Here is a 57671-nt window from a genome sequence, read left to right on the forward strand (position 1 = left end):
ACGGCTCGATCCGGTCCCACATCGCATCACTGATCACTAATCGGACGGACACATCAGATCAACTGACTAACCGACCAAAGAGACACGCTCTAGTCGAGGTAGTCGCGCAGCACCTGGGAACGGGACGGGTGGCGCAGCTTCGACATGGTCTTGGACTCGATCTGGCGGATGCGCTCACGCGTCACGCCGTACACCTTGCCGATCTCGTCGAGGGTCTTGGGCTGACCGTCGGTGAGACCGAAGCGCATGGAGACGACGCCGGCCTCGCGCTCGGACAGGGTGTCCAGGACGGAGTGCAGCTGCTCCTGGAGGAGCGTGAAGCTGACCGCGTCGGCCGGGACCACGGCCTCGGAGTCCTCGATGAGGTCACCGAACTCGCTGTCGCCGTCCTCGCCGAGCGGGGTGTGCAGCGAGATGGGCTCGCGGCCGTACTTCTGGACCTCGATGACCTTCTCCGGGGTCATGTCGAGTTCCTTGGCCAGCTCCTCCGGGGTGGGCTCGCGGCCCAGGTCCTGGAGCATCTGGCGCTGCACGCGCGCGAGCTTGTTGATGACCTCGACCATGTGCACCGGGATACGGATGGTGCGGGCCTGGTCGGCCATGGCGCGGGTGATCGCCTGACGGATCCACCAGGTGGCGTACGTGGAGAACTTGTAGCCCTTGGTGTAGTCGAACTTCTCGACCGCGCGGATGAGACCGAGATTGCCCTCCTGGATGAGGTCCAGGAAGAGCATGCCGCGGCCGGTGTAGCGCTTGGCCAGGGAGACCACCAGACGGAGGTTCGCCTCCAGGAGGTGGTTCTTGGCGCGGCGGCCGTCCTCGGCGATGATCTCCAGCTCGCGCTTGAGCTTCGGGGCGAGCTTGTCGGCGTTGGCCAGCTTGTCCTCGGCGAACAGGCCCGCCTCGATGCGCTTGGCCAGCTCGACCTCCTGCTCCGCGTTGAGCAGGGGGACCTTGCCGATCTGCTTCAGGTAGTCCTTGACGGGGTCGGCGGTGGCGCCGGCCGCGGCGACCTGCTGCGCGGGCGCGTCGTCCTCGTCCTCGTCGGACAGGACGAAGCCGGCACTCTCGGTGCCCTCGGGCTCGTCGGCGACCTTGGTGTCCTCGAGAACCTCCTCTTCGAGGAGCTCGACGTCGTCCTTCTTGGCCGTGGTCTTCTTGGCGACCGTCTTCTTCGCGACGGCCTTCTTGGCGACCGTCTTCTTCGCGGTCACCTTCTTGGCGGCGGCGGCCTTCTTAGCGGGTGCGGCTTCCTCGGGGGCATCGGCCTCGGCCGGAGCGGCGGGCTCCGCGGGGGCCGCCGCGGTGGCGGTGGCCTTCCTCGTGGTCACCGTCTTCGCCGCGACCGTCTTGGTGGCGGTGCGCTTGGCCGGACTCTTCGCTGCGACGCTCTTGCGGGTGCGCTTGGGCTCTGCGGCACTGACCATCAGCGTCACACCCTCTTCCTCAAGGATCTGGTTGAGGCTGCGCAGTACGTTCTTCCACTGAGTGGCCGGAATCTGGTCAGCTTCGAAGGCCCGACGCACATCGTCGCCGGCGATCTGCCCCTCAGCCTTTCCCCGCTCAATGAGCGCCATGACAGAGACGGACTCGGCGATCTCCGGCGGGAGCGTACGGGATGTGCTGGCCGACACGAACAACCTCTCGGAACGTTGGAAAACGGCTTCCGGCGCCGTCCACTACGGACGGGAGCCGACCACCGGCCTGGGGATCGGCCGACGGCGCGGGCGGGGGCCGGGGAGATGCACAGCGCCTGCTCTGGCGTCCGTATTCCCTCCGCGGCTGTCACCTCTTAGGTCATCGCGCTGTCTCCGCGAGCGTTACGCCCAATCTGCGTGGCCCGAGTCACACCCCGTAAGCAGTCAAAAACGGTCACATGTTAACAAAAGTGATAGTCGGTGATGTATGGCCGGGCTGCGGTCGTGACCACGACGGCCTGTCGCACCTCCGGTCCCCGCCACGCCGCCGGACCCCGCCGGACCCTGCCGGACTCCAGAGGGTCCGGCAGGGTCCGGCGGCGGCCGGCACCCCGGCCAGGTGCCGCCGCGAGCACCACAGGGACGCCGCGCACCGGCGACCGCACCGCGTTCGTCGCGGGGGTCAGTGCTCGCGCGGGGCGGGAACCACGCGCTCCACCTCCGGGTGGATCGCGAGCAGCTGGCGCATGGCCGCCTCCGCCGCCGTGCCGTCCCCGGCGCCGAGCGCGTCCACGATCCGCGCGTGCTGCGCGAGGGACGCCTCGTTCGGCCGGTCACAGGCGGTGACCGGGCCACCGGACACGTGGAGGGCCGCCGAGACAATGCCGGAGAGGTGCTCCAGCATGCGGTTGCCCGCGATCTGGATGAGCATCGCGTGGAACTCGGTGTCGGCACGCGAGTACGTGAGCGCGTCGCCCTGGGCCATGGCGTGGCTCATGATCTCGACAATGTCGCACAGGCGCTGCTGCACCTCCTCGCGGCCGTGCCCGGCGGCGAGGCGGGCGGCGAGCGGCTCGATCGTCCAGCGCAGCTCGTTCAGCTCCCGGCGCTGGTCGTCGCGCTGGGGCCCGAACGCCCGCCACTCGATGATGTCCGGGTCGAGCAGGTTCCAGTCGCTGACGGGACGCACGCGCGTGCCGACGTTCGGGCGGGCGCTGACCAGGCCCTTGGCCTCGAGGACGCGGAGGGACTCGCGGACGACGGTACGGGAGACCTCGAACCGCTGGCCGATCTCCTCGGGTACCAGCGGTCGGTCCGCGCCCAGGTCGCCGGAGACGATCATCTGGCCCAACTGCTGGACCAGTTGGCCGTGCAGCCCGCGTCCGCGGCTGCCCCCGGCCCGCCGGCCGACGCGGCCCAGCTCGGGATCCCCGCCGTCCCAGGTAGGCACGCCGACGCGGTCGGCCATCGGTGTCTCGGCGTAGGGGTAGCGGTCGAATCCGCCCGGGCCGGCCAGACCGGAGTCTGTGGAGCGGGCGGCGGTCATCATGGTGTGCGCAAGGGTACTCACGAATCCTTTGTCGGCGCTCCCTTCAACTCCCTTGAGGTCTTTGGTGAAAAGCACACGAAAGGGTGATCGCTCACACCGTCGCAATTGACGCCTTATCGGAAAGAAATGGGCGTTCTGCGGCGAGTTATGGGCACACTGGGTCCAGAAGTGCACGAGCAGTCGTCACCGGAACCTGGTCCGCAGCGTCGTGAGCACGTACGCGCACAGCAGAGCCGTGAGGGACAACGTAAGTGCGCCACCGACGGGTTGGGCGACGACCCGCGCGGCCGCGAGCGCGTACCGCTCCCCTCCGAAGGGCCACTGCAACAGGAGGACCTGCCGCATCCGCACCGGGAAACCCGCCGCCATCCTGACCGCGGGGTCGCGCAGCACCTCGTGCACGACGGGGACGACAAGGACCGGTACGGCGAGTACGGCGGCCAGGCCGGCCGACGCCGACCGGAACACACCCGCCGCCAGCACCCCGGCCCAGGCACACCCGGCGACCAGCCCGAACCAACTCGCGGTGAGCGAAAGCCAGTCCGCGGGAACTCGCGTCAGCTCCCGTCCGTAGACGATGTAGAGCGCTTCGGCGTCGCAGCCCACGGTGAGGAAGGCGAGCAGCACCGCGGTGGCTCCGGAGACGAGCAGTTTCGCGGCCAGCAGGCCCAGCCGGCGGGGCACGGTGCCACGGTCCGCCGCCAGGGCGGGGTGGCGGAACTCGTCCCCGAAGGCCAGCGCGCCGAGCAGTCCGGCCGCGAGCGCCGCGGGCGGCAGCGGCAGCTCCCGCGGCCATGCGGCGAACAGCCGCGCCTGCGGGGTGTGACCGAGCCGCGCCAGGAGTACGGCGGTGAGGGCGGACACCACCAGAGCGACGCCGCAGGTGAGGAAGCCGGTGCTGATTCCGCCGGCGCGCCGGACCTCGTACCGCAGGGGACGCAGAGGGCTGGGGGCGGGGCGGACGGAGATGGGGGGCGGGAGGGGGGACAGGGCCCCGAGCGGGCGCGCAGCGTCGGGGCGGGCGGTGCTACCGGACTGCGGCTGCCGGGCCCCGGGGAGCCGGGTGCGGGTGCCGGTGATGCCGACCAGCGCGCTGGAGGGGCTGGCCTGCGGTCCGGATGCCGTCGCGACTCCGCCGGGGCCGGCATCGGACGTGGCCGTCGGATCGGCGGACCGGCCGCCGGCGGTCAGCGGGCGAACCTCGCCGGCACCCGCGCCTGACGCCTTCGTGTCATCCGGTGCGGCGGCACCGTGCGTCGCGTCGTCGGCCGAGGAGGAGGTGGCGGCCGGCGACACGCTCGAGGCCGTTACGCCCGGGCGGTACTCCGTGGGGTCCGGCATGGGCCGTCGGCCGGGCGTCTCACCGGTCGCGGACGGTTCGCCGACGGCGGCCCGTGCCCGCTCCGGCGCCGGGGAACCGGACGGCCTGCCCGCCCCGTCGGAGGCGCTGAGGCCGGCCCCGGCCCGCTCAGATTCCGGCGTCGACGGGTCGTCCGCGGTGTGCTCCCGCTGCCCCGAAAGTTGGCCCGAGTATGTCTCCCCCCGGCCTCCCGACGGCAGAGCCGGCACCGGGGAGCGTCGCGCCGACGCGGACCGGTCGGGACGGGGTTCGGCCGCTTCCGGGGCGGTCGCCGCCGCGCCCGGCTCCGTCGCCGGCTCCGCGGAGCGCGGTTCGGCGGCCGGGGCGTCGGACGCGGCGGTGTCCGGCTGCACAGCGGGCGCCGGAGCGGTGGGCGACTCGTCCACGGCCGGGCCCTGGTCTGACGGTGAAGCCTCGGACGTGGCCGAGGGGGCCCGTCCCGCCGGGGAGCCGGGCTCCGCGCCTCTGCGACCCGCCAGGGAGCGGTCGGCTTCGGCCCGGTCCGGCGCTGCCCGCGGGACGGCCTGCTCCGCGTCGGTCCATGCCGTCGACGGCGCGTCCGGTGCCGCCTGCCCGGACTCCGCGGACGGCGTCGCGCCGTCGCTCCCGGCACCGGCGCCAGGCCCCATGTCACCTACCTCGTCCGCGAGTTGGTGAACGAGGATGCCGTGCCGGAACGCGATCTCGCCGACGTCGGCGGTCGTACTGCCGTACACCGAGAGGCGGTTGCCGTTCTCACGCACGACCTCGACGGAGCGGCGGGTGGTGCGGGCCTCCTTGGAGAGGAGGGCCGCGAGGCGTGCGGCGTGGGGGCTGCGGACGGCCACGCGCGGGCGCAGCCGGGTGCGGGCGAACTCCCTTGCCTCCTGGTCGGCGACGAGCCTGCCGTCGTCGAGGGTGACGACCCGGTCGGCGGTGCGGGCGGCCTCTTTCGGCTCGGCCGTGGTGAAGAGCACCGTGCCGCCCTGGGCGGCATGGGCCCGCAGCATGCCGTGAAGCCACTCGGCCTCGCGGGCGGAGAGGCCGTCGGTGGGTTCGTCCAGGACGAGCGTGTGCGGGTCGGGCAGCAGTGCGCAGGCCAGACCGAGCCTGCGGTCCATGCCGCGGGAGAGCGTGCCGAGGCGCTCCTCCCGGAGGCTGACGAGGCCGACCACTTCGAGGACCTCGTCCGCGCGCCGTGCGGGAACTCCCGTGGCCGCGCACAGCATGCGCAGGTGGCCGCGTACCGAGCGGGCCGGATGGCCCGGTACGTCTCCGAGGAGTACGCCGACCTCACGCGACGGATGAGCGATCCGGTGCAGGGGGCGCCCTCTGAAGTAGGTGATGCCGCGCCCGTGTTGGAGCTCGAGCATCAGTTTCAGCGCCGTGGTCTTGCCCGCACCGGCGCCACCGAGGAGCGCGGTGACATGCCCGGCGCGCGCCTCGAAGGAAAGGTCGTCAAGGGCGGGCGGCTGCGCCTTGCGGGAGTTGCTGGTCAGTCCGAAGGCCTGGATCACCTACAGCAAGATAGCGCGAGATGTCCGTTTTCTAGGTATAAGGCGCATTGCGGCAAGCTGCCATGTGCCGCGACCCCACCGATGTCCGCCGTTCGACGCAGCCATGACCGGGTACGGACGGCTGAAGCGCCGGTCGCCCGACGGGTTCGCCGCCCCGCGTCTCACACCTCTGGGCGCAGCATCGGCGGGTTCAGCAGGGTGGCGCCACCGGCCCGGAAGAGCTGGGCGGGCCTGCCGCCCTGGCGGGTGGTGGTACCTCCCGTGGGGACGAGGAAGCCAGGGGTGCCGGTGACTTTGCGGTGGAAGTTGCGCGGGTCGAGAGCCACGCCCCACACCGCCTCGTACACCCGGCGCAGCTCTCCCACGGTGAACTCGGGCGGGCAGAACGCGGTGGCCAGTGAGGAGTACTCGATCTTGGAGCGAGCCCGTTCCACTCCGTCGGCGAGGATCTGCGCGTGGTCGAAGGCGAGTGGAGCGGCGGACTCGCCTTCGCGCCCGTAGCCGCCCTGCTGGAGCAGTTCTTCGACCGGTGCCCAGCGCGCGTTGCTCGCGTCACCGCCGGCACGCGGTGCGGGCAGGTCGGGCGCGAGCGCGAGATGGGCCACGCTGACGACGCGCATACGCGGGTCCCGCTCGGGGTCGCCGTACGTGGCGAGCTGCTCGAGATGCGCGCCGTGGTCCTGGACCGGGACCGAGGGGTCGTGAGCGCGCAGCCCGGTCTCCTCGGCCAGCTCGCGCGCCGCCGCCTGGGACAGATCCTCGTCGGCCCGTACGAAGCCCCCCGGCAGTGCCCAGCGCCCCTGGAAGGGGGGCTCACCCCTGCGTACTGCCAGCGCGCACAGGGCGTGGCGGCGCACGGTCAGCACGACCAGGTCCACGGTGACAGCGAAAGGCGGAAAGGCTGACGGGTCGTAGGGCATGCCGCGATCATAGTCGTCTTCCTGACGATAAACACTCCCTTCGTCAACCGCATCGGTGGTGGTTCCGCACGGTCCCGGTACGGCTCGCGGGGGCCGTGAGGTCACGATCCCAGCTGGAGTCCCTCCGCGGCCTCCTCCACCATGGCCAGTCCCAGCCGGCTGATCCGCACGGCGAAGGGTGCGCCCGCGACCCGCAGTCCGGCGAGGCTGAGTTCACCGAGCGGTGCGCTTCGAACGGGACGCAGGGTGACCGTCCGGGCGGGGGCGTCGGGGCGGAGACCGGCGAGGGTGGTGAGCACGAGGACCACGGCGGCCGCGGCGGTGGCCGCCGGCCGGCAGGCCGCGGGATGCGGGAGGGGTGCACCGCCGGCGGAGCGCTGTTCACCGGCGAACATCTCGGGCAGCCGGTAGCCGAAGTGTTCCGCTGCTCCCAGCAGTCCTCCCAGCAGGCCGCCGGCTTCCTTCTCGTAGCCCGCCGCAGCCAGTCCTGCGACGGCGAGCGCCGTCTCCTGGACCCGTACGGCCCCGGCCCGGTGGCCGAACGGGTTGTGTCCTCCTTCCTTGGCGCCCAATCCCCGCAGTCCCCAGCCCGCGTCCATCGCGGGGGCGCCGAGCAACCGGGCGAGGTGTTCGGAGCACGCCTTGTCCAGCAGGCCCGGAGCCAGCCGACCGGCACCGAGCAGGCCGGTGTCGAGGAGGTGGACCGTGGTGGCGGCCAGGTGGGGAACGGGCCGGCCGTCGGCTGCCAGGGCCGCGGCCGGTCGTCCGCCTCCGCGGTCCTCGATCCAGAAATCGGCCCGGAAGGCCGCACGCAGGTTCTGGGCCCATTGGCGTAACTCGGTGGCGCCCGGTCTGCCGAAAGCTTCGAGAAGGTCGGCGCCGAGCAGGGCCGCGCGGTGCGCGTGCGCCTGGGTCTCGCAACGGGCCGGGCCTGCCGGGTACGGGTCGGGAAGGTAGGTGCCGTCGCCGGTGGCGGCCCGCAGCCAGGTCAGGCAGTGTTCCGCCGCGGGCAGCAGTTCCCTCGTCTCCTGTTCGGGCAGCCCCCAGCGGCGGGCCTCCGCGAGCAGGACGGGGAAGAGCAGAGTGGCCTCCGTTCCTGTGCAGCTCGGCGGGAGGTGCGGGCCCGCGTCGCGTCGTGGGCCGGGGATCATGCCGGCCCCGGGTCCCGGACCCGTGAGCTGCGTACGGGCCAGGGTGCGCAGGGTGCCCGCGGCGAGCCGGGTGCCCAGCGGGAGGGTCATGCGGGCGGCGGCGAGTGCCTCGGCGGGGGCCATCCCGCAGCGCCAGGGGGCGCCCGCCGCGAGGTAGGTGTCGGAGGGGTGTGCGGGGTCGCGCAGCAGCAGGGCGTGGAGGTCGGCTACCGCCGCGTGCAGCAGAGGCGCCACCCGGGGGTCGTCGCCTGCCGCCCGTGCGGCGGCGAGGGGGCTGGTCGCGGCATGGCCCGCCGCGCGCAGCGGGCCTGCGCCCTCGGGCCGCACCCTGAGCTCCACGGCCACCGTCCCGCCCGGTGGCAGTTCCACTTCCCAGCGCAGCAGCCCGGCTGAGGCCAGGGCGTCCGAGGGCGGTGGGTCGGCGGTGACGCAGGCGGCGGCGTCGGCCGTGGCCCAGCGCAGTCCCGAGTCGTGCACGCTGGCCGTCAGTTCGGGTCCTGCCGCGCCGGAGGCGATGGCGCCGAGTTCCGCCAGGTCCGTGCCGAGGGCGACCTCGACCGGCAGGCGCAGTGGACGCAGACCGGTGTTGCGGAGTGTGATCCGTTCGGTTCCGTCGGCGTGGCGTGCCCGTTCGACCACGACGTCGGGGTCGGGGCCCACCACCGGGGAAACACGCAGGGTGCCCACGAAGCGGGCGCTGGCGGCTCCGGTCATCCGGGCCTGCACCGGCAGCGGCTCGCGTCCGGCCACGCGGACCTGGCACCGCGAGAGCAGGCGCCTGCCGCCTCGGTAGAACCCGTCCAGTCCCCGGCCGGCCAGTTGCCCCGGCTCACCGGAGATGGCGAGGCCGGGCAGGGCCACACAGATGAACGCGTCGTGCGTGGGTGGCAGTCCGGGCACCGAGCGGCTGCCCGGGGCTGCACCTGCGGGCGGGACCGCGGCGGGGTGTCCGGGCCGACGAGGGACGGGGGACGGCCGGTGGCCGAGGAGGGACGGAGAGTCGGCGAGGGGAGTCGGGGCCGGTGGCAGCGGGTGACCGGTGGGCTCAGGTGCGGCGGGGTCGGCGCCGTGCGTGAGGAACGGCCCGCGGCTGCCCCGGGGCGGATCTTCATGGGCGGCGGAGGGCGGAGATGGCTGCGACGGCTGCTGGTGCATGCGGTGGCTTCTTCTGCGCTCGGTGCGCCTCGGGGCCGCTGGGCGGCGGAAGGGCCGCCCCGGGGGACGGGGAGGGTGCGGCGGCAGGGCCGGTCCAGGCGTTCCGCCACTCAGGTGAACAGACGGGAACTCGTACGGGTCACGGCTCTGCTGGGAGAAGCTGACCGAATGGCGGCCTGAGCGGGTGGCGGGAGTGTCCGCCTCTTCGGTCCTCGACCGGCTTCGCCAAGGGGAGCGGGACGCGGTCGAAGGCGGAGTCGGCGTGCTCCGAGGTGTCCGGCCGAACAGGACGATGAGGTAGGCCAGGACGGCGAAGGCGGCCAAGAGCGTGCCGGCGCGACAACGGCACCACACGGACGGCACCGGATGCCCGCGGTGGTCCTGCTCCGACGCCCCCGGGCACCAATTGCGCGGCGTGGACATCACCGGCACCCGGCCGGACCGAGTGGACACGGCCGGACGGCGACAGCGCCGTGCGCACGCATCCTTACGACCGTAGCGATGCCGTGGCGCCGCCCCGCCCGGACGGCGTTGTTCCCGCGCCGCGGGTCGCCTGTGCCGCTCCCCGGGCACCGCCGTTCCTGCGGACCGCCGGCTCGTCGGGCTCGTCGGGCTCGTCAACACGATCGGGTCACGTGCGGGGCCTTCCGCGCTCTGTGCCGACGCGGCCCCGCCTCTCCCGACGGAGTCGGGTACCGGCCCGCGCGCGTAGCGGCCGGTCCTCATCCGTCGACCTCGGGCTCGGGGCGCCCGCTTTCCGACGGGGTCCCACTGGTCGCGGCGTCGCCCGTGTCCGTCGTACGCGTGCGCGTGGCGCTCGGGGTGCGGGCGCCGGGTCGGGTGGGTTCGGAAGTGAACGAACGGGGACGGGAGTCAACCGGCCGGCGTCGGCCACCGGTCGCCCGGGCTGCGTGACGGCTGTCCCCACGGGACACCGATCGAGCGCGACGCCGACGATGCGTGCCCGTCCGCGAGCTGGGCGCGGCCTCTTCAACGTCCGCCGGTGCGCTCACCGCGGACCCTGGCGCGGAGGCTTCCGCAGGCACGGCGGGAGCGGTGTGCGACGCGGGGGCCGCCTGCTCCGTGATCTCCGCCGGGCCCGCTTCCGCCTCCACCGGTGTGCGTCCCGCGCTCTGCGCGCGCAGGCAGCGGCGGATCGACTCGGGGTCGAGTCCTTCGTTGCAGGCCTGGTGCAGCAGGCGGGCGAAGAGATAGTCGGGATCGGCGCCCAGCGCCATGGCCAGCGCCTCCCGCGCCTCCAGTTCGTCGCCCGTCGACCAGGCGACCCAGCCGGCGAGGGTCAATGGAGCGGCGGCGTGCTCGCCGTAGGGTCCGACGCAGCGGCGGGCCAGGGCGCGCCAGAGCCGGAGAGCCGGACCGGCCTCCTCTCCCTCCATCCAGGCGGCGGCCTGGTCCCGGGTCGTGCGGTCCTGGAGCCCGAGGATCAGCATCGCCGCCTCGTCGTCTGCGAGGAGGTCGTCGTCGCGCACGTCCGCCGGATGCGTGCCGGAGACCGGCGCTGCCGCGGCGTAGCGACGGATGACCCGCTCGGCGAGTTCCAGAGTGTCCCGCGCGACGCCCTGGCGGGTCGTCTCGTCCAGGATGCGGGGCACCAGGGTCATGCCCGCCGTGTCCAGCGCGATCTCCTGCTCCAGCGCCGCAGTGGTCTCCCAGGGCTGTAGCCGGACATGCAACTCCCTGAGTGTGCCGCGCACCTGGAGGCCGGCGTAGGTGGCCGCGGCGGCCAGCACGGAGGTGCCGGGAAGGCCCATCGGTGAGCCGTCCACGGGGCAGCAGCCCTCGATCGCGCAACAGTACGACCAGAAGCGGCCGTCCGAGATGCACAGTGCCTCGATGACCGGCACGTCGAGGCTGCCGCACTCGGTGCGCAGCAGATGGGCAAGCCGGCCGAGTCGTCGTTTGACGTCCCGGCCGGACTCTCCCGGGCCGGGTTCCTGGCAGACGTAGGCCACCATGCGCTCGGGCCGGGTGCCGCGCCGCTCGCTGCCGGTGACCAGCCCGCGGGCCAGCTGCCGTGCGGCGGCTTCCCAGTCCTCCTCGTGTGCGGGGATGCCGAGCCGAGCCCGGCCGCCGAACCTGCCCCGGCCCGCGTGATCGTGCAGAGCGACCAGCACCATGCTGTCCTCCGGGCGGTACCCCAGCAGGTAGGGCAGGGCGTCGGCCAGTTCCGCCGGGGTGCGCAGAGTGACCTGCGCGGCCTGCTCGGCCGGGCCGGTCGGCCGCTCCTGACGCGAGATCCCGCTGTTCTCGAAGGGTCCGGTGGTTTCGCTGTGATTCGTCATGCGCCGACGATCTCGCGGATCTTGTGATTCCGCTTGGGCCTGTGGATAAGTCGAATCAGGGACACGACAAGATCGCGATCGTTGTCCACAGTCTCGGCCGGGACCGTCCGGTTGTCGGTCCCGTCCTGTTGTATGGGACGCATGGAGCACACGAGCAACGCGGATCTCCGGGCAGAGGCGGACGCCGTCCTCGCCCGGCTCGTCGGGAATGCCTCGGGCGCCGCCCGGCTGCGCGAGGACCAGTGGCGGGCGATCGAGGCGCTGGTCGCCGACAAGCGCCGGGCCCTGGTCGTGCAGCGCACGGGATGGGGCAAGTCCGCGGTGTACTTCGTGGCCACCTCGCTGCTGCGGGCCAGAGGAAGCGGGCCCACGGTGATCGTCTCGCCCCTGCTCGCGCTCATGCGCAACCAGGTGGAGGCCGCGGCCCGGGCCGGCATCCACGCCCGGACCATCAACTCCGCCAACACCGAGGAGTGGGAGGACGTCCAGGCCGAGATCGCGGCCGGTGGCGTCGACGTGCTGCTCGTCTCGCCGGAACGGCTGAACAACCCCGACTTCCGTGACCAGGTCCTGCCCAAGCTGTCCGCGGCCACCGGCCTGCTGGTCGTGGACGAGGCCCATTGCATCTCCGACTGGGGTCACGACTTCCGCCCCGACTACCGCCGGCTGCGCACCATGCTCGGCGATCTCCCGCCCGGCGTCCCCGTGCTGGCCACCACCGCCACGGCCAACGCGCGGGTGACCGCGGACGTCGCCGAGCAGCTCGGCACGGGCGGCGCGTCGGACGCGCTGGTGCTGCGCGGGCCGCTGGACCGGGAGAGTCTGCGTCTGGCCGTGCTGCCGCTCCCGGACGCCGCGCACCGGATGGCCTGGCTCGCCGACCATCTCGACGAGCTGCCGGGCTCCGGCATCGTCTACACGCTCACCGTCGCCGCGGCCGAGGAGGTCACCGCCTTCCTGCGGCAGCGCGGGCACACTGTCGCCTCCTACACGGGCAAGACGGAGAACGCCGACCGCCAGCAGGCCGAGGACGACCTGCTGGCCAACCGTGTCAAGGCCCTGGTCGCCACGTCGGCGCTCGGCATGGGATTCGACAAGCCCGATCTCGGTTTCGTCGTCCATCTCGGCTCGCCCTCCTCCCCCATCGCCTACTACCAGCAGGTAGGCCGTGCCGGCCGTGGCGTGGAGAGCGCGGAGGTCCTGCTGCTGCCGGGCAAGGAGGACGAGGCGATCTGGGAGTACTTCGCCTCGCTGGCCTTCCCCTCCGAGGAATTGGTCCGGCGCACCCTGGACGTCCTGGCCCAGGCCGGGGGACCCTTGTCGCTGCCCGCCCTGGAACCACTGGTCGAGCTGCGCCGCTCACGCCTGGAGACCATGCTCAAGGTGCTCGACGTGGACGGAGCGGTGCACCGCGTCAAGGGCGGCTGGATCGCGACCGGACAGCCGTGGTCGTACGACACCGAGCGCTACGCGTGGGTGGCCCGGCAGCGCGCGGCCGAGCAGCAGGCGATGCGTGAGTACGCGGCCACCACCGAGTGCCGGATGGAGTTCCTCCAGCGTCAGTTGGACGACGAGGGTGCCAAAGCCTGTGGCCGTTGCGACAACTGCGCGGGCCCGCGCTTCACCGCCGGTCTGTCCACGACGGCCCTGGACGCCGCGCGGAGCGACCTGGGCCGTGCCGGAGTGGAGGTGGAGCCCCGCCGCATGTGGCCGACCGGGCTTCCGGCCATCGGCATCAGCCTCAAGGGGCGCATCCCGGCCGGTGAGCAGGCCTCGCCGGGGCGGGCTCTGGGACGGCTGTCGGACATCGGCTGGGGCAACCGGCTGCGTCCGCTGCTCGCGCCCCAGACACCGGACGCCGCCGTTCCGGACGATGTGGCGCGAGCCGTGGTCGATGTGCTGGCCGACTGGGCCAGAGGGCCCGGCGGCTGGGCCTCCGGCGCGCCTGACGCCCCGCCCCGGCCGGTGGGCGTGGTCACCGTCGCCTCGCGCAGCAGGCCGCGGCTGATCCACTCGCTGGGCGTCCGCATCGCGGAGATCGGCAGGCTCCCCCTGCTCGGCGCCGTGGAGTACGACGGCGACGTGCCCCGGGTGCCGCGCAGCAACAGTGCCCAGCGACTGAAGACGCTCGACGGGGCGTTGACGGTGCCGCCCACCCTCGCGTCGGCACTCGCCGAGGGCCACGGCCCGGTGCTGCTGATCGACGACTTCACGGAGACGGGCTGGACCCTGGCGGTCGCGGCACGCCTGCTCAGGAAATCCGGCGCGCAGGGGGTGCTGCCGCTCGTCCTCGCCGTGCAGGGCTGATCAGCGGGCGCTCGCCGCGGCCCCGCCGGTCGGAGGCGAGCGCCTCAGGCGTCGGCAGTCTCACCTCGGGGTAGGGATATAAGCCACGCACCAGCAGATAACAGTCGGTGGTCCCAATTGCTCGTTGCCGCATCCAAGTTCGACAGGAAGAATTGAGGTCCGCTCCCCGCACGGCCGTCCGTGATCAGGCTGGGCTCCCCTGCGGTGCGCGCTCCCCTTGAATCCGACCTCGCCCGCAGTATGGGCGCGTAGCCGAAGGGAGGAACGTGACCTTCGGATTCGCCTCGTCCTCGGCGGCCTCTTTGTCGACGTCCGCGTCCGCCGCTTCCGCCAGCCGCCTGCTCGAACCGGCGGAGTGGGCCGCCGCAGGAATCCCTCTGCTGCGCAACCCCCGTGAGGTCGTCAGCGGGCTCCACGCCCGCCATCACCCGAAGCCGTCCACGGCGATCGTGGCGGTTCTCGATCCGGACGAACGGCTGCGGGCCAGCGCCTCGTTCACGCGTCGTCCGGCCCCGGCCGACGGTTGGATGTTCCGTAACGCCCTGCTCGCCCAGCTGCGCCGGGTGATTCCGCACGACCTGCGCCGCCGCACCCCCGTACGCACGGCCGTACTCCTCTACTGCCGTGAGGGGGAAGGGCGTTGGACAGAGGAGGACGGCGCGTGGATGTGGGGACTGCGAGATGCCTGCACATTGCACGGGCTGCGCTGCGGGGCGTACATCACGCTGACGCAGGACGGCTGGCATGTGCTCGGCGAGGGGCGTGGCGGACGCCATCCCCACGCGCACTCGGCGCCGGAACCCTTCGCGACGTCGGAGGCCCCGCCGCTCGTGCCACGCACCGGCGGACCGGTCTCCGAGGTCCTGCGCCGCGCCGCGGCCCGCTGAACGGCGCGGGCGCGGGCGGGACCTCGGCCCGACGGCCGGTTCGATCGACGCGGCAGTACGAGCGGCCAGACCTGCCGCTGTCGCGTACGGACCAGGCCGAGGAGCAGCGCGGCGAGGACCCGGCGGGCGGGCGCCGGCCCTGGCGCCGCTGCTGCCGTGCAGGTCCGAGTTGCTACTGGCTCCGCTGTGGGGTCCGGATCGCCCTGACCCTGTTGTGGGGCCCGGCTCATCCGCAGGTCGGCTCCCTCTCCGGCCCGCGCACGCTGCCGCCCCGCGACTTGCCCAGCCCGGCCCGGTGGCTCCGGCTCCACCGCTCGGTTCCCCGGGAAGCCGCCCGGCGAGTGGTGTGGCCGTCGCCCGCCGGCCGGGTATGCCGAAAGCCGCACCGTGCGGACCCGCCGGATCGGCTCCTCCGGCACCGCGGTTCCCCGTGGTGCCGGACGCGACTCAGACTCCGGCGCCCAGCACCGAGTTGATCGTCTGCGGGTCGCCGCAGACGATCAGCAGGGCACCGGCCCGGGAGTGGGCGAGCGGCAGAGCTGAGCCGGGGCCTCCGTTGACGGCCACGACGACCACCGGGCGGGTCGCGGCACGGGAGGCGACGGCGGCGTCCGCGTAGAAGACGTCGTCGCCGGCATCGTGCTGCGCCCAGTAGGACGCTTCACCGAAGGACAGCTCGTGCTCGGCCCACGGGTGCTGGGCACCCGTGGTGATCACCAGCACGTCGCCGGGGGCGCGGCCCGAGTCCAGGAGGAGGTCCACCGCCTCGTCGGCGGCATCGAGCGCACCCTCGGGCGAGGCCGGGATCAGCTGGAGCTGCGGGGCCGCCACGACGGCGGGAACGGCCGGAGCGGACGGGCCCGGCTTGGCCGGAGCCCCGTCACGCGGCGTGCGCTGCACCGGCGGCGTGGGCCGCGGAGGGCCGGGACGACCGGGGCGGGACGGAGCCGCTGGACGGGGGCCGGGTACGGGGCGGGGGGTCGGCGCGGTACGGCCGCTGGCCGGAGTGGCGCGGGGACCCTGGGCACTCTCGTGAATCTGAGGCTCCTCGGGAATGAGAGGCATGAGCTGATTTTTATCAAACATTCGTGCGGCGCGGATGACCGGGTGGCACATCAGTGCCAGCGGAACCGTCAGAAATCGAAGCCGAGCTGACCCTCGATCTCCGGAACGCCTCCGTCCGCCCAGCTGCGGACCTTCTTGAGGTGCCGCCACTGAGGCAACGCATCAAGATACGCCCACGACAAACGGTGGTGCGGGGTGGGCCCCCGCTCCGCCAGTGCGGCCTTGTGCACGGGCGACGGGTACCCGGCGTTGTCCGCGAATCCGAAGTCTGCATGGTCGACAGCCAGTTCGGCCATCATTTTGTCGCGCTGAACCTTGGCGATGACCGACGCGGCCGAGACGGCCACGCACGACTGGTCTCCCTTGATCACCGTGCGGACCTTCCAGGGAGCGCCGAGGTAGTCGTGCTTCCCGTCGAGGATGACGGCGTCGGGACGGACCGGCAGAGCGTCCAGGGCGCGGACCGCGGCGAGCCGCAGCGCGGCCGTCATCCCCAGGCCGTCGATCTCCTCGGGGGAAGCATGCCCCAGCGCGTAGGCGGTCACCCATGTCCGGAGGATCTCGGCGAGTTCCGTGCGCCGCCTGATCGTGAGCAGCTTGGAGTCGGTCAGCCCCTCGGGCGGCCGGCGGAGACCGGTGATCGCCGCGCAGACGGTGACGGGGCCGGCCCAGGCGCCGCGTCCCACCTCGTCGACACCGGCTATGACCTTCGCTCCGGTCGTGGCGCGCAGGGAGCGCTCGACAGTGTGTGTAGGTGGTTCGTACGGCATGGCGCCCTTAGCGTACGCCGCGGGGATCGCCGCGCGACACCCCGGTCCGCCCGTCCCGCGCGGGCACCGCCGCGGGGAGGAGATCAGGTTCCGTAGGGGCGCAGCAGCGGGAGCATCAACTGGTCGACCATCTCCCCGAGGTCCTGATCACTCCATTCACTGGCGCACATTTTCGTCCGGTACATCATCATGGCGGGGATGGCGTCGAAGACATATCCGTTGGCCGCGTCCATGCGGACCTCCCCTCGCTCTATGCCACGGCAAATGACCGTACGGAGGAGCTTGACGGTCGGCTCCACCACGCTCCCCACGATCACCTCCTCGAAGCGTTCCGCTTGCAGCTGATCGCATTCGTGAATGACGGAACGGAGTGCGACGCCGGGACGCGAGAACATGATCCGGCGTACCTGCCGGCACAGCGTGAGCAGGTCCTCGCGAACACTTCCGAGGTCGGGTGCCTTCTCCATCCGGGGCAGCCCGGACACCAGCGCGTCGGCGACCAGATCGTCCTTGGAGGGCCAGCGGCGATAGACCGCGGCTTTGCCCGTCTGGGCCCCGGCCGCGACGCCCTCCATGGTCAGCCCCTTCCATCCGACCGTACTCAGCTGCTCCAGAGCGGCGTCGAGGATCGCGCGCTCCAGCACCGCACCGCGCCGACGAGGGGAAGCCGTCCGAGCGGGCGCGGCCGTCCAACGCGAGGTAGCCATCTGTATTTCTCCAGCATGCAAAGGGAAGCGGGGGTTCCGGGGCGATGGGTGCCGCGTCGCAGCGACGGGGGCGCGAAACGCGGCACGCCCTTAAGTGAACGCTTGCGTTCACTGTTGGGGACTCACTACCGTGGGCGCGACAGTGAACGCGAGCGTTCACTAAAACCTCGATGGGGGACCCATAGTGACGACCTCTCAGCTGCTCCAGAACGATCGGAAACCGGGCACGGCCCGCCGGGAGGGGCATCCCGGCGTCGCGCTCACCGTCATCGCGGCCTGCCAACTCATGGTGGTGCTCGACGCGACGATTGTGAACATCGCCCTCCCGCACATTCAAGACGCTCTCAAGTTCAGCACGACCGACCTCACTTGGGTGGTCAGCGCCTACACGCTCACCTTCGGCGGCCTGCTCCTGCTCGGTGCCCGGGCCGGTGACATCCTCGGCCGCCGCCGGGTGTTCATGGCCGGCATCCTGCTGTTCACCTTCGCCTCCCTGCTGGGCGGGCTGGCCCAGGAACCCTGGCAACTGCTGGCCGCACGGGCATTGCAGGGCGTGGGTGGCGCGATAGCGTCGCCCACGTCGCTGGCGCTGATCACGACCACCTTCCCCGAAGGCCCCGAACGCAACCGGGCCTTCGGCGTGTTCGCGGCCGTGTCCGCCGGCGGTGGTGCCATCGGCCTGCTCGCGGGCGGCATGCTCACCGACTGGCTCGACTGGCGGTGGGTGCTGTTCGTCAACGTGCCCATCGGCGTGCTGATCGCGTCGCTCGCGCCGCTGTACATCAACGAATCCCGGCGCCACCCGGGACGCTTCGACCTCACCGGTGCGCTGACCTCCACGACGGGCATGGCCACGCTCGTGTACGGGTTCATCCGTGCCGCGGAGGAGGGCTGGCGGGACAGTCTCACCCTCGGCTCGTTCGCCGCGTCCGTTGTCCTGCTGTTCGCCTTCGTCTTCACCGAGATGCGGGCGAAGGAGCCGATCACCCCGCTCAGGATGTTCACCGACCGGAACCGCTGGGGCACGTACGTAATCATGCTCAGCCTGGCCGCGGCGATGTTCGGCATGTTCTTCTACATCGTGCTGTTCGTGCAGAACGTGCTCGGCTACAGCGCCGTCAAGGCCGGTGTCGCCTTCCTTCCCGTCACCGTGGCGATCGCGGTCGGCGCGGGCCTGTCCCAGCGCTTCCTGCCGTCGTTCGGCCCCAAGCCGTTCATGATGAGCGGCACGGCGTTCGTGGTGATCGGACTGACCTGGCAGACGTTCATCCGGCCCGACAGTACCTATGTCGGCGGAGTGCTGGGCCCCCTGCTGGTGTTCGGCTTCGGCATGGGCCTGAACTTCGTCACGGCCACGGTCACCGCCGTGTCGGGCGTCGCCCAGCACGAGGCGGGCGCGGCGTCCGGGCTGCTGAACGCCATGCAGCAGGTCGGCGGCTCGCTCGGTCTGTCCATCCTGACGACCGTCTTCGGCTCGGCCGCCAAGGACGAGGCGAAGAAGCAGCTGCCCAAGTTCCTCGCCGACGGCTCGCCGGAGCAGAAGGCGCAGTTCGCCAGGACGCACCAACTGCCCGCGCCCTGGGGGCACGAGGTGCTCGCCCACGGCATCTCCACGGCCTTCGTCCCGGCCGCCGCGATGGCCGTGCTCGCCTTCCTCACCGCGTGGCTGGTGATCAGGGTCCGCAAGAGCGATCTCGACTCCCTCGCGGGCGTGGCGAGCCCGGGCATCGGCTGACCCGGACCGCGCGGCGCTGAGCCGCGGCCGGCCGGACCGTCGCCCCGGCACAGCCGGCGTGACCAGCGGACCGGCCGGCCGCACGAGGGACGCCAAGGGCACCAGAGGCACCGGCATCAGCAACGGCAGCGCACACGTGAGGATCACCAGCGGCGCAGCCAGCCCCAGCCCCAGCCCCAGCCCCAGTAGGACATGCGTCATCCCGCACCCCCTCCTCCCTCGTGTCGCTTCCCGCCCTCACCGTTCCCTGCGCTCTTGCGCCGGGCGGACGCGGTGCACGGCGGTTACGGGAAGAACGAGTGTCGATCACGGAGAGTTCCCGGCGGACACGGAGTGTTCTCCGTGCTCACCGGGGCGGGGAGCCGTCAGAGCCCCGCGGGCACCCAGTCCGGCAGCGACTCCGTGCGCCGTACCCACTCGGCGGGCGGTGCCCCGGACTTGCCCGCGGCCAGCACACCGCCCACGATCGCGCAGGTCGTGTCCACGTCCCCGCCCACCTGTGCGGTCGTCCAGAACGCCGTCTCGTAGTCACCGAGGGCCCGCGCGGCGGACCACAGGGCGAACGGGACGGTGTCATGCGCGGTCGTGCGGCGTCCGCTGCCCAGCACGGCCGCGACGGTGCCCGGATCGCCGTAGTCGAGCATGTCCCGGGCGCGGCGGAGGCCCTGGCCGACCGCGCTCTTCGGCACCAGCGCGATGACGCCGTCGAGCAGTGCCTCGCCGCTGGGCGGGCCGTCGGGTGAGCCGGCCAGCGCCGCCGCGGCGGCCACCGCCATGGCCCCGACGACGGCCTCCCGGTGCTGGTGCGTGGTGTAGGCCGAGATCTCCGCCTGGTGGGTCGCCTGCTCGGGATCGTCCGCGTACCAGGCGCCCAGGGGGGCGATCCGCATGGCAGCACCGTTGCCCCAGGACCCCTGGCCGTTGAAGAGGCCGGCGGCCAGCTCACGCCAGTCCCCGCCCTCCCGGACCAGACGCAGCAGCCGGTTGACCGCGGGGCCGTAGCCCCGGTCGACGTCGTGGTGCTCGGCGAAGGAGCGGGCGAGCGCGTCCTGGTCGATCCGCTGGTGGACGGCGAGGACGGTCAGCACGGAGCAGGCCATCTCGGTGTCGTCCGTCCACTGCCAGGGACCCGGGGGCAGTTCCCGGCGCTTCAGCAGGGGGTAGTTCACCGGAACGAAGAACTGGGAGCCCAGCGCGTCTCCCACGGCCAGTCCGCGCAGGCTCGCCGAGGCGCGCCCGAAGCGCTCGAGGGAAGAGGAGTCAGCGGTCATCGCTCTGCCACTCTATCCGCTGACCCAGTACGGCACCGGCTCCCGCCAGCGCGCGAAGGGCCGGTCGAGTGCGTACTTGCCGTCCTCCCCGAGAACGAGCATCCGCATCTCGGCGTTCCCCGGATTGGCCAGCGACTCGAATTCGGCGACCGTCCAGTGGAACCAGCGCATGCAGAACAGCCGCATCGCCAGCCCGTGGGTCACCAGGAGGACGTTCGGAGGATGGTCAGGGGCCTCGAAGCTGCGGAACAGGCTCTCCAGGAAACCGCCGACCCGGTCGTACACGTCGGCGCCGGACTCCCCCTGCGGGAACCGGAAGAAGAAGTGGCCGTAGGCATCGCGGTAGGCCTTCTGTAGGCGCACGTCGTCGCGGTCCTGCCAGTTCCCCCAGTCCTGCTCACGGAGCCTGGGCTCCTCCCGGACGCGTATGAGGTCGGCATCGAGGTGGAAGGCGCGGAGCGTCTCGTGCGTGCGCCGGTACGGGGAGACGTACACGCTCACGCGTTCCCTGCCGAAGAGCGCCCGGAGCTGCTCTCCGGTCTCCTCGGCCTGCCGCCGGCCGCGCTCGGTCAGCGCGAGGGCGTGGTCGGGCTCGCGTTCGTACACGGAGTCGTCGATGTTGCCGGTCGACTCGCCGTGCCGGACAAGGACGATGCGCCGTGGTCGTGCCATGTCGAAAACCCTAGATCGAACGGCGGAAGGTAGAGCACTCGTACGGGCTCCATACGGCGTAGGTCACATGATTTCCGCGCCGCGGACCCTTCCGTGATGACGGTGCGACGCCCTCGGGAGGTACGTCCGGTTCTCCAACCGACCGGTGGGACCTCAGACCGTCCAGGACGGCTCCAGTTCCACGATGTCGCCGGAGAGCGCCGCGACGTCCGCCTCGGTCTGGGCGCGCAGGGCCAGGCGTTCGATGCGTTCGGTGCGGTACTTGCCGTGCTCGGCCGCCGACCGCCACATCGAGAGGATCATGAACTCCTGTTCGGGTGCCTCGGCGAACATGCCACGGATCATGCCGGGCGAGCCGGCCATGGCCGGGTTCCAGACCTTCTCCTGCATGAGCGTGAAGTGCTCCACGCGCTCCTCGTGGATCCGGCACAGGGCCACCCGGACGAGATCGGCGTCGGTGAAGCGCGGCTCGAAGCCCGTCTTCACGTCGAAGCGGTACTCGAACAGTCTGACCTGGGCATCCTTGAACGTGCCGGACTGGGCGGCGGCCAGCCGGTCATGGGAACGGGCCATGAAGGAGTCGTAGAAGGCGCGGCTCTCCCAGAAGGCGAAGACGTGCGCCACTCCCGGCCGCTGCCGGCTCCAGCCCCCACCCTGTCCCCGGAAACCCGGCTCCCCCGGCAGCCCCGCCCATTTCCGCTGCCCGCGCTCGAAACCGCGGCGGTCGACCACGGTGCAGCGAATCCACTTGACCAGCACCGCGCCATCGTAAGGCCACCGGGCGTGGCGCCGGCCCCGCTCCGGTGAACCACGCCCGGGCGTGCGCCTCCACGCACGTGGCACGATGGGCAAGGAGCGTCCGACTCACAGGAGTTGGGGGCGAGTGAGCCACAGGGGGAAGGGGCAGCCTGGTGACCGGCTTCAGCAAGGGAATTGGCAAGGCCGAGGTCGCGCTCAAGTGGGATCCCAGTCCGGCGGGACGGCCGCCGACCGATCTCGACATCATCGCCGCGACGTTCGTGTCGGCCGACGCATACGGGACTCCGGCCTATCTGGTGCATTTCGACAGCCGTTCACCGGACGGCACGATCTTCCTCAACCGCGACAGCACGGACGGCAGGGGCTTCGGCTGGGACGAGGTCATGATGCTCGAACTGGAACGGCTCGACAGCCGATACGCGCGCGTGGTGGTGGGTGTCGTCATCCAGCAGCGGCCCGGGCACAAGACGTTCGCCGACGTGCTGAACCCGGCCGTGCGCGTCCGGGAGGGATACACGGTCCTCGCCGAGGACGACTTCGGGTCGGTCCTCGGGGCGACGGCGGCGACGATCGCCGAGTTCGTGCGCAACGACTCCGGGGAGTGGACCCTGCGTCCCGGCGTGCACGGCTTCGACGAGGATCCGGCGACGTTCACCCAGGTCATGGGCAGAGCACGCCGACCCTGACGCGGTGACAGCCGAAGGGGCGCCGACGGATGACCGGCGCCCCTTCTCAACCGAGGACCACGTCTTCAGGTCTCCAGCGGCTGCCGGTCAGCTGCAACCGCTGGTCGAGCCGCAGCCCTCGCAGATGTAGCAGGAACCGGCCCGCTGCATCTTCGTACCGCAGGAGAAGCACAGCGGGGCGTCGGCCTGGATACCCATCTGCATCTCGACCAGCTCGGCGCTGGTGTGGGCCTGCTTCGGGGCCGGCTTGGCCGCCTCGGCCTCGGCCTTCGGCGTGGCGACCGCCTTCAGCTCCTGGGCGAGCGGCGCCGACTGGGCCAGGCCCTCGACGTCGACCTCGTCGTCATCGAGGGACTGCTCGTACGAACCGGTCTCCAGGTGACGCTGACGCTCCTCGGCGGAGTGGATGCCGAGCGCGGAGCGCGTCTCGAAGGGCAGGAAGTCCAGCGCCAGGCGGCGGAAGATGTAGTCGACGATCGACTGCGCCATCCGCACGTCGGGGTCGTCCGTCATGCCGGCCGGCTCGAAGCGCATGTTGGTGAACTTCGAGACGTACGTCTCCAGCGGCACGCCGTACTGGAGGCCGACGGAGACGGCGATGGAGAAGGCGTCCATCATGCCCGCGAGGGTGGAGCCCTGCTTGGACATCTTCAGGAAGACCTCACCGAGACCGTCGTCCGGGTAGGAGTTGGCCGTCATGTAGCCCTCGGCGCCACCGACCGTGAAGGAGGTGGTGATCCCCGGGCGGCCCTTGGGAAGGCGCTTGCGGACCGGGCGGTACTCGATGACCTTCTCGACCGTCTCGCGGATGGCCGCCTCGGTCTTCTCGGTGACCTCGGTCTTCTCCTTCTCCTTGGTCTTCGCGGAGAGGGGCTGGCCGACCTTGCAGTTGTCGCGGTAGATCGCGAGCGCCTTGACGCCCAGCTTCCAGGCCTCGAAGTAGATCTCCTCGACCTCCTCGACGGTCGCCGTCTCCGGCATGTTGACCGTCTTGGAGATGGCGCCGGAGATCCACGGCTGGATCGCGGCCATCATGCGGACGTGACCCATCGGGGAGATGGCGCGCTCGCCCATGGCGCAGTCGAACACCTCGTAGTGCTCGTGCGCGAGGCCGGGGGCATCGATCACGTTGCCGTTCTCGGCGATGTGGGCGACGATCGCCTCGATCTGCTCCTCCTGGTAACCCAGGCGGCGCAGGGCCTGCGGGACGGTGCCGTTGACGATCTGCATCGAGCCGCCGCCGACGAGCTTCTTGAACTTGACCAGGGCGAGGTCGGGCTCGACACCCGTGGTGTCGCAGGACATCGCGAGACCGATGGTGCCGGTCGGGGCGAGGACGGACGCCTGGGAGTTGCGGAAACCGTTCCTCTCGCCGAGGCGCACCACGTCCTGCCAGGCCTCCGTGGCGGCGGCCCACACAGGGGTGTCCAGGTCGTCCATGCGGACGGCCGTGCCGTTGGCGTCGGCGTGCTGCTTCATGACGCGGTTGTGGGCGTCGGCGTTGCGGGCGTAGCCGTCGTAGGTGCCGACGACCGCGGCCAGCTCGGCGGAGCGGCGGTAGGCCGTACCCGTCATCAGGGAGGTGATGGCACCGGCGAGGGAGCGGCCGCCGTCCGAGTCGTAGGCGTGGCCGGTGGCCATCAGCAGGGCGCCGAGGTTGGCGTAGCCGATGCCGAGCTGGCGGAACGCGCGCGTGTTCTCGCCGATCTTCTGGGTCGGGAAGTCCGCGAAGCAGATCGAGATGTCCATCGCGGTGATGACCAGCTCGACGACCTTCTGGAAGCGCTCGGTCTCGAAGGACTGGTGGCCCTTGCCGTCGTCCTTGAGGAACTTCATCAGGTTCAGCGAGGCCAGGTTGCAGGACGTGTTGTCCAGGTGCATGTACTCGCTGCACGGGTTCGACGCGGTGATCCGGCCGGACTCGGGGCAGGTGTGCCAGTTGTTGATGGTGTCGTCGTACTGGATGCCCGGGTCGGCGCAGGCCCAGGCGGCCTCGGCCATCCGGCGGAAGAGGGACTTGGCGTCGACCTCCTCGATGACCTCACCGGTCATACGGGCACGCAGGCCGAACTTGCCGCCCTTCTCGACCGCCGTCATGAACTCGTCGTTGACACGGACCGAGTTGTTGGCGTTCTGGTACTGGACGGACGTGATGTCGTCGCCGCCCAGGTCCATGTCGAAGCCCGCGTCGCGCAGGGCGCGGATCTTCTCCTCCTCCTTCACCTTCGTCTCGATGAAGTCCTCGATGTCGGGGTGGTCGACGTCGAGCACGACCATCTTGGCGGCGCGCCGGGTGGCGCCACCGGACTTGATGGTGCCGGCGGAGGCGTCGGCGCCACGCATGAAGGAGACCGGACCGGAGGCGTTGCCGCCGGAGGAGAGCAGCTCCTTGGAGGAGCGGATGCGGGAGAGGTTCAGGCCGGCGCCGGAGCCGCCCTTGAAGATCATGCCCTCTTCCTTGTACCAGTCGAGGATCGACTCCATGGAGTCGTCGACGGACAGGATGAAGCAGGCGGAGACCTGCTGCGGCTGCGGGGTGCCGACGTTGAACCAGACGGGGCTGTTGAAGCTGAAGATCTGGTGCAGGAGGGCATAGGCCAGCTCGTGCTCGAAGATCTCGGCGTCGGCGGGCGAGGCGAAGTACTTGTAGTCCTCACCGGCCTTCCGGTACGTCTTCACGATGCGGTCGATCAGCTGCCTGAGGCTGACCTCGCGCTGCGGAGTGCCCACGGCACCCCGGAAGTACTTGCTGGTGACGATGTTGACCGCGTTCACCGACCAGAAGTCGGGGAACTCGACGCCACGCTGCTCGAAGTTGACCGAGCCGTCGCGCCAGTTGGTCATGACGACGTCACGGCGCTCCCAGCTCACCTCGTCGTACGGGTGCACGCCGGGGGTGGTGTGGATGCGCTCGATGTGCAGCCCCTTGTTCCCCGCCTTGCCGCCCTTGGCTCGGGAACCTCGTGCCGGACCGCTCGCCGTCTCTGTCATGCCGCCTCCCTGGTACGGGCAAAACGCCCAAAAGTGCCCCGATTGTTCCCGTGGCACGGTGTTCTGTCGTGTGTTGCGGGCACCCTCAACTGCCGCCCGCAACAGGTCTTTGCCAGCCGCCTCCCGGCCGGAATCCGGGTCACCTCCCGGTGCCCGGGCCGCCGGTCAGTCGGCGGCGTGGGCGGGCGCCGGAACCTGGGTGGTCCCGCCGGGCCCGCAGTCTGCTTCCTGGCTCCCCGCTCCCGCGTCCTGGTCGTCCGCGGCGGGGCCTCGCGTGGTCTCCCTCAGCTCCGCGATCGCGGCCTCGAAGTCGTCGAGCGAGTCGAACGCCCGGTAGACGGAGGCGAACCGCAGATAGGCGACGAGGTCGAGTTCCTGCAAGGGGCCGAGTATGGCCAGGCCCACGTCGTGGGTCGTCAGCTCGGCGCTCCCGGTGGCGCGCACCGCCTCCTCGACCCGCTGGCCGAGCTGGGCGAGCGCGTCCTCGGTGACAGGCCGCCCCTGGCACGCCTTGCGCACGCCGTTGATGACCTTGGCGCGGCTGAACGGCTCGGTGACCCCCGACCGCTTGACCACCATGAGCGAGCACGTCTCCACGGTCGTGAAACGACGGGAGCAGTCGGGGCACTGGCGGCGCCTGCGGATCGACGTGCCGTCGTCGGTCGTACGACTGTCGACCACGCGGCTGTCGGGATGCCTACAGAAGGGGCAGTGCATGATCTCCAACCCTCCTCACAGCAGTCTCATTGACCTCGCCGGACCCACAGGCCCCGCGAAGCAGCCCTAAGCATAGGCGATCGCGAAGCACTCTCAGACCCGGGGGACCACAACTTGTGGGCTGCTGTAGCCACCCAACCACTAGATGTGGGGATTGACTCATACGACCAGGCAGACACGCGTGTCGCGGCGGAACGGCGGATCCGGGCATCGGCGGCGACCAGCCGGACACGCGCACGCATACCCGTGCCGTTGTGCCGCACACCGGGATAGCGTGGGCGCCGCACGGAGGGGACGTGGCACTCCGGCACAGAAGGGCCCCGGATCCCGGACCGCGGGGTTCCGGATGGCAGACTGGGGTCGCGGCCCACAAGGCCGGCGTCTCCGGCGGTGAAGAGTACAGCAATGGGCACTTTTGTCCGCCAGGTGTCGACCGAGCCATACACCCAGACACACGATCGCGTCACGTGAAACGCACTTTTTCACTCGAACGTGTGTTTGGCGCAACCTTTCGAAAGCAACTACCGTTGTGCAGCAGGGAGACCATCGAGAGGGGCCGCCGTGACCACCACCGCAGACAGTGCCACCATCACCGCCCAGGACCGCTCCCAGGGCCGAGTCGAGCCGGTGCACGTGATGAACGAAGTGACGAATCCCGAGGGACACAAGCGCTCCCTGCCGGGCCGACCTCCCGGCATCCGGGCGGACAGCTCCGGGCTCACCGACCGGCAGCGCCGGGTGATCGAGGTCATCAGGGACTCGGTGCAGCGGCGGGGCTACCCACCGTCGATGCGGGAGATCGGCCAGGCCGTCGGCCTGTCCAGCACGTCCTCGGTCGCCCACCAGCTGATGGCACTGGAGCGCAAGGGGTTCCTGCGCCGCGACCCGCACCGCCCGCGCGCGTACGAGGTGCGAGGCTCCGACCAGGCCGTGACCGTGCAGCCCACGGACACCGCCGGCAAGCCCGCCGCGTCGTACGTCCCGCTGGTCGGCCGTATCGCGGCCGGTGGCCCGATCCTCGCGGAGGAATCCGTCGAGGACGTCTTCCCTCTCCCCCGCCAGCTCGTCGGCGACGGCGAACTGTTCGTCCTCAAGGTCGTCGGTGACTCGATGATCGAGGCCGCGATCTGCGACGGTGACTGGGTGACCGTGCGCCGCCAGCCGGTCGCCGAGAACGGCGACATCGTGGCCGCCATGCTCGACGGCGAAGCCACCGTCAAGCGCTTCAAGCGCGAGGACGGCCACGTCTGGCTCCTCCCGCACAACGCCGCCTACGAGCCGATCCCCGGCGACGACGCGACGATCCTGGGCAAGGTCGTCGCAGTGCTGCGCCGCGTGTGACGAACGCGGCTGGCGGGCCCCGATGGCTCGCTCCCTGACCGGGCCCCGGAACCTCTGCGCCGGTTCCGGGGTCCTGCCCGTCCCGGGTGGCCGTACGGACGGCTGCCATCGTGGGGTGGTCCGACCGGCTCGGTCGGACCACCCCACGGTCACGTCGCCGCGTGCTCCGTCTCCGCCTGCTGGGTTGCGGCCTGCTGAGTCTCGGCCTGCTGCGCCGCCGCGTCGATCGCCGCCAGTGACCTGCGGACCTGGTTACGGTCCGTGGTGTACCAGAAGTCCGGCAGGGACGACTTCAGATAGCCGCCGTACCGCGCGGTGGCCAGCCGCTGGTCCAGTACGGCGACCACGCCCCGGTCGCCGGACGCCCGTACGAGACGGCCGGCGCCCTGCGCCATCAGCAGGGCGGCGTGTGTCGCGGCCACTGCCATGAACCCGTTGCCTCCCGCGTCCTCCACCGCCTTCTGGCGCGCGCTCATCAGCGGATCGTCGGGACGCGGGAACGGGATCTTGTCCATGACGACCAGCTGGCAGCTGGGTCCTGGGACGTCGACGCCCTGCCACAGCGACAGCGTGCCGAAGAGGCAGGTCTTCGGGTCGGCAGCGAAGTTCTTGATCAGTTCGCCGAGCGTCTCCTCGCCCTGGAGGAGGATGGGGAACTCGGGGATCCGGGAGCGCAGCTCCTCCGCGGCGAGCTGGGCGGCCCGCATGGACGAGAACAGGCCGAGGGTGCGACCGCCGGCCGCCTGGATCAGCTCGGTCAGCTCGTCCAGCATGTCGGGCCGGTCGCCGTCCCGCGCGGGGCGCGCCAGGTGCTTGGCGACATACAAGATGCCCTGTCTGCGGTAGTCGAAGGGCGAGCCGACGTCGACGCCCTTCCACTTCGGCAGGTCCTCGCCCTCCGCGCCCTCCGGCCCGAGCCCCAGGGAGGCCCCGACCCCGTTGAAGTCGCCGCCCAGCTTGAGCGTCGCCGAGGTGAGGACGACGGCACGGTCGGCGAAGAGCTTCTCCCTGAGCAGCCCCGACACCGACATGGGGGCGACCCTGAGGGAGGCGCCGAAACGGTCGTGCCGCTCGTACCAGACGACATCCCACTCCGAGCCGTTCACGACCCGTTCCGCCACGTCGTGCACCGACTCCACGGAGGCGAGCGCCTGCTTGCGGACCGCGTCCTCGTCCTGGACGGACTTGTCGCGTGTCGCACCGATCCCCGAGATGACCGTACGGGCGGCGTCGCGCAGCGCCATCAGGGCGTAGCCGAGGTCTTCCGGGATCTCCTCCAGGCGGCCCGGCAGCGCCAGCTCCATGAGCCGCTCGAAGCCCTCGGCGGCGGTCTGGAGCTGGTCGGCGGCCTTCTCGTTGACGAGCTTGGCGGCTCGGCGCACGGCGCGGTTGACCTGGCCGGGAGTGAGTTCGCCGGTGGCGACGCCGGTGACACGGGAGACGAGTTCGTGCGCCTCGTCCACGATCAGCACCTCGTGCTGGGGCAGCACCGGGGCGCCCTCGATGGCGTCGATCGCCAGCAGGGCGTGGTTGGTGACCACGACTTCGGCGAGCTTGGCGCGCTCGCGGGCCATCTCGGCGAAGCACTCGGCGCCGTACGCGCATTTCGACGCGCCCAGACACTCCCGCGACGACACCGACACCTGCGCCCAGGCGCGGTCCGAGACACCGGGGCTGAGATCGTCCCGGTCGCCGTCCTCGGTCTCGTCCGCCCAGTCCCGCAGCCGCAGCAGGTCCTGGCCCAGCTTGCTGGTGGGCGCGGCCGCCTCGAACTGGTCGAAGAGGCCCTCCTCCTCGTCCTGCGGCATGCCCTCGTGCAGCCGGTGCAGGCACAGGTAGTTCGACCGGCCCTTGAGCATCGCGAACTCCGGACGGCGGCGCAGCAGCGGGTGCAGGGCGTCGACCGTGCGCGGCAGGTCGCGCTCCACGAGCTGGCGCTGGAGGGCGAGTGTTGCCGTCGCGACGATCACCCGTTCTCCGTGGGCGAGCGCGGGCACGAGATAGCCCAGCGACTTTCCGGTGCCGGTGCCGGCCTGGACCAGCAGGTGGGATCCGTCGTCGATCGCCTCGGCGACCGCTTCGGCCATGGTGACCTGGCCGGGACGCTCCGTACCGCCGACGGCAGTGACGGCGGCATGCAGGAGTTCGGGGAGTGAGGGCTTCGTCATAGCCCGACCACCCTACGGCCCTGCACTGACAAACAGGGTCTCGTGACGGGGACAGGGGGCGGGATCACGACCGGGGCTCCTGGTGGTGGCGGGCGGCATCGTCGGGGTGGAACGGCAAGACGGGGCGCGAGGACGGGTCATTGAGGTGCGAGCGGTGAGGTGGGAGATTTTTTTCGCCGCGGGAACACCACGGGCCCGCCGTTCGTATCTCATGGTGAGCGCTCGATGACCGAGGGCTACAGGACATGGCGCAGAACCCGGTCCCGGATCATGAGCGCGGCCCGCTTGGCAGGCAGGTCGACCTCGGCCGCGTACCGGAAGCCCGCGCTCAGGAACGCGGCCACGGAGGGGGTGTTGCACAGGTCGGGTTCCGCTACGACACGTGCGCAGACGGGACGACGGTCGAGGATCAGGTCGGCCACGGATCGGAGCAGGACGGATCCCAGTCCCCGCCCGCGGTCGGCGGCATCACCGACGAGGAGGTGGATCCCCGTGTCGTGCGGACGGGCCGGGTAGTGCCGGGCCAGCGGGTCCAGGTCCGCGCGGTAGATCTCCCAGTAACTGATCGGGGTGCCGTTCAGTACGCCGAGGCACGGCACGCTGTGTCCGTCGCCGGCCAATTGGGTCCGCAGGTGGTCCTCCGTCCGGCTCGGGGGTCCGGCCAGTTCCCAGAAGGGGGCGACGGCGGGGTCGTTCATCCAGCGGTGGACGAGCGGCAGGTCGTGCTCGATGTGCACGGGCATGAGACGGAAGGTGCCGGCCGAGGTGGCGACCGGTCCCCAGGCGGAGGGCCGGTCGAGCAGGCCGACCGTCGTTCCGGCGCAGAAGGCGATGAAGTCGGCGGGCAGACGCAGGTCCAGCGTGTCCTCGCTGTCCGGGTCGTCGTCCTCGACGGTGAACCCGCGGAAGCGTGAGCTGCGGGGGGCCGCGGTGTCCGGTCCGGGGCCGGCGCAGCCCTGGTGGGCGGGGGCGGGGCTGATGGCGGCGCCGGTGTCGGTGGGAGGCACGGTGCGCTCCTCTCAGGAGACGAGGTGGGTCATGTTCCTCGGATGTGCGGGAAGACGGCGCGGCTCGCCCGGGGTGCGGTCCGCCCTGGGGGCGCCTTGGGGCGTCGGTCTCAGGAATGGAGGGGGTTGGCGATGGTGACGTAGACGGACTGGGTGTCGACCGGGCCGACGAGTTCGTCGAGACCGTGCAGCCGGGTCAGCAGATTGGCCTTGCAGCGCAGGACGGGTGAGTCGAGCAGGCGGCCGGGCAGGGAGGTGCGCAGCGGGGTGGGTCCCGTGGCGAGGTCGGTGAGGAAGCGGCGGAAGGCCGCGAGGAGCAGCCGCTCGTCGGCGAGGTGCTGGGAGCCGAAGGCGCCGATGAGGCCCAGCACGTTGTTGACGGCGAGGTAGTAGGCGAAGCGTTCGTCGGTGACCTCGTCGGTGACGAAGGTGTCGCTGTGCTCACCGATGCCGGGCAGCCGGGCGTCCAGTTCGGCTCGCCGGGACTCGCGGAAGTAGTACCCCTGGTTGTCGCGGTAGCGGCCACCGGCGGGCCAGCCGTCGCGGTCGAGCAGGAGCAGGGTGTTCTGCTGGTGGGCCTCCAGGGCGATGCCGGCCTCGCCGTCCAGCCAGAGCACGGGCCGGACGACGTGCTCCAGGTAACGGAGGAACCACTCGGTGGCGACGGCGCCGACCGGCCGGCCGGTGCGTGCGGCGAGCCGCCCGACGAGTCGTTCCAGCCGGGAGCGCATCGGCCAGGTCGCCTGTCCCCGCGAGGACGTGGTGGTCCGCTCGGCGGAGGGACGGGGTGAGACCAGTCCGGCGACGCAGCCGGCGTCGTCGGCCGGGGCGAACGGGTTGTGCCGGATCACCGCGTCGAGGCCCGGCACGGGCAGGCCGTCCGGGTCGTCGACGGCGAGCCAGGCGGGGTCGCGGACGATGTCGAAGCCGGGGTGCACGGCCTGCCACTGCTCGGCCAGGCCGGTGCGCAGCAGCCGGTGCACCTCGACTCCGCGGTGGAGTTCCTTGCGCAGGTTCTCTCGTCGGGAGTTGGTGATGCGCAGGCCCAGCGACAGCTTGAGCATCGCGGGGGCGCCGGACCGGTGGACGGTTCGTACGGAGGAGGTGGGGTGCCAGGGAGCGCCGAGCGGGCCGAGGTCGCGCAGGAGTCCTGAGTCGAGGAGTGCGGCGACGGACGGGCGGTGCCGTACCTCGCGGGCCTGCCAGGGGTGCAGCGGCAGGGCGGTGTAGCCGTCGGGCAGCGGGAGTCCGGTTCCGGCGAGACGCCGGACGAGATGGCCGGCCGGGACGGGACGGCCGCGTTCGGTCCAGGCGGAGTCGGTTGCGAGGAGGGAGGGAGCGACGGCCAGCCAGTGCAGGGGGAAGGAGCCGTGCAGCTCGGGTGAGTACCGGGCGGCCTCGGCCTCGGTCAGGCCTTCCCGGCTCTTCGGGGTCGGATGCAGCGGGTGGCCGAGGAGGAGGGACTGCTCGGCGCTGAGGAAGAGGTCGGGGGCGTCGGCGGGGTGGTCGCGCCGGTGGCGGATGAAGGCGGCGGTGCGGCGGACGGAGTCGGCCACTCGCGCCACCAGGTCGTCGTCGCCCGGGCCGACGGCGGTGTGCTGCGCGGTGCGGCTGGCGTTGCCCTGGTCATCGGCTGGTTCCCTGACGAGGAGTGCCGCGAGTGTGACGGCGTCGGCGGGCGGCGCGGTCTCGGGAGCGGCGGTGAAGCGGGGAGGGCCGAAGCGGTGGCAGCCCGTCGGGGACCAGTAGCGGACCGGCACGGTCAGGGCGGTGCCGCTGGCGGGCAGCGGGAGGTGGAGGCTGCCGGTCGTGGGGGCGGCGAGGCCGGTCTCGCGGACCCAGCAGCGCAGGAGGTTCTCCACGGCGGCGGCCTGGGCCGCGGTGCGGGGATCTGGGCTCTCCAGGGGATCGGCGCCGGGCTCGGTCCGTCGCGTGAGGTCCGCGTCCCGCCGCTTCTGCTGGGGGACCGACTCGGTGAGCGGTACCGGTGTGGCCGGGGCGCCGGAGCCTCCCGGTTCGTCGGGGGCGCCGGAGTGGCCGTCGGGGGTGGGTGTGGCGTTCATGACGGCTCCTCGGGGGCTGGAGGTGGGGTAGTGCGGCTGGGTCGGCCGGTCGCTCGGTCGCCGCGTCCCCTGGGGGTGGTTGCCGCAGCGGGTGGGCGAGGGGAGCGGGACGCGGACGAGAAGGCCGCGCGGTCGGTGCCGGCGGGCGGCGTCGGCCCGGATGTCCGGGAAGGGGACGGGGTGTCGGCGTGAGGGGTGGTGACGGGGGCTGCTGGGTGGGGCGCGGGTGGTGTTCAGCCCGCGCGCTCGGCGGGGCCGTGGCGGCCTTGGTGCTGTGGGCCGTGGGCCTGGTGCAGGCGGGCCACGGCCGCCACCGCGTCGGCCAGGCGGTCGAGTACGGCCGCCGCCTGTTCGTCACTGATCGTCAGTGGGGGGAGCAGCCGGACCACGGACGCGTGACGGCCACCGAGTTCGACGATCAGGCCGCGCTGGAGGCACTCGCGCTGGACGGCGGCGGCGAGTCGGGGCGCGGCGGGGTGCGGCGCGCGGGTGCGTTCCCGTCCGGCCGGTCCGGCGCCGCGCTCGCCGGGGTCGGGTCCGCGACCGGGAGCGAGTCCGTGCCCGGAGCCAAGGGCGGGTACGGAATCCGGATCAAGGGAGAGTCCGGAGTCGGGGGCGGGTCCGGAGTCAGGGGCGGATCCGTCGGCTTCGGGGTCGACCAGTTCCAGCCCGATCATCAGACCCCGGCCCCGCACCTCGCCCACGCAGGCGAACTCGTCGGCCAGGCCCCGGAGCCGGGACAGCATGCGGGAGCCCAGGGTGGCGGCGCGGTCGGCGAGGCCGTTCGCGCGGACGTGGGCGAGGGTGGCGGTGCCCGCGGCCATGGCGAGTTGGTTGCCGCGGAACGTGCCGGCGTGGGCGCCGGGCTGCCAGACGTCGAGGTCGTCGCGGTAGACGATCACGGCCAGGGGGAGGCTGCCGCCGATGGCCTTGGACAGGACCATGACGTCGGGGGTGATGCCGCTGTGGCCGACGGCCCAGAAGCTGCCCGTCCGGCCGACTCCGGTCTGGACCTCGTCGGCGATCAGCGGGATGGACCGGTCCGCCGTGAGCTGTCGCATGCGCCGCAGCCAGTCGTCCGGCGCGGGAAGGACGCCGCCCTCGCCCTGGACGGGTTCGACGATCATCCCGGCGGGCAGGGGGATGCCCGACTTGGGGTCGTCGAGGAGGGACTCGGTCCAGCGGGCGGCGAGTTCGGCGCCGCGCGGGCCGCCGACGCCGAAGGGGCAGCGGTAGTCCTGCGGGTAGGGCAAGCGGGCGACCCGGACGTCGGGGGCACCGCCGGAGACGGCCAGGGCGCCGGCGGTCATGCCGTGGTAGGCGCCGGTGAAGGCGAGCATGCCGGTGCGGCCGGTCGCGGCCCGCACCAGGGTGAGGGCGGCCTCGACGGCGTCGGTGCAGGCCGGTCCGCAGAACTGCACACGGGCACAGCCGGCGAGGCCGGGCGGAAGCGTGCGGAACAACTCCGTGACGAAGGCGTCCTTGACGGGGGTGGCCAGGTCGAGCACGGAGAGAGGGGCACCGGAGTCGAGGACCGCGCGGATCGCCTCCAGCACCACCGGATGGTTGTGGCCGAGCGCGAGGGCGCCGGCGCCGGAGAGGCAGTCGAGGTAACGGCGTCCGTCGGCGCCCTCGATGGTGAGCCCGCGCGCCCGGACGGGCACGATGGGCAGGGCGCGGGCATAGGTGCGCGCCGAGGACTCACGCGCCGACTGGCGTCTGAGGATTCCCTCGTGCACCGCCCGCGCTTGCCCGGGTGTGCCTCCTGCCACCGACTCCGTAACGGCCACGGCGCGTTGTCCTCCCCGCTGTCCAGAGGCGAGTTGATCCACGGGGACCGGGCGAAGCCGGCAGTCCCCCCACCGCCTACAACCGCGGACCGTTCAGCGGGTTACGGGTTGCGTCGAGATCGGTGCCGTGACTGCCGGAAGGCGTCGTGCCGCTGCGGTGCGGCGTCAGCGCCGTGCGGGGCGCGGTCCGGGGCCGGCCGGGCGAGGGATCGCCGTGAGGGGCCGGGACCGGCGGGCCGCCCGATCCTCTCGACCTGCTCGCCGAACCGATCCTCAGCACCGATCTTCCGTCGCCGGGCCGGCGCGGCGGTCGAGGGCGGGAACGCCTGGAACGCCGCCGTCCGCAGGGACCTGATGGCCGAGGGCAACGTCCTGCCGGCCCGCACGAAGGTACGGCGCCGGGAGGGGCTGATACAGGGGCACAGGTGCAGTTCGGCGAGCAGGTCGAGGGCCGGGTCGCGGGTGATGCGGGCAGCCGCGTACCGGGCCTGGGAGTCGGCAGGCGTCGGTCCCTTCGCCCGTACCCTCGCGGCCGAGGGCCGGCAGCGAGGCGGCGATTCCGCAGGCGTCGGAGCGGCGGGTGATCCGAAGGCGGGTGATCCGGAGGCGGGTTGCCAGGAGCGCGGTGCAGCCCTCGGCCTCATCGTCCGGCGGGGAGAGGTGGACGGCCTGCCGGCCCGGCGGGCTCATCCGGGCGCGGTCGCGTACCAGCGGGGTGCTGGAGGATGCCGGTGTCCGGCCGAACATGAGCAGGTCCCGCCCCCTCGGACCCCCGGCCGGCTCGGCCGGGCGCCGGCCGCGCCCGGTCAGACCGCCGTCCGGCCGCCGTCGACCGGCACCGCCGCGCCCGTCACGAAGGCCGCCCGGTCGCTGCACAGCCAGACCGCGGCCTGGGCGATCTCCTCGGGTGAGGCCATGCGCCGGCGGAGCGTGCGGGCCTCGAAGCGTTCCTCCAGCTCCCGTGACCCGCCGATGGCCTGGTCCATCATCTCGGTGCGCGTGCTGCCCACGACCAGCGCGTTGACCCGGATCCCGCGGTCGCCGTACTCGCGCGCGGCGGCCCGGCTCAGGCCGATCACCGCGTGTTTGGCGGCCACGTACGCGGCGGAGGCGCTGGAGGCCAGTACCCCGGCGACGCTGGAGGTGTTCACGACAGCTCCGCCGCCGGAGGCGAGCATCGCCGGGATCTGCCGGCGCAGGCAGTTCCAGACGCCGCGCACGTTGACGTCCATCGTGCGGGCGTAGTCCTCGTCGTCCATCTCCAGCAGGGGCGTGCCGACTGTGGCGTAACCGGCGTTGTTGAACGCCGCGTCGAGGCTGCCGAAGGTGTCGACGGCGGCCCGGACGGCCCGTTCGACGTCCTCGGGCGAGCAGACGTCACCTTCCGCCGCGAGCGCGCGTCCGCCCGCCGCGCGGATCTCCGCCACCAACTGTCCGAGGCGGTCCCCGCGCCGGGCCATGAGCACCACGGCGGCGCCCTCCTCGGCGAACAGCCGGGCGGCGGCGGCACCGATGCCGCTGGACGCACCGGTGATCATGGCCACCTTGCCGTCGAGCATGTCAGTCCCGCCAGACGGTGCCGAGCGCGGCTTCTTCGTCCAGGGTCCGCAGCAGTTCCTCGTCGACGGCGTCCAGGGAGTCCACGATGTGCCGCACCCCGGCCTCGTGCATCAGCTGCGGCTGGAAACTGTGCCGGAAGTCGGTGGGATGGCCGATGAAGGGCACGTTCAGCTCTCTGGCGGCACGGCCGACGTTCGCCACGTCGTCGATGAAGACGGCCTCGTCGTACTCGAGTCCGAAGTACTCGGTGACGATCTCGTGGATGCCGGGCCGGAACGCGTCGGTGCAGATGTACCCGGGGTGGTCGAAGAGGTCCGCGTGCGGGCCGAGGAACGTGTCGAAGTGGCCCTTGCCGAGGCCGCCGTAGCAGACGGTCCGCAGGCCGGCGGCGCGCAGCCGCCGCAGGAGTTCCACCGCGCCCTCGTTGAGCCGCACGGGGTGGGTCTCCACGTACTGCGCGCGTTCCCGGAAGTACAGCTCCAGCGCTCCTTCCGGGGTGACGGATCCGCCGATCGCCTCGGCCAGCAGCCGGCCGGCGACCGCGCGTGGCTGCGAGAAGATGCTGCGTTCCAGGTCGGCCGTGTAGGCGCAGCCCCGGTCGACCAGGAAGCGGTGGATGACCGGGCTGAAGGTGTCGTTGAGCAGGACACCGTCGATGTTGACCGCGGCCAGGCGGAGCCGGCTGAGCGTGTGGACCATGGGTTACTCCCCCTACGGTGGCGCGGACCCCGTCAGGTGCCCCAACAGCCCCGCGGGACAGACCTGTCGGGAGACAGGGCGTACGACGCGGGACACCTTACGTGCAGGTGCCCTGACGGCCGCGGGGGTGGGTGATCTTGCTCGGGGCGTGCCGGCTCAGCCGGTGGCACCGCCCGGGGCGCCGACGGGGGCCGGTGCTTGCTCGGCCGCCAGGGCTCGGGCGGGGTCGACCGCGGTGCGGGCGACCACGGCCGGCACGGCGACGCCCGGCAGCAGCAGCCGCCACATCCGCACCACCCGGTCGGACAGGTCGGCGCGGCCGGTCTCGGCCGCCGCGTACATCTGCATGCCGGTGCAGGCCTCGACGATCAGCTGGGCGAGTTCCCAGGGCTCGACACCGGCCTGGAGTTCCCCCTTGTCCCGGGCGTGGAGGAGACACTCCTCCATGATCTGGCTCCATGCCCGGTAGGGGCTGGAGTCGCGCATTCCGAAGGTCGCCTGCTCGCCGGTGAGCCGGACCCCGGCCCGCAACAGCGGGTCGGTCTGTAGCCGGCGTGCCCAGATCAGCGTGATGTCGACCAGGCGTTGCAGCCCCTGGGACTCCAGGTACGGCAGAATCGTGCCGGACTGGGCGTTCATCACGGCCTTGGCGAGGGCTTCCTTCGACTCGAAGTGGAAGTACAGGGCTCCCGCCGTGACCCCGGCCCTTTTGAGGATGCGGCTGATACTGGCGCCCGCGAAGCCGTACTCGTCGAACACCTCCGCCGCCGCGAGGATGAGCGCCCCGCGCGTCTGGATCGCCCGCTCCTGCCTGGGTTGCCCCACGACGTCCCCTCCTTGGTTCAAATAAAAACGTTCCCTACGGTGAACGGCATGGTGGGAATCACGCCGCCCCTCAGCCTTGCATGAGACCGGACACAGCCCCGTCGGCATATTTTATTTACCATCACTTGACTCAAAACAAAATGATCACTCTTTATGTTGTGGGCGCAGTCAGGTGGTAACCGACGTCCGCACCAAGGGGGATGCACATGCCGGCCATCACCAACCCGGAAGGGCGCAGCGCATCGGGGTGCACATCCATCTTCGACCGCATACCACGGGAGCTGGTCCACAAGCTGGCCGAATCCGAGGTGCTGCTGACGGGATGCCGGACGGTCGCGCCCGACACGTTCCTGGTCACCGCCCGCCGGCCCGCCGACCACTCCTTCTACGGCCCCGCCCACGGCCTCTTCGACCCGCTGTTCGCAGCGGAATCGATTCGCCAGGCGGTCCCGCTGCTCAGCCACGCCGCCTACGACGCGCCGTTCGGGCACCGCCAGTCCTGGGACCGTTACCGGCAGACACTCTTCCTCGCCGCTCTGACCAGCGGCGCGACGGCGGCCGACACAGAGCTGCACATCTCCTGCACCGACGTGGTGCGCCGAGCCGGACGGCTGGCCTCGGCCACCATGCGGGTCGGCCTGGTCCGCGACGGCCTGCCGCTCGGCACCGCGGAGCTGGCCTTCCACAACCACCCGCCCGCCATCTACCGGCGGCTGCGCGGCCGTTACGCCGACCTCGAGCGGGCCACCGCGCAAGCCGTGCCCGCCGCGCCCCCGGTGACGCCCGGTGAGGTCGCGCGCCGGCGGTCCGCCGACGTCGTCCTGTCGGCCACCGGGGAGCCCGGCCGCAGCCGGCTGCGGGTGGACCTGTCCCACCCGGTCCTCTTCGACCACCCGGTGGACCACGTTCCCGGCATGCTGCTGCTGGAGGCCGCGCGGCAGGCCGCGCACCGGGCCGCGCATCCCGAGCCGATGGTGATGACCGGCCTGGAAGCCGGCTTCAGGCGCTACGTCGAGCTGGACGCGCCGTGCTGGATCGAGACCGCCCGGGAACCGTCCGGCGCCGCCGGACAGCGGGTGCGCGTCACGGCCGTGCAGCGCGACGAGACCCTGTTCACCTCCGTCGTCACGCTCACCCCCCGCCTGGTGAGCACGCAGACGTAGCAGGTCAGGCGGCTTGTAGCCGAACCGTTGCCGTCCCGCCGGAACTCCCCCGCGGCGACCGCATAGGGTGTGATGCCGTTCCGCAAGGACACGGCCCGGCATGAACTCCACCCAGGGGGCAGGCCGGTTGCACGTCCTCATCGCCGAGTTCCTTCACAGCAGGGGGAGTCAGAAGCATGCGATCCATACGGCCGTCGTTCACCGTTCGGCGGGGGAGGGTCCCGCACCGGACCTCCCGCGCGTTGACGGCGGTCGCCCTCGCCTCGGCGCTGGCGATGACCGCCACGGCCTGCGGCGCGGACGACAACGCCGACGGCAAGCCCTCCGCGGGCGCGACCGCGGGCGGCTCCGGCGACGGCAGACTCAGGATCCCGGACGACCTCAGGCAGAGGCTCAAGGAGCACGGGATCGACATCGACAAGTGGAAGAACGGCGCCTGGAAGAACTGGAACAAGCAGGACTGGCTGCGCGAGGCCGATGACTTCGTCAACCCGATGATCAAGGGCCTGTGGAACCCGGACCGTATGCGGGGCGCCGACGACCCCGACAAGGGCGTCGACGACAACGACATCTCCGGTGACCAGGGCGTGACGGACCCGGCGCCGCAGCCCGTGCGGGCGCAAACGGTCGCCCCGCCGTACCACAGCAACGCGGCCACCTCGGGCAAGCTGCTCTTCGACGCCCCCGACGGCACCATGGTCTGTTCGGCGACGGTCGTGACGGACCCCGCGCACCCGGGCAAGTCCGACCTCGTCTGGACGGCCGGCCACTGTGTGCACGCCGGCAAGAAGGGTGGCTGGTACCGCAACATCGCCTTCGTGCCGTCGTACAACGACCAGGGCAGGTCGGCCGCCGAGCTGGAGAACGCCGGCCGCTCCGAGGTCGCCCCGTACGGCGTCTGGTGGGCCGACGCGGCGAAGACCTCGCAGCAGTGGATCAGCGAGGGCGGTGCGACGGGCGGCAACGGCGCCTCGTACGACTTCGCCGTCATCCACGTGACCCCGGAGCGGGGCAGCAGCGGCAAGTCGCTGGAGGAGACCGTCGGCGGGGCGCTGCCGGTCGACTTCGACGCGCCGGCCGTGCCGAAGGTGCAGAGCCTGACCGCGTCCGGGTATCCGGCGGCGGCGCCGTACGACGGTCAGCTGCTGTACCAGTGCCAGGACCGGCCGGGCCGGCTGTCCATGGACCGGTCCGACCCCACGATGTACCGGATCGGCTGCACGATGACCGGTGGCTCCTCCGGCGGCGGCTGGGTGGAGACGGGCGCCGACGGCAAGCCGGCGCTGGTGTCCAACACGTCCATCGGCCCGGTGAGCTCGGGCTGGCTGGCCGGCCCCCGGCTGGGCGACGTGGCCAAGGGCGTGTACGACTCGGTGAGCAAGCAGTTCGCCGGCCGGTAACCGGCCGCGTCGTCACGGCAGGGCGAAGGCCCGCCACCCCCGAGGGGGTGGCGGGCCTTCGTCGCTCGGTGCCGTGGGTCAGGCCGTGGCGACCGTGGCGTACGGTGCCAGGTCCGACGCCAGTTCCTCGTGCACGCGGGCCTTGAGCAGGGTGCCCTCCGCGGTGTGCTCCTCGGAGATCACCTCGCCCTCGGTGTGGGCGCGGGCGACCAGGTTGCCGTGCGTGTAGGGCACGAGCGCGTCAACCTCGACCGAGGGGTGGGGCAGCTCGTCGTCGATCAGGGCGAGCAGCTTGTCGATGCCCTGTCCGGTGCGGGCCGACACGGCGATCGAGTGCTTCTCGACCCGCAGCAGGCGCTGGAGGACCAGCGGATCCGCCGCGTCCGCCTTGTTGATCACGACGATCTCGGGCACGCCGGTGGCGCCGACGTCCCGGATCACCTCGCGCACGGCGGCGAGCTGCTCCTCCGGGGTCGGGTGCGAGCCGTCCACCACGTGCAGGATCAGGTCGGAGTCACCGACCTCCTCCATGGTGGAGCGGAACGCCTCGACCAGGTGGTGCGGCAGGTGACGGACGAAGCCGACGGTGTCCGCCAGGGTGTACAGCCGGCCGCTCGGGGTCTCCGCCCGGCGGACGGTCGGGTCCAGGGTCGCGAACAGGGCGTTCTCGACCAGGACACCGGCGCCCGTGAGGCGGTTGAGCAGGGAGGACTTCCCGGCGTTGGTGTAGCCCGCGATCGCCACGGACGGCACCTTGTTGCGCCGGCGCTCCTGCCGCTTGACCTCGCGGCCGGTCTTCATGTCCGCGATCTCCCGGCGCATCTTCGCCATCTTCTCGCGGATCCGCCGCCGGTCGGTCTCGATCTTGGTCTCACCGGGGCCACGCGTGGCGAGACCGCCGCGGCCGCCACCCATCTGCCGGGACAGCGACTGACCCCAGCCGCGCAGCCGCGGCAGCATGTACTGCATCTGCGCGAGCGCGACCTGCGCCTTGCCCTCGCGGGACTTGGCGTGCTGGGCGAAGATGTCCAGGATCAGGGCCGTACGGTCGATGACCTTGACCTTGACGACGTCCTCCAGCTGGATCAGCTGGCCGGGGCTCAGCTCACCGTCGCAGATGACGGTGTCCGCGCCCGTCTCGAGGACGATATCGCGCAGCTCCAGGGCCTTGCCGGAGCCGATGTAGGTGGCCGCGTCGGGCTTGTCGCGGCGCTGGATGACGCCGTCGAGCACGAGCGCACCCGCGGTCTCGGCGAGGGCGGCCAGCTCCGCGAGGGAGTTGTCGGCGTCCTGCACGGTGCCGGTGGTCCACACGCCGACGAGTACGACCCGCTCCAGACGGAGCTGGCGGTACTCGACCTCGGTGACGTCCTCCAGCTCGGTGGACAGGCCCGCCACACGGCGCAGGGCCGCACGCTCGGAACGGTCGAACTGGTCGCCGTCCCGCTCGCCGTCGATCTCGGAGCTCCAGGCGACGTCCTCTTCCATCAGGGCATCGGCCCGAAGACCCTCGGGGTAGGCGTGCGCGAGGCGCTTGGTGTCCTGGGAAGAGGAAGAAGAGGAGGTCATTTGATCCTTACGTCGATGAGAGTGCCGTTACGGCGTTCGTACGGCGGTCGAGTCGACCGCTCGTGGTGTACAACGCGCGGGTACCCCGGGAGATTCCCGTGTCCCCGGTGCGCGTCGACGCGTAGATGGTCGCACGGTACGGCACGTCTCGTCACCGGCTTATCGCGTCGCGCGCGGCTCGGACGGCGAGGCCTTGGCCGTCGGCTTCCAGTCGGGATGGCCGGGCATCGGCGGGGTCTTCCCGCCGTACAGCCAGGCATCGAGGAAGCCCCGCAGGTCGCGGCCGGCGACGGCCGAGGCCAGCCGGACGAAGTCGGCGGTGGTGGCGGTGGTGTCCCGGTGTTCCTGGACCCAGAGCCGCTCCAGCCGCTCGAAGGCCGGCCGGCCGATCTCCTGCCGCAGCGCGTAGAGCGCGAGTGCGGCGCCGTCGTAGATGCCGGGCCGGAAGATGCCGATCTTCTGGCCGGGGGCGGGCGGCTTCGGCCGGGCGGGCGGGCCGCCCGCCTCGCGCCAGCGGTCGGCGGCGCCGTAGGCGGCCTTCATCCGGGCCTCCATGGGCCGGTGTGCCTTCTCCTCGGCGTACAGCTCCTCGTACCAGGTGGCGTGCCCCTCGTTCAGCCACACGTCGGACCAGGTGCGCGGGGTGACGCTGTCCCCGAACCACTGGTGGGACAGCTCGTGCACCATGACCGACTGGATGTACCACTTGGGGTAGGCGGGCTCGGTGAACAGGTTCTTCTCGAACAGCGACAGGGTCTGTGTCTCCAGTTCGAAGCCCGTGGCGGCCTGTGCCATGAGCACGCCGTAGGTCTCGAACGGGTACCGGCCGACCTTGCTCTCCATCCAGGCGATCTGGTCGGGCGTCCTGGCGAGCCACGGTTCGAGGGCCTTGCGGTCGGCGGCGGGCACGACGTCCCGCAGGGGCAGCCCGTGCGGCCCCGTGCGGTGCACCACGGCGGAGCGGCCGATGGACACCTGGGCCAGCTCGGTGGCCATGGGGTGCTGGGTGCGGTAGGTCCAGGTGGTGATGCGGTGGGCCCGGTGCGCGCCGGCGGGCAGGCCGTTGGCTACGGCGGTGTAGCCGTTGGGGGCGGTGATGCGGAAGGTGAACATCGCCTTGTCGGACGGGTGGTCGTTGCCCGGGAAGACCAGGTGGGCGGCGTTGGCCTGGTTCGCCATGGCCAGACCGTCCACGGTGCGCACCCAGCCGCCGTCCTGGCCCTTGGCGGGGACGGGATCACTGGTGTGCCGCACGGTGATCCGGGTCCAGCTGTCCTCGGTCAGGGGGGTCCGCGGCGTCACGACCAGGTCCTCGCCGGCAGTGGTGAAGCTCGCGGGTCGTCCGTCGACCTCGACCGACCGCACGGTGCCGTGCGCGAAGTCGAGGTTGACGCGGTCCAGGTCGGCGGTGGTCCAGGCGTCGATGGTGGTGACGGCCTGGAGCGGCTTGTCGTTGGTGCCCGGGTAGGTGAGGGAGATGTCGTACGACGCCACGTCGTAGCCCGGGTTGCCCAGGTACGGGTAGAGGCGGTCGCCGATGCCCAGCGGCTCGGGCGGGGCCGCGGCGGCGACGAGGCAGAAGGAGACGGCGCAGGCGAGCAGGGCCGCCTTGCGGTGCCGGGAGATCCGGGGCCGGTGGCGCGGGGTGAGCAGCATGGACCACCGCTACCAGGGCGTGCCCGCGCCACGGCGGCGACGCGCGCCCGGCCCACCCGAACGGGTCGGCCGCCGGGCGCCGTCCTCAGGAGCCCGGTGCCTGGTGCCGGGCACGGCTCACGTCGTACACGCCGGGTACGTCCCGCATGGCGCGCATCAGCGCGGGGAGGCGGGCGGCGTCGGGCAGCTCGAGGGTGTAGGTGTGGCGCACCCGCTGCTGGCTGGGGGGTTCGACGGTGGCGGAGACGATCTCGGCGCCCTCCAGGGCGATGGCCTCGGTGAGGTCGGCGAGCAGATGCGGCCGGCCGAACGACTCGGCGACCAGCGTCACCCGGCATTCGGTGGTGTCCCCCCAGCGCACACCGATCTCCGCGCGCCCCCGGCTCTTCATGTCCGCCACCGCGGCGCACTCCCCCCGGTGCACGGTCACCACTCCCCCGCGGACCGTGAATCCGGTGATCTCGTCCGGCGGTACGGGCGTACAGCAGCCGGCGAGCCGGACGGCGGCTCCGGGCCGGTCCACGAGGACGTCGGCGCGCCAGGGGCGCGCGGCGGGGGCGCCGTCCGCGGGGCGGGCGCTGGGGGCGGCCTCGGCGGTTCCGGCGCGGGTGGCGCCGTCGGCGGGCCCGGTGCTGCCGCCGTCCGCGGCCTCGCCGTCGGTGCCGCCGCCGGGGTGCGCGGTGAGCCAGCGCTGGATGGCGATGCGGGCGGCCGCGGTGTGGGCGTGCTCCAGCCACTCGCGGGAGGGCTCGGAGGCCGGGTCCTGGCCCATGAGGAGCTGGACCGTGTCACCGTCGCCCAGGACCGTGCTGAGCGTGGCCAGGCGGCCGTTGACCCGGGCGCCGATGCAGGCGTGCGCGTCCTCGCCGTACTGCGCGTACGCGGCGTCGACGCAGGTGGCGCCCTCGGGCAGACCCAGGGTGCCGCCGTCGGGGCGGAACACGGTGATCTCCCGGTCCTGGGCGAGGTCCTCGCGCAGGGTGGACCAGAACGTGTCCGGGTCGGGGGCGGCCCGCTGCCAGTCGAGCAGCCGGGACAGCCAGCCCGGGCGGGTGGGGTCGGCGCGCTCGCCGTCGGCGGGGGCGTCGGCCGCGGGGGTGTCGGTGCCCGGGGTCTCGGTCGCGGAGGCGTAGGGGTTGCCGAGCGCGACGACACCGGCCTCGGCGACCTTGTGCATCTGGTGGGTGCGGATGAGGACCTCGACGACCTGGCCGTCCGGCCGGGCGACCGCGGTGTGCAGCGACTGGTACAGGTTGAACTTCGGTACGGCGATGAAGTCCTTGAACTCCGAGACGACCGGCGTCATGCAGGTGTGCAGCTCGCCGAGGACGCCGTAGCAGTCGGCGTCCTCGTTCACCAGCACCAGCAGCCGGCCGAAGTCGGTGCCGCGCAGCTGTCCGCGTCTGCGGGCGCGGCGGTGGACGGAGACGAAGTGCCGGGGCCGGATCAGGACTTCGGCCGGGATGCCGGCCTCCCGCAGCACACCGCGGGCCTCGTCGGCGACCTCGGCGAGGGGATCCACGGAGCGGGCGGCGTTCTCGGCGATGAGTTTCCGCGTGTGCCGGTACTCCTCGGGGTGGAGGATGGCGAAGACCAGGTCCTCCAGTTCGGTCTTCAGGGCCTGCACACCGAGGCGTTCGGCGAGCGGGATGAGGACGTCACGGGTGACCTTGGCGATCCGCGCCTGCTTCTCGGGGCGCATCACACCGAGGGTGCGCATGTTGTGCAGGCGGTCGGCGAGTTTGATCGACATCACGCGCACGTCGTTGCCGGTGGCGACGAGCATCTTGCGGAAGGTCTCCGGCTCGGCGGCGGCTCCGTAGTCGACCTTCTCCAGTTTCGTGACGCCGTCGACCAGATAACGCACCTCCTCACCGAACTGTTCCCGCACCTGCTCGAGCGTCACCTCGGTGTCCTCGACGGTGTCGTGCAGCAGGGAGGCCGTCAACGTGGTGGTCTCCGCGCCCAGTTCGGCGAGGATGAGGGTCACGGCGAGCGGGTGGGTGATGTACGGCTCACCGCTCTTGCGCATCTGGCCGCGGTGGGAGGACTCGGCGAGGACGTAGGCGCGGCGCAGGGGTTCGAGGTCCGCGTCCGGGTGGTGGGCGCGGTGGGCCTCCACGACATGGCCGATGGCGTCGGGCAGCCTGTCGCGGGCCGCGGGACCGAGCAGCGCGGCCCGGCCGAGCCGGCGCAGGTCGATCCGGGGCCGGGACTTCCTGCGGCCCGCCGTGGCTGTGAGCGCCGTGGGCGCTGCCGGGCCAGGGGTCGCAGGGTTCGTGGCCTCCGCACTCATGGGCACCTCCGGCTCTCTTACCGGCGGACGGGGCCCCCAGGGCGTACGCGGCTCAGGGATGGCGACGTTCCCCCGTCCGTGCCGGTGCTTGATGCTACCGAGCCCACCGCGTGCGGCCGACCGCCTCTCGCCGAGCGTGAAACGGATCACCCATTCGAGCGAGGGGAACGAGGTTTAAGGGTTTGCGCCACATGCGCGGCGCTCGGCCGCGGTTTCGAACGGCCCGGCCGCCGACAGGCGGTGATCCCGGGCGTGCGACGCGTCCTCCTCCTTGTTCCCCCAGGTCAGCGAGCGGCGATTTCCAGCCAGTCGCCGTCGATCTCGCCCGCGGCGACGATCACGGCGGGGCCGGTCATCTCGATCTCGCCGTCGGGCCGCTCGGTGATGACCAGGCGACCGCCGGGCACGTCGACGGTGTACGTCGCCGGGGTGCCGGTGACGGCCGGATCGGCGCCGTCCCGCCGGGCGGCGGCCACGGCGACGGCACACGCGCCCGTGCCGCACGAGCGGGTCTCGCCGGAGCCGCGCTCGTGCACGCGCATCGCCACGTGCCGGGGGCCGCGGTCGACGACGAACTCGACGTTCACCCCGTCCGGGTAGGCGTCCGCCGGGCCGACCGGCGGCGGGGCCAGCAGGTGGCCGGCGTGTGCGAGGTCGGCAACGAAGGCGACGGCGTGCGGGTTGCCCATGTTCACGTTGCGGGCGGGCCAGCTGCGCTCGCCGACGGTCACCGTGACGTCTCCCTCGGGGAGGCGGGCGCGGCCCATGCCGACGGTGACGTCACCGTCCTTCGCGATGTGGACGGACTTGACGCCCCCGCGCGTGGCGATCACGAGGTCTCCTGCGGCCACATGTCCCGCGTGCTGGAGGTAGCGCGCGAACACACGCACGCCGTTGCCGCACATCTCGGCGACCGAGCCGTCGCCGTTGCGGTAGTCCATGAACCACTCGGCCTCGGCGGCCATCGCCCTGGCCTCCGGGTGCGCCGCGGACCGCACGACGTGCAGCACGCCGTCGCCGCCGATACCGGCCCGGCGGTCACACAGGGCGGCGACGGTGGCCGGGGGCAGCTCGATGGCGTTCTCGGGGTCCGGCACGATCACGAAGTCGTTCTCGGTGCCGTGCCCCTTGAGGAAGGCGATCCGTGTGCTCATCCCTCGATCGTACGGGAGCGGGATGCGGCGGGGCCGGTGGAGCCGGGGCCCCTCGCGGGGCGTTCCGCGGGAGGGACGTCTCAGCGGAGTCTTGCCACGCGCCATACGGCGAGGACGACCACCAGGGCCACCAGCAGGAGGTAGCCGAGCACGACCCGCCAGTCGGGGCGGCGGCCGGAGCCGCGCGGGGGCAGGCCGGGCCAGGTGTAGCCCACCCGGCGGGCGGCCATCATGCCCCAGCCCGCCGCGCACGAGCAGATCAGCAGGCCGAGCATGGCGATGACCGCGCCGCTGTCGCCGAAGTCGAAGGCGAGCGGGAAGGCGAACATCAGGGAGCCGACGGCGGACAGCCCCACGATGGGGGCGAGCTGCCAGATGCGCAGCCGGCGCTGCGGGCGCAGCTCGACCTCGACCTCCGGTCCGACCGGGTACATCTCCTCGGGGTCGGGTCCGTCGGCGGTGACGCCGCCCACCGTCTCGTCGGGCCCGTCGTCGGCCAGCCGGTCCACGGCCGGTCCGTCCACGACCAGTCCGTCCACGACCAGAGCGTCCATGGCCAATCCGTCCACTGTCAGGTCGTCCACAGACAGATCGTCCGCCGACAGATCGTGCGCAGACAGGTCGTCTCTGGCCAGACCGTCATCGGCCTGACCCGGCTCGTCACTGTCCGTAGTGACGTGCTCGGCACTTCGTGCGGTGTCGCGAGGGCCGGCCTCCATCGCCACGCGCCCTCCCAACTAGGCTCCACTTGGTCGATCGAAGCTCGATGATGGCACGGCGCCACAGGCCGGGATGACCGGCGGCGCATCCCGATGCCATGACGTGATCAGGCTGTGACCGGTCGCTCCACCAACGCCAGGGCCTGCTGCGGAAGTTCCCCGCGGTCCGCGAGGGCCCCACTCAACCAGTGCACCCGGGGATCGCGCCGGAACCATGAATCCTGACGGCGCGCGAAGCGTTTGGTCGCACGGACGGTCTCGGCCCGCGCTTCCGCTTCGGTGCACTCCCCGGCGAGCGCGGCCAGCACCTGCTGGTAGCCGAGCGCGCGGGACGCCGTGCGCCCCTCGCGCAGGCCGCGCGCCTCCAGTGCGCGCACCTCGTCCACGAGGCCCGCCTCCCACATCCGGTCGACGCGCCGCGCGATGCGGTCGTCGAGCTCCGGACGCGCCACGTCGACCCCGATCTGGACGGTGTCGTACACGGAGTCGTGGCGGGGCAGGTTGGCCGTGAAGGGCCGCCCGGTGATCTCGATCACTTCCAGGGCCCGGACGATACGGCGGCCGTTGCCGGGCAGGATCGCGCGGGCGGCGTCGGGATCGGCGGCGGCCAGCCGCGCGTGCAGCGCACCCGGGCCGCGCAGCGTCAGCTCCTCCTCCAGACGGGCCCGGACCTCGGGGTCGGTGCCCGGGAACTCCAGGTTGTCGACGGCTCCGCGGACGTACAGGCCGGAGCCGCCGACCAGGACCGGCCAGCGGCCCTCGGCGAGCAGGGCGTCGATCCGCGCGCGGGCCAGCTTCTGGTACTCGGCGACCGACGCGGCGACCGTCACGTCCCAGATGTCCAGCAGATGGTGCGGGACGCCGCCGCGCTCCTGCGGCGTCAGCTTGGCGGTACCGATGTCCATCCCCCGGTACAGCTGCATGGAGTCGGCGTTGACGACCTCACCGCCGAGGCGCTGGGCCAGGAAGACACCCAGATCGGATTTTCCGGCCGCGGTCGGTCCGACGACGGCGATGACGCGGGGGGCGGGGGATGCACTGCTCACCGCACCAGTCTCGCAAACCTCACGGCATGATCCCGAACGAGTTACGTGACGGCGGCCATGGCGGGTCGTTGCCCGTTGCGAGGTGCCTCCTGCGGGACTGCCGAAGGCGGTGACCCGGGCGGCACGACCTTATGCACCGGGTGACGCGGGAATTCGCCCGCGCGAGTACCGTATGGAGTGGAAATGGGCATGTTCGCACGACTCCTCGGCAGGTCGAAGGCGACGCGGGAGGCGTCGGCCGTCGAGACGCGGACCGACGGGGAGCCGGCCGGGACCGCGGCGGAGGCAGCGCCGGAGGCGGAGCCGGCCGAGGCGAAGGGGGCCGGGCAGACGAAGGCGCATGGCCCGGCCGTGGACGGGAACGAGGACGGGGCCGCGCGGGCGGACGCGGGTATGAATGCCGGTGCGGACGACGGTGCGGACGACGGTGCGGACGACGCGTCCGAGGGTGCCGGGATCCCTCGGCAGCAGTCCGCCGACGAGGCCGCCGACAGCGAGGCCGGCGACGGCGCCCGCAGGTGACGTGGTGCGAGGGAAGGTGGATCATGGGTCTGATGGACAACGTGAAGGCCAAGCTGGGACCGGCGAGGGACAAGGTGTCGGACCTGGCGCGGCAGCACGGGGACAAGGTCCAGGACGGGATCGACAAGGCCGCGAAGGCCGTCGACGAGCGGACCAAGGGTAAGTACAGCGACAAGATCCAGGCCGGTACGGGCAAGGCCAAGGGTGCGGTGGACCGCCTCGCCCACAAGGACGGCCCCGAGACCCCGGGTTCGGCCACCCAGCCGATGCCGCCCACCCGACCGGAGGGCCCGCCACCGGTTTCCTGACCGCCTCACGCACTGAGGGCGCCCCGGTCACGGCGGGGTGTCCTCGGTCCCGTGCCGGCGCACGGCCGTGGAGAGAATCTCTCCCCGGCCGTCCGCCGTCGTCGTAGGGCGGCTGGGGCGCGGAGGTCAGGACCAGGTCGCAACCAGGTACCCCACGCCGTACGGGGCGTCCTCGTACAGCAGGGCGCCGGAGAGGCCGGCGTCCTCGGCCGCGGCCGCAAGGACCTGCCAGGGGGCGCGGCCGGACGCCTTCAGTTCCCGGGCCAGCCCGGGGTCGAGGGCCCGCAGGGCCGCGAGGTCCGCCGCTCCCAGCGCCCGTGCCACCTCGGCGTCGAAGGGTGCCGCCCGCTCGTCCAGGTATCCCGGCGCCTTGAGCGTGCGGCAGGCGCTGGCGTCTCCCATCACCAGCAACACCACGCGCGCGGCCCGGGACCCGAGTTCCCTGCCGGCCTCGGCACACCGCTCGGGCGCCAGCGACGCGTCGATGCCGAGTCCCTCGATCGGTGCGTCGGCCCAGCCGGTCCGCTCCAGCAGCCAGGCGGCGACGGCCAGCGAGGTCGGCAGCCTACGCGCGGAGACGACGGCGTCCGGGGCGGCGGAGCCCAGGCGTACGTCCAGGCCGACCCCGAACCCGCGGAAGGACGCCCAGGCGCCCTGCGGGTAAGGCCCGACCCCGTCCTGCCCGGCAGGGCCGACGACCACCAGAAGGTCGGGGCGGGCGGCGGCGAGCACACCGAGCGCGTCCGCGCAGGCCGCGCGTGCGGTGTCCAGTTCGGGTGCGGCACCCGCGGCGACCTCGGGCACGAGCAGCGGCGGGCAGGGGCAGACGGCGGCGGCGACAAGCATGATCGGCAGAGTAACGCCGCCACCCCCCGAACCGGCACTCCAGCGGGACGCGCGGCGCGGGGTACGACCCCGGGCGGGCGCGCGTACGACTCCAGCCCGGACGCGGGCCGACCCCGACCCTGACGCGGGCGCGACTCCGAGCGGACACGAGGACGAGAGCCTCGGCGGCCCGCGGGCGGGTCGGTTCAGGTCAGCACTGCGTGTGGTCCGGGTCGTCTGTCCACGCCGAGAGGTCCGCGGCGCCCCGGCGGACGGCTTCCTCCGGGTCCCGGGCGAGTTCCCGGCAGGCCGCCGCGAGGCCGGGTACACCGTCCGGGCCCGCGAGGGCGTCCCGCACCCCGGTCCGGAGCCAGTCGGCCTGGTTGTCGTCCGCCCCGGCGGCCGCGAGGGCGATGAGTTTCACGGCGGCCGGCGTCCCCGCCCGGGCCAGGGCCTCCGCCGTCTGCCGGGTGACCGCGGTGTCCTCGGCAGCCAGCAACAGCCCCGCCGGCGCTTCCGCGACCTCGGGAACATCGGCAAAAAAAACGAGGCCGCGCCCGGCACGGACACGTCGCGTCCACGAAGGAGACGACGCCTCGGCCGAGGCCGCCTCCCACCCATCCTTCATCCCCGGCACCACCAGACGGTCTCATGCCCCCGCGAAGAAGGGGACGACCCGTGGCCGTCCCCTTCAGGTACCGCTCCGGTCAGTCGCAGCCGCAGCCCGTCGTCGCGGCCGGCAAGGGGGCCGGGATGCCGATCTTCGGGAGGCCGAGCATGACGCCCGCCGGCTTGGCGGGCTCCGCGGCGTTGCGCTTCGCCCAGGCGTCGCCCGCGCGGGTGCGGCGGACGGCGAGGGCGGAACCCTCGGCGAGGAGGTGGTGCGGGGCGGCGTACGTGATCTCGACGGTGACGACGTCGCCGGGGCGCACCTCCTGCTCCGGCTTGGTGAAGTGGACGAGGCGGTTGTCGGGGGCACGGCCGGAGAGGCGGTGCGTGGCACCGTCCTTGCGGCCCTCGCCCTCGGCGACCATCAGGTCCAGCGTGCGGCCGATCTGCTTCTTGTTCTCCTCCCAGGAGATCTCCTCCTGGAGCGCGACCAGCCGCTCGTAGCGCGCCTGGACGACCTCCTTGGGGATCTGGTTCTCCATGGTCGCGGCGGGGGTGCCGGGCCGCTTGGAGTACTGGAAGGTGAAGGCCTGCGCGAACCGGGCCTCGCGGACGACGTGCAGCGTGTCCTCGAAGTCCTCCTCGGTCTCCCCGGGGAAGCCCACGATGATGTCGGTGGTGATCGCGGCGTGCGGGATCGCGGCCCGTACCTTCTCGATGATGCCCAGGTAGCGGTCCTGGCGGTACGAGCGGCGCATCGCCTTCAGCACCGTGTCCGAGCCGGACTGCAACGGCATGTGCAGCTGCGGCATCACGTTCGGCGTCTCGGCCATCGCGGCGATCACGTCGTCGGTGAAGTCGCGGGGGTGCGGGGAGGTGAAGCGGACGCGCTCCAGTCCCTCGATGTTGCCGCAGGCGCGCAGCAGCTTGCTGAAGGCCTCGCGGTCGCCGATGTCGGAGCCGTAGGCGTTGACGTTCTGGCCGAGCAGCGTGATCTCGGAGACACCCTCGGCGACCAGCGCCTCGACCTCGGCGAGGATGTCGCCGGGCCGCCGGTCCTTCTCCTTGCCGCGCAGCGCCGGCACGATGCAGAAGGTGCAGGTGTTGTTGCAGCCGACGGAGATCGACACCCAGGCCGCGTACGCGCTCTCGCGGCGGGTGGGCAGCGTGGACGGGAACGCCTCCAGCGACTCGGCGATCTCGACCTGCGCCTCTTCCTGGACGCGGGCGCGCTCCAGCAGGACGGGCAGCTTGCCGATGTTGTGCGTGCCGAAGACGACGTCCACCCAGGGCGCCTTCTTCACGATGGTGTCGCGGTCCTTCTGCGCGAGGCAGCCGCCGACCGCGATCTGCATACCGGGGCGGGAGACCTTCCTCGGGGCGAGCCGGCCGAGGTTGCCGTAGAGCCGGTTGTCGGCGTTCTCGCGGACCGCGCAGGTGTTGAAGACGACGACGTCCGCGTCCCCGTCCGACCCTTCGGGCGCCCGTACGTACCCGGCCTCTTCGAGCAGTCCGGACAACCGCTCCGAGTCGTGGACGTTCATCTGGCACCCATAGGTGCGGATCTCGTAGCTCTTGGGTGCGTGAACGTCCACTGCGGGGCTCCGGTCGCTGCTGCTGGTCATGCCTCAAGGGTAGGTGGTCGCCGAGGGCGCCGAGCCGCGGTGGTCCGGGGCCCGATGGCCCGGCGGTGCCGGTGACCGGGGCCGTGCGACGCGGCGGTACCGGTGATCAGGGGCCCGGCGGGGCCGCGGAGCCGGTGAGGGATGCGGGGCCGGTGAGGGCGTCGCGGCCGGTGGAGGGCGGCGCGGCCGGAGAGGCCGAACATGCTGTGGGCCGGCTGTCGCGGGGCCCGTAAGATCGGTGATCTCGGGGGGAGGTGGTCATGGGCAGGCGACGCCCGGGCACGCCGACGCTGGAGGAGGTGGCCGCCCGTGCCGGAGTGGGCCGGGGCACGGTCTCCCGCGTCGTCAACAACGCGGCGGGGGTGAAGGACTCGACGCGCACGGCCGTGCAGCGGGCCATCGCTGAACTGGGGTACGTGCCCAATCTCGCGGCCCGGTCCCTGGCCGGGCGCGGGGCGGACGCCGTCGCCCTCGTCATGACGGAGCCGGACTGGCGGCTGTTCGCCGAGCCGTTCTTCTCCGAGATCGTCCGCTCGCTCGGTGACGCCCTGGCCGACACCGGGATGCAGCTGCTGCTGACCCTGGTGCGCTCGGACGCCGAGCGACAGCGCTTCCTGGAGTACGCCCGTGGCGGCCGGGTCGACGGGGTGCTGCTGATGTCCGTGCACGCCGGCGATCCGCTGCCCGACATGCTCGCCGAGGCCCGGCTGCCGACGGTCCTGCTGGGCCGCCGCTCGGGCGACGAGCACGTCAGCCACGTCGACGCGGACAACGTCGGCGGGGCCCGCAGCGCGGTCTCCCACCTGCTGGATTCGGGCCGGCGGACGATCGCCACGATCACGGGGCCGCCCGACATGTACGTCGCCCAGTGCCGGCTGCGCGGCTACCGCGAGGCCCTGGCGCAGGCCGGCCTGGCCACCGAGCGGTCCTTGATCGCCGAGGGCGACTTCACCGAGGAGAGCGGCCGTCGCGCCATGGCCCGGCTGATCGAGCGGCACCCGGAGATCGACGGTGTCCTTGCCGCGTCGGACACCACGGCCGCGGGCGCCCTTCAGGCGCTGCGCGCGGCGGGGCGGCGGGTGCCGCAGGACGTCGCCGTCATCGGCTTCGACGACTTCCCGCTGGCGGAGCGGACCGAGCCGCGGCTGACCACGGTGCGGCAGCCGGTGGCGGAGATCGGGCGGGCCATGGTCCGGCTCCTGCTGGAGGAGATGGCGGAGACGGAGGAGTCGTCCGTGGCCTGGCGGCACGTCGTCCTCCGTACGGAACTGGTGCTGCGCGACTCGGCCTGAGGCCCGGCGTCCCGCGCGGAGCGATACCCCGGCCGTTCGTTCGGGAGCGCTCCCAGGATTCCGCATGCCGATAGGGCCCGGCTGCCACCTGGCCTTTCGAAACCGCTTCGACACTCCCCCCGCGCACAGTCTTGTCAGGGTCATGAACTCTCCCTACAGTCCCTGCCGAACGGAGGAATGGGAGCGCTCCCATCACTGTACGCGTGAGAGCGATCCCGCATCGCACCGACCGTCCCGGAGAGGACCCGCATGCGACCGTCCACGCACCCTGCCCGTGGCACGCGCGGCCTGTTGGGCGCGCTGCTCACCGCCCTCGCCGCCCTCGCCGCCCTCGCGGCACTGCTCACCACCGCCCCGGCGGCACACGCCGACACCGCGATCTGCGAGGCGTTCGGGTCGACCACGATCCAGGGCCGCTACGTCGTCCAGAACAACCGCTGGGGCACCAGCGAGGCCCAGTGCATCACGGCCACCGACTCGGGATTCCGGATCACCCAGGCCGACGGCTCGGTCCCGACGAACGGCGCCCCGAAGTCGTACCCGTCCGTCTTCAACGGCTGCCACTACACCAACTGCTCGCCCGGAACCAGCCTCCCGGCGCGGCTCAGCTCCATCTCCAGTGCGCCGACCGGCATTTCCTACAGCTATGTGAGCAACGCGGTCTACGACGCCGCGTACGACATCTGGCTCGACTCCACGCCCCGCACCGACGGCGTCAACCAGACCGAGATCATGATCTGGTTCAACAAGGTGGGGTCCGTCCAGCCCGTCGGCTCGCCGGTCGGCACCGCCACCGTCGCCGGGCGCTCGTGGCAGGTCTGGTCCGGCAACAACGGCTCCAACGACGTGCTGTCCTTCGTCGCCCCGTCGGCGATCACCAGCTGGAACTTCGACGTCCTGGACTTCGCCCACGAGGCCGTCGCCCGCGGTCTGGCGCAGAACAGCTGGTACCTGACGAGTGTGCAGGCGGGCTTCGAGCCCTGGCAGAACGGCACCGGCCTCGCCGTCACCTCGTTCTCCTCCACGGTCAACACCGGCGGCGGCGCCCCGGGTGGCCCCGGCGGCTCCGCGGCCTGCACGGTGGCGTACACGACGAACGCCTGGCAGGGCGGTTTCACCTCCGACGTCACCGTCACCAACACCGGCTCCGCCCCCGTCAACGGCTGGAAGCTGGCCTTCACCCTGCCCTCCAGGCAGCGGATCACCAGCGCCTGGGGCGCCGGTGTCACGCCGTCCTCGGGAGCGGTCACGGCGAGCAACCTCGCCTACAACGCGCAGATCCCGGCAGGCGGCAAGGCGTCCTTCGGCTTCCAGGGCACCTACGGCGGCGCCTTCGCCAAGCCGGCCGGCTTCAGCCTGAACGGTGCCGCCTGCACCACCACGTGACACAGCCGCCCGCACCACCGCGTGACACGACCGCCCGCGCGAGCCGCGTGACACGACCGCCCGCGCGGGCCACGTGACACGCCCACCTGCCCCGGGACCCGCTCGTCTCCCACACGCCGATCGGCCGGGTCCCAGTTCCACTTCGCGCGGCCCCTCGCCGGCCCTTCCGGAAAGGCCCACCCGCATGAGCCTCCCGACGCCGACGCCGACCCCCACACCGACCCCGACGCCGGCCCCGACGCCGAAGCCGGGCGCGTGCACCGCGCGGTTCCGCACCGCCTCGGCGTGGCAGGGCGGATACCGGGCGGAGAGCACGGTCGAGAACACGGGCTCCGCGCCGCTGACGGGCTGGTCGGTCGACTGGGACCTGGCCGGCTCCACCGTCACCAGCCTGTGGAACGGCTCGCTCACGACGGCGCAGGGCCGGGCCACCGTCCGAAACACCGCCTTCGACGGCTCCCCGCTCCCCGGCGCCACCACCACCTTCGGCTTCACCGCGAACGGCTCCGCGGGCACACCGGTGCCGCACTGCGCCGGCAGCTGAACACGCCCCGGCTCACGGCACCGACGCTCCCGCGACTCCCGCTCACCCCGGCACCCGCACCCGCACCCGCACCCGCCCGGGGCGCACCACCCGCCCGATCCGAACGGAAGGAGCACCACATGGTCCGACGCAGCAGACTCCTGTCGGTGGCAGCGGCCTTGTCGACGCTGCTGGCGGCACTCGCCCTGACCCTCCTGGGGCAGGGCAGCGCACAGGCGCACGGGGTGGCGATGCTGCCCGGCTCCCGCACCTACCTGTGCTACCTGGACGCGCACACCACCACCGGCGGACTGGATCCCACCAATCCGGCCTGCCGGGACGCGCTGGCGAAGAGCGGGGCGACGGCGCTGTACAACTGGTTCGCCGTGCTCGACTCCAACGCCGGAGGTCGAGGCTCCGGTTACGTCCCGGACGGCACCCTGTGCAGCGCGGGCGACCGGTCCCCGTACGACTTCTCCGCCTACAACGCGGCCCGCTCGGACTGGCCGCGGACCCATCTGACCAGCGGGGCGACCATCCAGGCGCAGTACAGCAACTGGGCGGCGCACCCCGGTGACTTCCGCGTCTACCTCACCAAGCAGGGCTGGTCACCGACTTCCGCCCTGCGCTGGGCCGACCTGGATCTGATCCAGACGGTCACCAACCCGCCGCAGCAGGGGTCGCCCGGCACCGAGGGCGGCCACTACTCCTGGGACCTGAAGCTGCCCTCCGGCCGCACCGGGAACGCCCTGGTCTTCATCCAGTGGGTCCGCTCGGACAGTCAGGAGAACTTCTTCTCCTGCTCCGACGTGGTCTTCGACGGCGGCCACGGCGAGGTCACGGGCATCCGCACCCCCGGCGGCACCCCCACCCCCACCCCGACCCCGACCCCCACGGATCCGCACACCGGTTCCTGCATGGCCACGTACTCCGTGGTCAACTCCTGGAGCGGTGGCTTCCAGGCCTCCGTCGAGGTCATGAACCACGGCACGGCCCCGCTCGACGGCTGGGCCGTGGCCTGGAAACCCGGCGCGGGCACCAGCATCAGCAATCTGTGGAACGGCACTCGGTCGACCGGCGCCGACGGCACGGTCACGGTCCGCAACGCCGACCACAACGGGGTCGTCCCCGCCGGCGGCAGCGTCACCTTCGGCTTCACCGCCACCTCGACCGGCAACGACTGGCCCGCCGGTTCGATCGGCTGCGTCACGGCACCGGGCACCACCTGACGCACGCCACCCGGCGACGACCTCACCCGCCGACGGCTACGAGGTCGTCCGCCGTGGTCCGGGCCGGTCATGCCGGCCCGGACGACGCTGTGCGGCCGGGCGGCGGCCCGGCCCCCGGCCGTGGCTCAGCGGCTGTGGCTCAGTCCCGCGCCGCCAGGTCGTGCAGGGCGGTGACCGTCCTCCAGTTGCGGGTGGTGGCCGGGATGCCGAGGCGGCGCTCGATGAAGGCGTTGTCCAGCCTGGTCCTGCCGTACCCGTCGGGGACGTGCAGGTGGATCTCGTCGCCGGCCAGCGTGAACACAGCGGTCTCGCCGGCCGGCACCTCCAGCCGGGCGGCCTGTTCTGCGGTCGGCTCCCGCGCGAGGAAGGTGACGTGCAGCTTGGCCGGGTCGTCCTCCTGGCCGAGATAGGGGTTGCGGGCCACGGTGCGGGCCAGGGATTCGGCGGTGCGCAGCAGGACCGTGACCGACACCCCGAGGTCGTCGGCGATCCGCTCCCCGATGAGTGCGGCCAGCTCGGCGTCGGTCTGTCCGGCCGGGGCGCCGAACACCACGTTGCCGCTGCGCAGATACGTCTGGACGGTCTCGCATCCCAGGGCGATGAACAGGCCGCGCAGGTCCGCCATGGCGATCTGCGTACGGCCGCCGACGTTGATCCCGCGCAGGAGCGCGACGTGCTTCGTCATGCCACCAACCTCTCACGGGCGGCATGGGGTGACGCGGGGCGCTGGCTCGGGGCGCTGGCACAAGGTGGAGCGGGGCCGCGCGAGGCGCTGGCACGGGGCCGCGCGGGGCGGCCGCACCCCGCCCCGCCCCGCCGTTCCCCCACTGATCTCAGGGACACAGTGCTCCCCGGTCCGGGGAACGGCCGGCCCGGACGTGGTCGCCCAGTGTTCGCCCCGCTGTCGACCGTGCCGGGCGCCCGGGCCGGTCCGATGGGCGCCGCCCGGACGATCGCCGGCCGCCGTGCGCCGCGGG

The 57671-nt window shown here is 72.2% G+C and carries 44 protein-coding genes; 13 read left to right on the plus strand and 31 right to left on the minus strand.

All coding sequences use genetic code 11. The annotated features are described in order from the left end of the window. Positions 1 to 89 precede the first annotated feature (89 nt). The 6 genes from AB0F03_RS32010 to AB0F03_RS32035 form a co-directional block, all read right to left on the minus strand. Positions 90 to 1634, minus strand: coding sequence for an RNA polymerase sigma factor (locus AB0F03_RS32010; RefSeq protein ID WP_361998380.1), 1545 nt, complete (start codon positions 1632 to 1634; stop codon positions 90 to 92). 466 nt (positions 1635 to 2100) lie between these two features. Next, the gene (locus tag AB0F03_RS32015; RefSeq protein WP_361998383.1) at positions 2101 to 2988 is read right to left on the minus strand and encodes a FadR/GntR family transcriptional regulator; all 888 of its coding nucleotides are present in this window, start codon (positions 2986 to 2988) and stop codon (positions 2101 to 2103) included. A gap of 162 nt (positions 2989 to 3150) precedes the next feature. Then, complete coding sequence (locus tag AB0F03_RS32020) at positions 3151 to 5823, minus strand: ATP-binding cassette domain-containing protein (protein ID WP_361998385.1); 2673 nt, start codon at positions 5821 to 5823, stop codon at positions 3151 to 3153. A gap of 161 nt (positions 5824 to 5984) precedes the next feature. Beyond that, positions 5985 to 6743 (minus strand): NUDIX hydrolase, encoded by a 759-nt coding sequence (locus tag AB0F03_RS32025; protein ID WP_361998388.1) that lies wholly within the window; start codon positions 6741 to 6743, stop codon positions 5985 to 5987. Positions 6744 to 6844: 101 nt separating this feature from the next. After that, on the minus strand, positions 6845 to 8794 hold the full coding sequence (locus AB0F03_RS32030) for a glycogen debranching N-terminal domain-containing protein (RefSeq protein WP_361998391.1): 1950 nt from the start codon (positions 8792 to 8794) through the stop codon (positions 6845 to 6847). Positions 8795 to 9771: 977 nt separating this feature from the next. Continuing rightward, complete coding sequence (locus tag AB0F03_RS32035) at positions 9772 to 11352, minus strand: DUF4192 family protein (RefSeq protein ID WP_361998394.1); 1581 nt, start codon at positions 11350 to 11352, stop codon at positions 9772 to 9774. 141 nt (positions 11353 to 11493) lie between these two features. Here AB0F03_RS32035 and AB0F03_RS32040 point away from each other — a divergent pair, with 141 nt between their 5' ends. Then, on the plus strand, positions 11494 to 13659 hold the full coding sequence (locus tag AB0F03_RS32040) for a RecQ family ATP-dependent DNA helicase (RefSeq protein WP_361998397.1): 2166 nt from the start codon (positions 11494 to 11496) through the stop codon (positions 13657 to 13659). A 266-nt stretch (positions 13660 to 13925) separates the two neighbouring features. Then, positions 13926 to 14546 (plus strand): hypothetical protein, encoded by a 621-nt coding sequence (locus tag AB0F03_RS32045; RefSeq protein WP_361998399.1) that lies wholly within the window; start codon positions 13926 to 13928, stop codon positions 14544 to 14546. A gap of 447 nt (positions 14547 to 14993) precedes the next feature. Here AB0F03_RS32045 and AB0F03_RS32050 read toward each other — a convergent pair whose 3' ends face one another. The 3 genes from AB0F03_RS32050 to AB0F03_RS32060 form a co-directional block, all read right to left on the minus strand. Further along, complete coding sequence (locus tag AB0F03_RS32050; protein ID WP_361998402.1) at positions 14994 to 15611, minus strand: hypothetical protein; 618 nt, start codon at positions 15609 to 15611, stop codon at positions 14994 to 14996. A gap of 68 nt (positions 15612 to 15679) precedes the next feature. Beyond that, positions 15680 to 16381 (minus strand): ribonuclease HII, encoded by a 702-nt coding sequence (locus AB0F03_RS32055; RefSeq protein ID WP_361998404.1) that lies wholly within the window; start codon positions 16379 to 16381, stop codon positions 15680 to 15682. Positions 16382 to 16464: 83 nt separating this feature from the next. Beyond that, positions 16465 to 17088 (minus strand): TetR/AcrR family transcriptional regulator, encoded by a 624-nt coding sequence (locus AB0F03_RS32060; RefSeq protein ID WP_361998407.1) that lies wholly within the window; start codon positions 17086 to 17088, stop codon positions 16465 to 16467. Between the two features lie 184 nt (positions 17089 to 17272). Between AB0F03_RS32060 and AB0F03_RS32065 the strand changes: the two genes are divergently transcribed. After that, entirely contained in the window at positions 17273 to 18823 is a 1551-nt protein-coding gene (locus AB0F03_RS32065; RefSeq protein ID WP_361998409.1) for an MFS transporter, read from the plus strand. 365 nt (positions 18824 to 19188) lie between these two features. Here the strand turns inward: AB0F03_RS32065 and AB0F03_RS32070 are convergent, their stop codons facing one another. The 3 genes from AB0F03_RS32070 to AB0F03_RS32080 form a co-directional block, all read right to left on the minus strand. Further along, the gene (locus tag AB0F03_RS32070) at positions 19189 to 20094 is read right to left on the minus strand and encodes an ADP-ribosylglycohydrolase family protein (protein ID WP_361998412.1); all 906 of its coding nucleotides are present in this window, start codon (positions 20092 to 20094) and stop codon (positions 19189 to 19191) included. A gap of 12 nt (positions 20095 to 20106) precedes the next feature. Then, positions 20107 to 20766: a histidine phosphatase family protein gene (locus AB0F03_RS32075; RefSeq protein ID WP_361998415.1), complete on the minus strand. Its 660-nt coding sequence runs from the start codon at positions 20764 to 20766 to the stop codon at positions 20107 to 20109. A 153-nt stretch (positions 20767 to 20919) separates the two neighbouring features. Then, positions 20920 to 21525, minus strand: coding sequence for a YdbC family protein (locus AB0F03_RS32080; RefSeq protein WP_361998418.1), 606 nt, complete (start codon positions 21523 to 21525; stop codon positions 20920 to 20922). A 152-nt stretch (positions 21526 to 21677) separates the two neighbouring features. Between AB0F03_RS32080 and AB0F03_RS32085 the strand changes: the two genes are divergently transcribed. After that, entirely contained in the window at positions 21678 to 22211 is a 534-nt protein-coding gene (locus tag AB0F03_RS32085) for a TerD family protein (RefSeq protein ID WP_361998421.1), read from the plus strand. Between the two features lie 87 nt (positions 22212 to 22298). Here the strand turns inward: AB0F03_RS32085 and AB0F03_RS32090 are convergent, their stop codons facing one another. Both AB0F03_RS32090 and nrdR read right to left on the minus strand, forming a co-directional pair. Next, complete coding sequence (locus AB0F03_RS32090) at positions 22299 to 25202, minus strand: vitamin B12-dependent ribonucleotide reductase (RefSeq protein ID WP_361998424.1); 2904 nt, start codon at positions 25200 to 25202, stop codon at positions 22299 to 22301. 165 nt (positions 25203 to 25367) lie between these two features. Beyond that, on the minus strand, positions 25368 to 25919 hold the full coding sequence (gene nrdR / locus AB0F03_RS32095) for a transcriptional regulator NrdR (RefSeq protein WP_361998566.1): 552 nt from the start codon (positions 25917 to 25919) through the stop codon (positions 25368 to 25370). A 561-nt stretch (positions 25920 to 26480) separates the two neighbouring features. On the opposite strand from nrdR, the gene lexA reads away from it, so the two are divergent. Next, positions 26481 to 27260: a transcriptional repressor LexA gene (lexA, locus tag AB0F03_RS32100; protein WP_121786538.1), complete on the plus strand. Its 780-nt coding sequence runs from the start codon at positions 26481 to 26483 to the stop codon at positions 27258 to 27260. A 149-nt stretch (positions 27261 to 27409) separates the two neighbouring features. Here the strand turns inward: lexA and AB0F03_RS32105 are convergent, their stop codons facing one another. The 7 genes from AB0F03_RS32105 to AB0F03_RS32135 form a co-directional block, all read right to left on the minus strand. Then, on the minus strand, positions 27410 to 29428 hold the full coding sequence (locus tag AB0F03_RS32105) for an ATP-dependent DNA helicase (RefSeq protein WP_361998427.1): 2019 nt from the start codon (positions 29426 to 29428) through the stop codon (positions 27410 to 27412). 236 nt (positions 29429 to 29664) lie between these two features. After that, positions 29665 to 30435, minus strand: coding sequence for a GNAT family N-acetyltransferase (locus tag AB0F03_RS32110; protein WP_361998430.1), 771 nt, complete (start codon positions 30433 to 30435; stop codon positions 29665 to 29667). A 110-nt stretch (positions 30436 to 30545) separates the two neighbouring features. Further along, complete coding sequence (locus AB0F03_RS32115) at positions 30546 to 32498, minus strand: IucA/IucC family protein (protein ID WP_361998432.1); 1953 nt, start codon at positions 32496 to 32498, stop codon at positions 30546 to 30548. A gap of 233 nt (positions 32499 to 32731) precedes the next feature. After that, positions 32732 to 34288 (minus strand): diaminobutyrate--2-oxoglutarate transaminase family protein, encoded by a 1557-nt coding sequence (locus tag AB0F03_RS32120; RefSeq protein WP_361998435.1) that lies wholly within the window; start codon positions 34286 to 34288, stop codon positions 32732 to 32734. A gap of 806 nt (positions 34289 to 35094) precedes the next feature. Then, the gene (locus AB0F03_RS32125; RefSeq protein ID WP_361998438.1) at positions 35095 to 35847 is read right to left on the minus strand and encodes a glucose 1-dehydrogenase; all 753 of its coding nucleotides are present in this window, start codon (positions 35845 to 35847) and stop codon (positions 35095 to 35097) included. 1 nt (position 35848) lies between these two features. Beyond that, the gene (locus AB0F03_RS32130) at positions 35849 to 36547 is read right to left on the minus strand and encodes an HAD family phosphatase (protein WP_361998441.1); all 699 of its coding nucleotides are present in this window, start codon (positions 36545 to 36547) and stop codon (positions 35849 to 35851) included. Positions 36548 to 36703: 156 nt separating this feature from the next. Continuing rightward, entirely contained in the window at positions 36704 to 37372 is a 669-nt protein-coding gene (locus AB0F03_RS32135; RefSeq protein ID WP_361998444.1) for a ScbR family autoregulator-binding transcription factor, read from the minus strand. Between the two features lie 206 nt (positions 37373 to 37578). Between AB0F03_RS32135 and AB0F03_RS32140 the strand changes: the two genes are divergently transcribed. Both AB0F03_RS32140 and AB0F03_RS32145 read left to right on the plus strand, forming a co-directional pair. Further along, positions 37579 to 38535: a ScbA/BarX family gamma-butyrolactone biosynthesis protein gene (locus AB0F03_RS32140; RefSeq protein WP_361998447.1), complete on the plus strand. Its 957-nt coding sequence runs from the start codon at positions 37579 to 37581 to the stop codon at positions 38533 to 38535. Positions 38536 to 38711: 176 nt separating this feature from the next. Next, positions 38712 to 39935, plus strand: coding sequence for a hypothetical protein (locus AB0F03_RS32145; RefSeq protein WP_361998450.1), 1224 nt, complete (start codon positions 38712 to 38714; stop codon positions 39933 to 39935). A gap of 78 nt (positions 39936 to 40013) precedes the next feature. Here AB0F03_RS32145 and hflX read toward each other — a convergent pair whose 3' ends face one another. The 6 genes from hflX to miaA form a co-directional block, all read right to left on the minus strand. Next, positions 40014 to 41504, minus strand: a complete 1491-nt coding sequence (hflX, locus tag AB0F03_RS32150) for a GTPase HflX (RefSeq protein WP_361998453.1) — start codon at positions 41502 to 41504, stop codon at positions 40014 to 40016. A 159-nt stretch (positions 41505 to 41663) separates the two neighbouring features. Then, complete coding sequence (locus AB0F03_RS32155; RefSeq protein ID WP_361998456.1) at positions 41664 to 43160, minus strand: M1 family metallopeptidase; 1497 nt, start codon at positions 43158 to 43160, stop codon at positions 41664 to 41666. A gap of 85 nt (positions 43161 to 43245) precedes the next feature. Further along, the gene (locus AB0F03_RS32160; protein WP_361998459.1) at positions 43246 to 45456 is read right to left on the minus strand and encodes an HD domain-containing protein; all 2211 of its coding nucleotides are present in this window, start codon (positions 45454 to 45456) and stop codon (positions 43246 to 43248) included. 284 nt (positions 45457 to 45740) lie between these two features. Beyond that, positions 45741 to 46610 carry a diaminopimelate epimerase gene (gene dapF, locus AB0F03_RS32165; RefSeq protein ID WP_361998461.1) on the minus strand — a complete coding sequence of 290 codons (870 nt, stop codon included), beginning with the start codon at positions 46608 to 46610 and terminating at the stop codon, positions 45741 to 45743. Positions 46611 to 46690: 80 nt separating this feature from the next. Further along, positions 46691 to 47164, minus strand: coding sequence for a hypothetical protein (locus AB0F03_RS32170; RefSeq protein ID WP_361998569.1), 474 nt, complete (start codon positions 47162 to 47164; stop codon positions 46691 to 46693). 272 nt (positions 47165 to 47436) lie between these two features. Beyond that, a complete protein-coding gene (gene miaA / locus AB0F03_RS32175; RefSeq protein ID WP_361998464.1) occupies positions 47437 to 48375 on the minus strand; it encodes a tRNA (adenosine(37)-N6)-dimethylallyltransferase MiaA in 939 nt (312 codons plus the stop codon). 189 nt (positions 48376 to 48564) lie between these two features. Here miaA and AB0F03_RS32180 point away from each other — a divergent pair, with 189 nt between their 5' ends. Both AB0F03_RS32180 and AB0F03_RS32185 read left to right on the plus strand, forming a co-directional pair. Then, positions 48565 to 48897, plus strand: coding sequence for a hypothetical protein (locus tag AB0F03_RS32180; RefSeq protein WP_361998465.1), 333 nt, complete (start codon positions 48565 to 48567; stop codon positions 48895 to 48897). A gap of 23 nt (positions 48898 to 48920) precedes the next feature. After that, complete coding sequence (locus AB0F03_RS32185; RefSeq protein WP_361998468.1) at positions 48921 to 49205, plus strand: antitoxin; 285 nt, start codon at positions 48921 to 48923, stop codon at positions 49203 to 49205. A gap of 126 nt (positions 49206 to 49331) precedes the next feature. Here AB0F03_RS32185 and AB0F03_RS32190 read toward each other — a convergent pair whose 3' ends face one another. The 3 genes from AB0F03_RS32190 to miaB form a co-directional block, all read right to left on the minus strand. Then, positions 49332 to 50051, minus strand: a complete 720-nt coding sequence (locus AB0F03_RS32190) for a class III extradiol dioxygenase subunit B-like domain-containing protein (protein ID WP_361998471.1) — start codon at positions 50049 to 50051, stop codon at positions 49332 to 49334. A 190-nt stretch (positions 50052 to 50241) separates the two neighbouring features. After that, positions 50242 to 50529, minus strand: coding sequence for a hypothetical protein (locus AB0F03_RS32195; protein ID WP_361998474.1), 288 nt, complete (start codon positions 50527 to 50529; stop codon positions 50242 to 50244). Between the two features lie 208 nt (positions 50530 to 50737). Next, on the minus strand, positions 50738 to 52264 hold the full coding sequence (miaB, locus tag AB0F03_RS32200; protein WP_361998477.1) for a tRNA (N6-isopentenyl adenosine(37)-C2)-methylthiotransferase MiaB: 1527 nt from the start codon (positions 52262 to 52264) through the stop codon (positions 50738 to 50740). Positions 52265 to 52524: 260 nt separating this feature from the next. On the opposite strand from miaB, the gene AB0F03_RS32205 reads away from it, so the two are divergent. The 4 genes from AB0F03_RS32205 (at position 52525) to AB0F03_RS32220 (ending at position 56694) form a co-directional block, all read left to right on the plus strand. Continuing rightward, complete coding sequence (locus AB0F03_RS32205; protein ID WP_361998480.1) at positions 52525 to 53556, plus strand: LacI family DNA-binding transcriptional regulator; 1032 nt, start codon at positions 52525 to 52527, stop codon at positions 53554 to 53556. A 249-nt stretch (positions 53557 to 53805) separates the two neighbouring features. Further along, the gene (locus tag AB0F03_RS32210) at positions 53806 to 54942 is read left to right on the plus strand and encodes a cellulose binding domain-containing protein (RefSeq protein WP_361998483.1); all 1137 of its coding nucleotides are present in this window, start codon (positions 53806 to 53808) and stop codon (positions 54940 to 54942) included. A gap of 184 nt (positions 54943 to 55126) precedes the next feature. Further along, complete coding sequence (locus AB0F03_RS32215; RefSeq protein WP_361998486.1) at positions 55127 to 55486, plus strand: cellulose binding domain-containing protein; 360 nt, start codon at positions 55127 to 55129, stop codon at positions 55484 to 55486. A gap of 119 nt (positions 55487 to 55605) precedes the next feature. Beyond that, the gene (locus AB0F03_RS32220) at positions 55606 to 56694 is read left to right on the plus strand and encodes a lytic polysaccharide monooxygenase (protein WP_361998488.1); all 1089 of its coding nucleotides are present in this window, start codon (positions 55606 to 55608) and stop codon (positions 56692 to 56694) included. 139 nt (positions 56695 to 56833) lie between these two features. On the opposite strand, the gene AB0F03_RS32225 is transcribed toward AB0F03_RS32220, so the two are convergent. Then, positions 56834 to 57379: a DUF1697 domain-containing protein gene (locus AB0F03_RS32225; protein ID WP_361998491.1), complete on the minus strand. Its 546-nt coding sequence runs from the start codon at positions 57377 to 57379 to the stop codon at positions 56834 to 56836. Between the last annotated feature and the right edge of the window lie 292 nt (positions 57380 to 57671).

Source organism: Streptomyces sp. NPDC028722, from assembly GCF_040637655.1.
Classification (GTDB): domain Bacteria; phylum Actinomycetota; class Actinomycetes; order Streptomycetales; family Streptomycetaceae; genus Streptomyces.

Bases quoted from the DNA above. Each gene is read 5' to 3' on its own strand.
- AB0F03_RS32210 (WP_361998483.1), top strand. From the start codon at position 53,806: ATGCGACCGTCCACGCACCCTGCCCGTGGCACGCGCGGCCTGTTGGGC.
- miaB (WP_361998477.1), bottom strand. From the start codon at position 52,264: ATGACCAGCAGCAGCGACCGGAGCCCCGCAGTGGACGTTCACGCACCC.
- AB0F03_RS32040 (WP_361998397.1), top strand. From the start codon at position 11,494: ATGGAGCACACGAGCAACGCGGATCTCCGGGCAGAGGCGGACGCCGTC.
- AB0F03_RS32180 (WP_361998465.1), top strand. From the start codon at position 48,565: ATGTTCGCACGACTCCTCGGCAGGTCGAAGGCGACGCGGGAGGCGTCG.
- AB0F03_RS32025 (WP_361998388.1), bottom strand. From the start codon at position 6,743: ATGCCCTACGACCCGTCAGCCTTTCCGCCTTTCGCTGTCACCGTGGAC.
- AB0F03_RS32160 (WP_361998459.1), bottom strand. From the start codon at position 45,456: ATGAGTGCGGAGGCCACGAACCCTGCGACCCCTGGCCCGGCAGCGCCC.
- AB0F03_RS32090 (WP_361998424.1), bottom strand. From the start codon at position 25,202: ATGACAGAGACGGCGAGCGGTCCGGCACGAGGTTCCCGAGCCAAGGGC.
- hflX (WP_361998453.1), bottom strand. From the start codon at position 41,504: ATGACCTCCTCTTCTTCCTCTTCCCAGGACACCAAGCGCCTCGCGCAC.
- AB0F03_RS32190 (WP_361998471.1), bottom strand. From the start codon at position 50,051: ATGCTTGTCGCCGCCGCCGTCTGCCCCTGCCCGCCGCTGCTCGTGCCC.
- AB0F03_RS32155 (WP_361998456.1), bottom strand. From the start codon at position 43,160: ATGCTGCTCACCCCGCGCCACCGGCCCCGGATCTCCCGGCACCGCAAG.
- AB0F03_RS32125 (WP_361998438.1), bottom strand. From the start codon at position 35,847: ATGCTCGACGGCAAGGTGGCCATGATCACCGGTGCGTCCAGCGGCATC.
- AB0F03_RS32105 (WP_361998427.1), bottom strand. From the start codon at position 29,428: ATGACGAAGCCCTCACTCCCCGAACTCCTGCATGCCGCCGTCACTGCC.
- AB0F03_RS32205 (WP_361998480.1), top strand. From the start codon at position 52,525: ATGGGCAGGCGACGCCCGGGCACGCCGACGCTGGAGGAGGTGGCCGCC.
- AB0F03_RS32130 (WP_361998441.1), bottom strand. From the start codon at position 36,547: ATGGTCCACACGCTCAGCCGGCTCCGCCTGGCCGCGGTCAACATCGAC.
- AB0F03_RS32070 (WP_361998412.1), bottom strand. From the start codon at position 20,094: ATGACCGCTGACTCCTCTTCCCTCGAGCGCTTCGGGCGCGCCTCGGCG.
- AB0F03_RS32075 (WP_361998415.1), bottom strand. From the start codon at position 20,766: ATGGCACGACCACGGCGCATCGTCCTTGTCCGGCACGGCGAGTCGACC.
- AB0F03_RS32220 (WP_361998488.1), top strand. From the start codon at position 55,606: ATGGTCCGACGCAGCAGACTCCTGTCGGTGGCAGCGGCCTTGTCGACG.
- AB0F03_RS32055 (WP_361998404.1), bottom strand. From the start codon at position 16,381: ATGCCGTACGAACCACCTACACACACTGTCGAGCGCTCCCTGCGCGCC.
- AB0F03_RS32145 (WP_361998450.1), top strand. From the start codon at position 38,712: ATGCGATCCATACGGCCGTCGTTCACCGTTCGGCGGGGGAGGGTCCCG.
- AB0F03_RS32185 (WP_361998468.1), top strand. From the start codon at position 48,921: ATGGGTCTGATGGACAACGTGAAGGCCAAGCTGGGACCGGCGAGGGAC.
- AB0F03_RS32140 (WP_361998447.1), top strand. From the start codon at position 37,579: ATGCCGGCCATCACCAACCCGGAAGGGCGCAGCGCATCGGGGTGCACA.
- AB0F03_RS32050 (WP_361998402.1), bottom strand. From the start codon at position 15,611: ATGCCTCTCATTCCCGAGGAGCCTCAGATTCACGAGAGTGCCCAGGGT.
- dapF (WP_361998461.1), bottom strand. From the start codon at position 46,610: ATGAGCACACGGATCGCCTTCCTCAAGGGGCACGGCACCGAGAACGAC.
- nrdR (WP_361998566.1), bottom strand. From the start codon at position 25,919: ATGCACTGCCCCTTCTGTAGGCATCCCGACAGCCGCGTGGTCGACAGT.
- AB0F03_RS32060 (WP_361998407.1), bottom strand. From the start codon at position 17,088: ATGGCTACCTCGCGTTGGACGGCCGCGCCCGCTCGGACGGCTTCCCCT.
- AB0F03_RS32225 (WP_361998491.1), bottom strand. From the start codon at position 57,379: ATGACGAAGCACGTCGCGCTCCTGCGCGGGATCAACGTCGGCGGCCGT.
- AB0F03_RS32215 (WP_361998486.1), top strand. From the start codon at position 55,127: ATGAGCCTCCCGACGCCGACGCCGACCCCCACACCGACCCCGACGCCG.
- AB0F03_RS32170 (WP_361998569.1), bottom strand. From the start codon at position 47,164: ATGGACGCTCTGGTCGTGGACGGACTGGTCGTGGACGGACCGGCCGTG.
- AB0F03_RS32115 (WP_361998432.1), bottom strand. From the start codon at position 32,498: ATGAACGCCACACCCACCCCCGACGGCCACTCCGGCGCCCCCGACGAA.
- AB0F03_RS32035 (WP_361998394.1), bottom strand. From the start codon at position 11,352: ATGACGAATCACAGCGAAACCACCGGACCCTTCGAGAACAGCGGGATC.